Source organism: Serratia sp. CY29653 (genome assembly GCF_052169255.1).
Taxonomy (GTDB): domain Bacteria; phylum Pseudomonadota; class Gammaproteobacteria; order Enterobacterales; family Enterobacteriaceae; genus Serratia; species Serratia sarumanii.
This window is the reverse complement of record NZ_JBJNLC010000001.1, coordinates 2,750,488-2,803,507: the sequence shown is the minus strand read 5'-3', so window position 1 is coordinate 2,803,507 and position 53,020 is coordinate 2,750,488. Positions and strand designations below refer to the sequence as shown.

The following is a 53,020-nucleotide window of genomic DNA, read 5'->3' as shown; positions in this document are numbered from 1 at the left end:
GCAATAGCGCGGTGGTCCCACCTGACCCCATGCCGAACTCAGAAGTGAAACGCCGTAGCGCCGATGGTAGTGTGGGGTCTCCCCATGCGAGAGTAGGACACTGCCAGGCATCAAATAAACGTTATCAGCGTGACGACTGGTAATGCGCAAATCGCAGCGCGCGATATTGCCGGCATCGAAAGATGCAACGTAAAAGAATCGGTGGAGCGGTAGTTCAGTTGGTTAGAATACCTGCCTGTCACGCAGGGGGTCGCGGGTTCGAGCCCCGTCCGTTCCGCCACTTAATTGATAAGCCCTGAGTCTCTGACTCAGGGCTTTTTCATATGCAAAATTCATAAAGCCTCGTCGAATTTGTCGCCCTTCCTGCCGCTTTTTCTCAATATTGTTGCCTGTTGGTCAAAAGTATTATGCCGAACCTGGCGTTTTTGCTCACTAAAAATATTGCCATACTCTCTCGCATCGTTATTTATCCACTAATGAGAGAGTAAATATTGTGAGCATCCCTGCATTTGGTTTAGGTACTTTCCGCCTTCAGGATCAGGTCGTTATCGACTCTGTGAGCACGGCACTGGAATTGGGCTATCGGGCTATCGATACCGCACAGATCTATGAAAACGAAGCGGCCGTCGGCCAGGCTATCGCCGCTAGCGGTGTGCCGCGTGACGAGTTGTTCATCACAACCAAGATCTGGATCGCGAATCTGGCTAAGGGCGCCTTAATTCCCAGTCTGCGAGACAGCTTGGCCAAGCTGCAGACCCCGTATGTCGATCTGACGCTGATTCACTGGCCATCGCCAAATGATGAGGTGCCTGTCGCAGAGTTTATGGCTGAACTGCTGGAAGCCAAGCGATTGGGGCTGACCCGTCAGATTGGTGTATCTAATTTCACCATCGATCTGATGCAGCAGGCGATTGATGCGGTTGGCGCCGATCAGATTGCGACTAATCAGATCGAACTGTCACCGTTCTTGCAGAATGAAAAAGTGGTGGCGTTCGCACGGCAACATGGTATCGCCATCACCTCTTATATGACGCTGGCGTATGGCAAAGCGTTGCAGGATGAGATGATCAAAAGCATTGCCGCCCGTCACAATGCGACGCCGGCACAGGTGGTTCTGGCCTGGGCGTTGAAGCTGGGCTACGCGGTGATCCCTTCTTCGACCAAGCGCGAAAACCTGGAAAGCAACCTGTTAGCGCAGCAACTGACGCTGAGTGACGAAGATATGGTGCAGATTGCGGCGCTTGAAAGCAACGGCCGATTGGTCAGCCCGGAAGGCCTGGCCCCTAACTGGGATTAATCTCTGGACATCATGATGTCAGGCGCCCCAAGAGGGCGCCTTTTTATCGCTTTAGCCGCTCGCTGATAAAATCGATAAAGCTGCGCAGGCGATTACTGACAGCGCTATCGCTGTAGTACACCGCGTTGATCGGCATTTCGAGTGGCAGCGTGTCTCCTACCAGAAGGGGAACCAGGTTCCCGCGTTTGACGTCTTCATCACTCATAAAGTCCGACAGGCAGGCGATGCCGTTGCCGTGCAGGCACAGGTGGCGCTGGGTTTCGCCGCTGTTGGTGGTCAGCCCCGGAACGATCTCCAGTTGTCGACCATCGGCACAGGTCAGCGGCCAGCGGTTCAGATTGGGCAGATCGTTAAAGCCGATGCAGCAATGGTGCTCCAGGTCGGCTACCGTCTTTGGCGCGCTATATTGCGCCAAGTAGGCGGGGGAGGCCAGGATGCGTCGATAGCTGGCCATCAGCTTGCGCGCTTTCAGCGTAGAGTCCGTCAGCTCGCCGACGCGGATTGCGATATCCACTTTTCGTTCGATCAAATTGATGAAGTTTTCCGAAGAGACCAGCGACAGGGACATTTCCGGATAGCGTTCACGAAACTCGGCGACCAGCGGCGTCAACAGATGCAAGACGACCGGCGTTGCGGCATCGACGCGCAGCAGCCCCTGCGGGCGTTGACGGCTTTCCATCAACGCATTTTCCGCTGCGGCCATATCGCTCAACACTTTCTGCACCTGCCGAAAGTAGTTTTCGCCTTCTTGGGTCAGACTGATTTGGCGTGTCGTGCGGTTGAGCAGGGTTACCCCCAGCTTGCTCTCCAGCTTTTTTACCGTTCGACTGACCACGGAGTTGGCCTGCTGCAGGCGCTCCGCCGCCCGGCTGAAGCTGCCGCTTTCCACTACGGTGACGAAGGTGATAAGCTCGTCCGAATTCGCTTTCATTTTTGCTCCAAAGGCAAACTCTGTTCTAAATTTTTAGCGATTTCGTCATTTAAACACGTCGGAGCATCGTCGTCACCCACAGGAATCTGATTGCGCATATTCCTGTTTCTCCGTCTGCATTTTGCTGGCCCTTTCGCATTTTTCACCTCTGCTGCATCACCTTTACACTGCTATACCCTCAGAAGATTGAAATCGCCGCAGGCGGCCCCTATAACTGAAAAGGTTATGCCTGTAAAAGCCATGCCGTCTGTGCGGGGCAGGCGTATAATCAATTCACCGTTGGCGAAGTCTTCATCGCCAGTTTCATGCTAAAGGGTTATAGGCGAATCGCGTGCCGAAACGAACTTATGCAATGAGGTATGTTGCAGGCCAGCCAGTTGAGCGAATCTTTCCTGGCGCCGTTAATCAGCCGTTGCCGCCAGGGGCGGCGCTGCCGACGACCGGCGCCTTGCGCGTTATGGTGTGGAATATTTTCAAACAGCAGCGAGCCGACTGGCTTTCGGTGCTGAAAAACCATGGCAAAGATGCGCAGCTGGTGCTGTTGCAAGAAGCGCAAACTACGCCGGAGCTGGTGAGCTACGCTACCGCCAACTATCTGGCGGCCGATCAGGTGCCGGCCTTTGTGTTGCCGCAGCACCCTTCCGGCGTGATGACGCTGGCGGCCGCTCATCCGGTTTACTGCTGCCCGCTGCGCGAGCGAGAGCCGCTGCTGCGGCTGTCCAAGTCGGCCCTGATCACCGTTTATCCGCTGTACAACGGCGAGCTGTTGATGGTTGTGAACATCCATGCGGTGAACTTTAGTCTGGGAGTCGACGTCTACAGCAAGCAGCTGGGGCCGATCGGCGAGCAGATCGCCAGCCACCGGGGGCCGGTGATCATGGCCGGGGACTTCAACGCCTGGAGCCGCAAACGTATCAATGCCTTGTATGACTTTGCCGGTGAGATGGCGCTGCGCGAAGTGAGCTTCGCCGACGATCACCGCCGTAAGGCTTTTGGCCGCCCGCTGGACTTCGTGTTTTATCGCAATCTTGGGGTCGTAGAGGCGTCGGTACTGGTGACCAGCGCGTCGGATCACAATCCGCTGTTGGTGGAGTTCCACCCGGAAAAAGATTCTCCCGTCTGGTGAATCGCAGGCAATAAAAAAGCACCCCGAAGGGTGCTTTTTTTGTGCCGGAAACTTAGGTATCCGGCGTCAGCTTGTTGCCGACAAACAGGGTCAACTTCAGACCGGGTTGAAGGCTGTTGCCTTTACCGAGCGTTGAATTCCAACGCATCACGTCGTTAATATCGACGCCGTGACGACGTGCGATACTGGCAAGCGAATCACCTTTACGAACCTGATAGGTAATACTGCTGTTACCGCCAGTATTGCTGGCCACTTGCAGGGTTTGCCCAACTTTTATGGCGCTCTTGGCGCGTAAGTTGTTCCAACTCTGCAAATCGCTGGTCTTAACGTTCAGCCGCTTGGCAATGCCCGATAAGGTGTCGCCGGAGCGCACTTTATATGAACTGCCACCGGTCAAACCGCTGTTCTTCGCCAACTGCGTCGTTGGCTGAGTCACGGCGATCTGGCCATCGGCCAGCGAGTCTTTCAGTTGCTCGGCATGCCCTTTGGGAACCATGATGTAATGGGGCCCGTTGGGTGCCGTAACGCCTTTTTTGTAGCCTGGGTTATACGCTTTCATCTTGGTGACTGAAAGCCCCGCCATCTCAGCCGCCTGAGTCAGCTGGATCTGCTGCCCGACATCGATACGCGCCAGCGCACGGGTTTCATCCGTTTTCGGGAGTTTCACACCGTACTTCTTGCTGTTCTTGATGATGTCGCTCAGCGCCAGCATTTTCGGGACATAGATTGACGTTTCACGCGGAAGCGACAATGCCCAGAAATTGGTTGGCTTACCCTGGCGTTTGTTTGCCTTCACCGCTTGCATCACGCGGCCTTCACCACTGTTATAGGCGGCTACGGTCAGTAACCAGTCGCCGTTAAACATGCGGTTCAAGCGCTGCATCATGTTAAGCGCAGCGGTTGTCGAGGCGACGACATCGCGTCGACCGTCATACCACTGATTGTTTTTCAAACCATAATTGCGACCCGTTTGCGGCACGATTTGCCATAGCCCTGCGGCGTTGGCACTTGACGTGGCGTGGGGGTCAAAAGCGCTCTCCACTATGGGTAGCAGTACCAGTTCCATCGGCATATTACGTTTCTTAATCTGCCCGACTATCCAGTACATGTACGGCTCTGCCCGTAATGTTACATCGTGGAGATAGCTCTTACTTTTTAAGTACTTTCTTTTCTGATCACGGATCCGGGAATTTTCCGGAACCTCCATCTTCAGCTCGTCGCTAATGAAGTTCCACAGGTCCTGTTGCGCGGCGGGACTGTTGTTATCCAACCACCGCGCCGAGCTCGCTCGGCCATTTGCTGTGTACTCTCCTGCTTCACCATCTTGACCAGCTGAAGACAAACTCTGTGCATGCTGTTCTGGCGCCGGTGCGTCCTGCCTGGACGACTGGCAACCCACTAGCAAGACTGAGGCGAGAAATATCGCTTTAGCCTTCATGTGTGTGTCAATGTAGTTGCTTAAAAGACGAGCAATAATACTTTGCTTCGCCAAATAACACAACTAAAAGCTCAGAAGTTATCTTTCCGCAGGCGTAATTCGGAAAAAACTGAATGAAGGCTTTCCGGTGGTGAATTAAAGCCTAATTTCTTTTGTAAATCAGTGTCATGGCAACGTAAAAACAGGTTAATTTTGCGCTCTAATTGCAATGTGGTTGGCACGCTGGCTTGGCCTTTTGCCCTTAACGCTTCAACATGTTGTTGATATGTTTCAATCTCTCGATCTTCCGGCAAAATTGCCCGCGCAAACTTAAGATTTGAAAGAGTATATTCATGCGCGCAGCAAATTAAGGTGTTATCGGGAAGTTGCGCGAGTTGTTGAAATGAGTCGTACATTTGTTTGGCGCTGCCTTCAAACAGCCTGCCGCAGCCGGCGGAGAAAATTGTGTCGCCGCAGAACAGATAAGGGGCACTATAGAATGCCACATGGCCCAACGTATGGCCGGGGACGGCGATAGTCTTGTATTGGCGGCCATCGATGGCAAAGGTGTCGCCGTCGCGTACGATGTGGTTGGCGCCTTTGTCCGCGGTTTCTTGCGGCCCATAGACAGCCAGGCCGGGATATTGCGCCACGATCTGCGCCACACCGCCGACGTGATCGTGATGATGGTGGGTCAGCAGGATCGCCGCCGGCGTCAGCTGCAGGCGCTGCAGCGCTTCGAGCACCGGCTGCGCCTCACCCGGATCGACGATAATGCAGCGCCCCTGCCGGTCATCCAATAACCAAATGTAATTGTCCTGGAAGGCGGGAATGCTGATAAGATTCATGGTGTACCTCTCGTTGGCAACGGCTTGAAAGAAGATAATAAATCATGAAACCAGCCCATACTCTACAAAAGCTCACCGGCCCGCAGTCCTGGGCGGAGCTGCCGTGGGGGGAATACTATCGTGAAGCCCTCGAGCGGCAGTTGCAACCCTGGTGGCCAAAGCTGTTCGGTTTCCATCTGCTGAAGATGGGCATGCTCAGCGCCGAGCTGGCCACGGACAAATGCGCGATTTCCCATCAGGTCAACGTAGGGTTGGAGGGGGAAGGGCTGCAGGTGATCGCCGATGCTTATCAACTGCCGTTTGCCGCCAAGTCGGTGGATGCCTGCCTGTTGGCGCATACGCTGTCCTATGCGGACGATCCGCACCGCATGCTGCGTGAAGTAGACAGGGTGTTGATCGACGATGGCTGGTTGGTTATCAGCAGCTTCAATCCGTTCAGCCTGCTGGGATTGGGCAAACTGGTGCCCGGATTGCGTCGCCGCCAGCCCTATGTCAGCCGCATGTTTACCCAGATGCGGCTGCTGGATTGGCTCAGCCTGCTGAATTATGAGGTGTTGTACCAGGCGCGTTTTCACGTGCTGCCATGGCACCGCAAGGGCGGCAAGTTTTTATGCACTCATTTGCCGGCGCTGGGCTGCATGAGCGTGATTGTGGCGCGCAAACGCACCTTGCCGCTGACGCCCACGCCGATGAAACTGGGGGCGAGAAAACCTTCTCTCAGCCGCGCGGTGGGCGCGACCAAGAGCTATCGCAAACTGCCTTAGGCTTCCGGTTGGTAACCGACGTCTTCCTGCGTCGGCTTACCGGCCGCTTCGCGCGCCAGCACGTCACAACGTTCGTTCTCCGGGTGGCCGGCGTGGCCCTTGACCCATTCCCATTTCACCTCGTGGCGCTGAATGGCCAGATCCAACCGCTGCCACAGATCGACATTTTTGACCGGCTTCTTGTCGGCGGTTTTCCAGCCGCGCTTCTTCCAGTTATGGATCCAGCTGGTGATGCCCTGGCGCACATACTGGCTGTCGGTGCTGAGCGTCACGGCGCAGGGCACGGTCAGCGCTTCCAGCGCCACGATCGCCGCCATCATTTCCATGCGGTTATTGGTGGTCAGACGAAAACCCTCGCTGAAGGTTTTTTCCGTCTGCTTATAGCGTAATATCGCGCCGTAGCCACCGGGGCCGGGGTTGCCAAGGCAGGAGCCGTCGGTGAAAATTTCTACCTGTTTGAGCATCTCTGGTAGACTCTTCCTATCAGTTTTATAAAAGCCAAGTCTGACATAAACGAGCGCTGTGAGCACTGCAATATGATCTCTACAACCACCAGACAGATTGTCCTCGATACCGAAACCACCGGTATGAACAAGCTTGGGGTGCACTACGAAGGGCACCGCATCATCGAAATCGGTGCGGTGGAGGTGATTAACCGCCGCCTGACCGGGCGCAATTTCCACGTTTACATCAAGCCGGACAGGCTGGTGGATCCGGAAGCCTACGGCGTACACGGCATCAGCGACGATTTCCTGGCCGACAAGCCGACCTTCGATCAGGTTGCCGAGGAATTCCTCGACTTTATCCGCGGCGGCGAACTGGTGATCCATAACGCGGCGTTCGATATCGGCTTTATGGATCACGAATTCCGCATGCTGCAGCAGGGCATCCCGAAGACAGAGACCTTCTGCACCATCACCGACAGCCTGCTGATGGCGCGCCGCCTGTTCCCGGGCAAGCGCAACAACCTCGATGCCTTGTGCAGCCGTTATGAGATAGACAACAGCAAGCGTACGCTGCACGGCGCATTGCTCGATGCCGAGATCCTGGCGGAAGTCTATCTGGCGATGACCGGCGGTCAGACCTCGATAGCCTTCCAGATGGAGGGGGATACCCAGCAAAACGACGCCGCGCAAGAGATTCAGCGCATTGTCCGCCCGGCGACCGCGATGAAAGTGGTCTACGCCAGCGACGAAGAAGTGAAGGCGCACGAAGCGCGTCTGGATCTGGTGGCGAAGAAGGGCGGCAGTTGCCTGTGGCGCGGAGCGCCGGCCGAATAACGGCGTTTTTGCGTGAAAAAACCTCAGCGGATGAACCTTCGTTGAAAAACTGTGCAAACGGTTCATTTGGTGAGAAAAAGGCGTTGACGGAACCGAAAGGCGTCCGTAATATGCGCCTCGTTCCCCCGCAAGAGGGAATGGCGCGGAGCGGTAGTTCAGTTGGTTAGAATACCTGCCTGTCACGCAGGGGGTCGCGGGTTCGAGCCCCGTCCGTTCCGCCACTATTCAGAAGCCCTGAGTTAGCGATAACTCAGGGCTTCGTCGTTTCTGCTCTCTGAAAAACGGTGCGGCTCAATGAACGGGGCCGGCAGACCGGCCCCTTATCCTCAGAATAACACCGAGTAGTTCAAGCCGAAGGTACGTCCACGGCCTTTATAGCTGTACAGCTCAGGCGAACCGTAGGTTGGGCTGTACAGTATCGGCGCGCGTTGGCCCCAAACGGTGGTGTACTCCTTGTCCAGCAGGTTTTCCACGCTGAAGCTGATTTTCCCCACCGGCAGGGCATAGCTGCCGAGGAAATCGAGGGTGTTGTAGCCATCGATCTTGCGGCCCTGAGTGGAATTGGCCTTGGTGTAATCACCGTCGTCCGACACGTCGAAGGTCTGCTGCGATTGTAAGCGCAGATTCCAGTCGCCCGGCGCCCAGCCGACATAGGCGGTGACTTTCGATGGGCTGGCGGTATCCACCACCAGCTTCTTCCATTCGCCGTTGACTTTGGTTTCGGAACGGATAACGTTGAAGTTGGTGCCGGCGCTCCAGTCGCTGTCTTCAAAGAAATAATCCACCGCACCTTCCACCCCGTAGATGCGGCGCTTATCCGCATTGACGTTGATGGTCATGTCGGTTTTGTTGATGGCGATGCTCTTGTCGGACAGCGAGTAGTAGGCGGCGATTTGCGTGCGCAGGTTATCGCCGGTATAGCGCCAGCCCAGCTCGTAAGCATTGACCTTGATGCCTTCCAGCCTGGAATCGCCGACGTTAACGCTTTTCAGCAGCTGGTAGTGGCCGCCGTTCAGCGCGTAGGTGCCGTTGCCGTAATACTTGCCCGGATCCGGGATCTCGAAGCCCTGAGAGAAGTTGAACCAGGTTTGCTGGCGCTCGGTCAGGTGCGCCAACAGGCCGGCGTTGAACAGCGCATTGTTGTAGTCGGTTTTCCCTCCCGGAATGGCGTCGGCGGAGGCGGCGGCGCCGGTAGCGATCGCCTGCTGCTGGTTATAGCCGACGAAGTCGTCGATTTTGTTTTCGGTGTACTGGTAACGCACGCCGCCGCTCAGGGTGAAGATCGGGTTGATGTCGTAACTGGCCTGCAGGAACGACGCCAGATTGCTGGTGGTATAGCTCGGGTAGCGGCCGGTGCTGTAGGCGTTCTCCAGCGTCATGCCGCCGGACTGTTGCGCCTTTGCCAGGTTAAAGAACTGTTGGTTGGCGTTGAAGCTCTCATGCTCGGCGTCGATGCCGTAAGTCAGCGTCAGCGCGTCGACAGGTTTGCTGTTTAACGTCAGTTTGCCGCCGTAGAAGTCGGTTTTTTGCTGCGAGGCGCCAATGCTGCTGACGTAATAGTTCGGCGCTTTGCCCGCCAACGTCGGGAACGGGTAGAAGGTCAGGGTTTCGTCGCGGTAGTAGACCTGCGCCACCAGATCCTGGCCGAGGAAATCGGTGTTGGAATATTGCAGGTTGATCAGATGGCGTTCGGTGCCGGGGATGCGGTCGGAATCTAAGCTACCGCTGTTGTAGGCCTTGGCGTTGCCGGTCACCGCCGCGAAGTTTTCTCCCAGGAACAGGCCGTGGTCGCCGTCGGACTGGCTTTTGTAGTATTGGGTGGTCAGCTGCAGCTGTTGATGATCGTCGATGTTGAGGGTGCCGGTGCCCATCACGTCGAGGCGATCGGAATACTGCAGGCCGGTTTGGGTGTTGTCGATCAGCACCTCGTTGCCTTTGCCGTCATACCAGCCGCCGTAGCGCTGGTAAGAAACGGACAGGCGCCCCGAGGCGTTGTCGTTGCCGCCGCTGACCGCCGCCGCCACGTTCTCGTCGTGATCGTTATGGCCGCCAAAGCCGGTTTTACCGCCGAGCTGCAACTCGACCTGCGGTTCCGGTTGCCCCTTTTTGGTGACGATGTTGATCAGGCCGCCGGTGCTGCCGCCGCCGTACAGCGAGGTCGCGCCGGAAATCACCTCAATATGATCGATATTGAACGGATCGATAGAATCCAATTGGCGGCTGTCGCTGCGCGATGAGTTCAGGCGTACGCCGTCGATCATCACCATCATCGAACGGCCGCGCATATTCATGCCATAGTTGGTGCGGCCCTGGCCGCTGACGTCCATGCCGGGGATCAGCTGCGCCAACATGTCCTTTATCTCTTTGCCGCCCTGGACCTGCTGTTCGATCTCCTGGCTTTCGATGACCCAAGTGGTCTGCGCCATTTCCGCCACGCTGCGGTGCGAACGGCTGGCGGAGACCACCAACTGCTCTTCGTTGCTGGTTTTCTGATCTTCTGCCCAAGCCGCCGGCGCAAGCATTGCCAGCAGACAAGGGTTCAATACCCAAAGGTGTTTGCGTTTCATCGTTATTTCCCAGGTGATTTTGTTATTACTCTATTTTTGAGAATGCTTCTTTTATCAATAACGTTTCTTGTTATCAATAAAATCATGATATGATTTTTTGCGATACATTAACGTAATTAATTATTTTTATTAACATTTTACCCACTGCGCGATCGAGCACCCCACGCCGTCAACACGGCAGCCGATCGGCCATACGCGTAAGCGATAGCGTTGCCGGAGAATCGAGAACATGTCCGCCAGCTACAGAATTTTTGATATCACCCTGAAAAGCAAAACGCTGATTTCACCTTCGCTGGTGCGCTGCGTGTTTGAAGGTGCGGATATTCATCGGATGAAGCTTGAAGCGCCGGATCAGCGCATCAAACTGTTGTTCCCGGCGGCGGACGGCCAGAGCCCGCAGTTGGCCAACGGCCCGGATTGGTACGGCGATTACATGGCGATCCCCAAAGAACAACGGCCGGTGATGCGCACCTATACGCTGCGTGCGCTGCGCCGTGAGCAGAATCAGATGGACGTCGAATTCGTGCTGCATGGTGTGAACGGCCCGGCTTCCGCCTGGGCGACCCACGCCGAGCCGGGTGACGCCATTCAGACGGTCGCGCCCAACGGCGAGTTCGGCGGCGACAGCGGCGGCTACGAATGGGCGCCGCCGGCGCAGTTGCAGCAGGCGCTGTTGATCGCCGATGAGACGGCGGTGCCGGCGGCGATGGGCATTCTGGAGCAGCTGGCGCAGCAGGCCAATCCGCCGCGGGTGCAGGCGTTCTTCGAAGTGCCGGTGGCGGGGGATTGCCTGGATTTGGCCCGTTTCCCGTTCGCCGAGGTTTACTGGCTGCCGCGTGACGTGGGCCGCCAACTGGCGCACGGTACGCTGCTGGTGGAGGCGGTGCGCCAGCGGGTCGATATCCCCGCGTCGGCGTGTGCGCAGGCGCAGTCCCTGGCGGAAAGCAGCCTGAGCGATGAGGTGCTTTGGGAGCGGGCGGCCGGCGGTAACGCTTTTTATGCCTGGGTGGCGGCCGAGTCTTCCACGGTGAAAACGCTGCGGCGTTATCTGATCGGCGAACGCGATCTGGATCGCGCTACCGTCAACTTCATGGCCTATTGGTGCTGAACGCGCGGCCCTTTTTCGGCATTAACGTGGGAGCAGGGCATGCCGCTGCTATTCCCCCTCAACGAATAATCGCTTGCCAGCGGGTAGTTCGACCGTGTTATGTTCCGCTGAAACGAAGGTTACAGCGAGAACGATAATGCAACGGTTCGACGAACGCCTGCGCCGCGACTACCCACAGCTGACACCGCAGGAGCAGCGGGTGGCCGACTTCATTTTCGATCACTATGACGATTTGATCGGTTACAACAGCGCCGAGCTGGCGCGCCTGAGTGGCGTTTCCAAAGCCACGGTCAGCCGCTTGTTCAAACGGCTGGGCTACCCCAACTACCGCGCCATGCGCGATGAGCTGCGCACCCTGCGCCAAAGCGGCATGCCGCTGACCGACAGCCGCGATGCGGTGCAGGGCGATACGCTGTTGGCGCGGCACTGTAAGCAGGAAATGGCCAATCTCACCCGCTGGGTAAAGCAGATCGATGCGGTACAGTTCAGCGCGGCGATCGCCGCACTGGCGCAGGCGCGAAGCGTGATGCTGCTGGGGCTGCGCAACAGCTATCCGGTGGCGATGCACCTGCGCCAGCAGCTGATGCAGGTGCGGGAGCAGGTGCTGCTGGCGCCGCAGCCGGGGCAAACGCTGGCGGAAGATCTGGCGGGGCTGACGCCGCAGGACATGGCGGTGGTGGTGGCGTTCCGTCGCCGGCCGCGCCAGATAAAGGCGCTGCTGGCGCTGTTGCAAAGCCGCGGGGTGCCGACGTTGCTGATCTGCGAACCGCAGGCGCAGGCGTTGTTCCCACTGGCCAACTGGCACTTGACCGTGCCGCTCGACAGCGTGTCGGCGTTCGACAGCTATGCCGCCGCCATGAGCCTGGCCAGCCTGCTCAGCAATGCGTTGCTGCATGAGCGGCTGGCGCAGGGGCGGCAGCGTATTCATCACGTCGCCGAACTGTTCCAGGCGCTGGACGAACTGGAGCTGCGTTAAGCGCGGCAGGTCATTTCCCTTCCTGCACCTTCCGCCGTTTAAGGCGGATCGGTCACCTTATTGTGTTACTTTGGTTTCATTAATTGATCATAAGAATCTTTTGTTTCAACTGAATTCCTATCGGGAGTAGGCTGTTGGGCAGCAAACAAACGTCATGTCGACGCTGAAGGCATAACTCAATAACTTACTAAGCTGACAGGGAATGAACATGTTGGATATCTCGCAATTCGATCAGATTAACCCGCCGGCGCGCCTGCTGATGGGGCCGGGGCCGATCAACGCCGATCCGCGCGTGCTGCGCGCCATGTCGAGCCAGCTGATCGGCCAGTACGATCCGGCGATGACCGGTTACATGAATCAGGTTATGGCGCTGTATCGTGCGCTGTTCCGCACCGAAAACCGCTGGACGATGCTGGTGGACGGCACCTCGCGCGCCGGTATCGAGGCGCTGCTGGTTTCCGCCATTCGGCCGGGCGATAAGGTGCTGGTGCCGGTCTTCGGCCGTTTCGGGCATCTGCTGTGCGAGATTGCCCGCCGCTGCCGCGCCGAGGTGCACACGATTGAGGCGCCGTGGGGCGAGGTGTTCAGCGCCGATCGCATCGAAGACGCGATTAAGCGAGTGCGCCCGCGCCTGCTGCTGACGGTGCAGGGCGACACCTCCACCACCATGCTGCAGCCGCTGGATGAGCTGGGCGATATCTGCCGCCGCCACGGCGTGCTGTTCTATACCGATGCGACGGCTTCCTTCGGCGGCAATCCGCTGGAGACCGATGTCTGGGGGCTGGATGCGGTCTCCGCCGGGCTGCAGAAGTGCCTGGGCGGCCCCTCCGGCAGTTCGCCGGTCACCCTCAGCCCGCAGTTTGAAGAGGCGGTGCGCCGCCGTAAATGCGTGGAGGCGGGGATCCGCACCGCCGAGCATGCCGACGGCGACGACGAGATGATTTACTCCAACTATTTCGACATCGGCATGATCATGGATTATTGGGGACCGGAACGCCTGAATCACCATACCGAAGCCACCAGCATGCTGTTCGCAGCACGCGAATGTGCGCGGGTGATCCTTGAAGAAGGGCTGGATCAGGCCATCGCCCGCCACCGGCTGCATGGCGCGGCGATGCTGGCGGGCATCCGGGGCATGGGGCTGGCGGTGTTCGGCGATCTCGAACACCGCATGAATAACGTGCTCGGCGTGATGATCCCGCCGCAGGTGCACGGCGAACAGGTGCGGCAGATGATGCTGAACGACTTTGGCATCGAAATCGGCACCTCGTTCGGCCCGCTGCAGGGCAAGATCTGGCGTATCGGCACCATGGGCTACAACGCGCGCAAAGATTGCGTGCTGCAAACGCTGGCGGCGCTGGAGGCGGTGTTGAACCGTCTCGGCTTCGCCAGCAAGCAGGGCGAGGCGTTGCAGGCCGCCTGGAACGTTTATGACGCAGGCAAGCGTGGATGACGCCGCTGGAGGCGCAGCAGGCTGCCGCACGGGTGATGGCGCGCTGTGACGAGCTGGCGGCGATCAGCGCAGAGCCCGATCGGCTGACGCGTCTTTATCTCTCTGCCGAACATAAGCGCGCCAATCGCCTGGTCGGGGAGTGGATGCGTGAGAGCGGCATGCAGGTTTGGCAGGACAGCGTCGGTAATATCTGCGGCCGTTATGAAGGGCTAACGCCCGGCGCCTCCGCACTGCTGCTCGGTTCGCATCTGGACACGGTGCGTAATGCCGGGCGCTATGACGGCATGCTCGGCGTGCTCACAGCGCTGGAAACGGTGGCGCACTATCACCGTCAGGGGCATCGATTACCGCTGGCGCTGGAGGTGATCGGCTTTGCCGACGAGGAGGGCGCGCGCTTTGGCGTCACGCTGCTCGGCAGCCGCGGCCTGACCGGCCAGTGGCCCGCAGAGTGGCTGACGCGTACCGATGCCGATGGCGTGAGCATCGCGCAGGCCATGCACGACTTTGGGCTGGATCCGGCGGCGATCGCGCAGGCGCGTCGCGCACCAAACGAAATTCGCGCCTATCTCGAATTACATATCGAACAGGGCCCATGTCTGGAGGCGGTCGATTTGGCGCTGGGCGTGGTGACGGCGATCAATGGCGCGCGCCGGCTTAACTGCACTTTCAGCGGCGAGGCGGGCCACGCCGGCACGGTGCCGATGGGGCAGCGCAAAGACGCGTTGGCGGCCGCAGCGGAATGGATGATGGCGGTCGAAACGCTGACCCGCGCCGCCGATCCGCATTTGGTGGCCACCGTGGGGTGTATTGAATGCCTGCCGGGCGCGGTCAACGTGATCCCCGGTGAAGTGCGATTGACGCTCGACGTGCGCGGCCCGCAGGATGCGCCGCTGGCGGCGCTGTTGACGGCGTTGCTGGCGCAGACGCAGACGATCTGCGCGCGCCGCGGCGTGCGCTTCGCCAGCGAGGAGTTTTACCGCATTGACGCCACCGCCTGTGATAGCGATCTGCAGCAATGCTGGCAGGCGGCCGTCGAGCAGGTACAGGGACGGAGCCTGGCGCTGCCGAGCGGTGCCGGGCACGACGCCATCGCCGTGGCGGCGCACTGGCCGGTCGGCATGTTGTTCGTGCGTTGCGCCGGCGGCGTCAGCCATCATCCGGCCGAAGCGGTGCGGCAGGCGGACGTGGCGCTGGCGATCCAGGCCTATTGCCTGACGATCGCCGGCTGGGAAAAGGGGGAGTCAGTCTAAACGCAGAAAGCTGTCGGCGTCGCGCCAGGCCGGGAAGGCGCTGCGGTAACTCTGCAGGGTTTCCAGCGACAGCTCGGCGTCCAGCCGCGTGGCCGCGCCGGGCTCCGCATTCGCCAGGATCTCGCCCTGAGGGCTGATGATCAGGCTGTCGCCGCTGTAGCTCAGGCCGTTGGGATCGTCGCCCACCCGGTTGCAGCCCGCCACGTACACCTGGTTTTCAATCGCCCGCGCCGCCAACAGCGTTTGCCAATGGCTGCTGCGCGGCGCCGGCCAGTTGGCGACGTACAGTGCCAGATCGTAATCCTGCTGATAGCGCGCCCAAACCGGGAAACGCAGGTCGTAGCAGATCTGTGGCAGGATGCGCCAGCCGCGCCATTCGAATATTTCACGCCGGTTGCCGGCCTGGTAGTGCAGATGTTCGCCGGCCATGCGGAACAGGTGGCGTTTGTCATAGGCATGTACCTGGCCACCCGGCTCCACCAGCAGGAAACGGTTGACCGCACCCTCGTCAGTTTTCAGCGCCACGCTGCCGCCGATTAACGCGTGGCTTTTCACCGCCCAACCGTGCAGCCAGTCGATCACCTGCTGTTCGGGCAGGGCGCTCTCGCCGGCATCCATGGCGAAGCCGGTGGTGAACATCTCCGGCAAGACGATGAGATCGCGGCCGACGATCGGCGCCAGCAACGCGTCGAAAGCGGCCAGATTGGCGAGGCCGTCGCGCCAGACCAAAGGTTGCTGCAACAGGGTAATTTTTAAAGTCGACATAACCGCTCCGCAGCTGCATCCAGCGTGGCGTCCTGTTTAGCGAAGCACAGCCGGATCAATTTATGGGGAAAAGGATCGGCACAGAAGACCGACAGCGGAATGGCCGCCACGCCCACGTGCTCGGTTAACCAATGGCAGAACGCCACATCGTCCAGATCGGAGATGGCGCCGTAGTCCGCCAGCAAGAAGTATGTACCCGCGCAGGGTAAAATTTCCAGTCGGCTGCTCGCCAGCGCCTGCACAAAGCGGTCGCGTTTGGCGCGATAGAACGCCGGCAGCTGTCGCCAGTGCTCCGGCTCGGCGCGCAGGCTATCCGCCAGCGCCAGCTGGGCCGGGGTATTGACCGAAAAGGTCAGGTATTGATGCACTTTGCGCACCTCGGCGCTCAGCGCGGCGGGGGCCACGCAATAACCCACTTTCCAGCCGGTCATGTGGAAGGTTTTGCCGAAAGAGGACACCGCGATCGCGCGCTGGCGCAGCTGCGGGTGGGCCAGCACGCTGGCGTGGCCGCCTTTGGCGAAGCAGATGTGTTCGTAAACTTCGTCGCTGAGCACGTAGATTTCGCGTTCGGCGATAGCGTGCCACAGCTGCTGCATGTCTTCCGCTTGCCAGGCGGTGGCGGACGGGTTGTGCGGCGTGTTGACGATCACCAGGCGGGTGCGCGGCGACAGCGCGGCGGCGAACGCTGGCCAATCCACGGCAAACGCGGGCGGCTGCAGGGCGATGCGTTTGAGTATGCCGCCGGCCAACGTCACCGCCGGCGCATAGCTGTCGTAGCTCGGATCGAAACAGACCACCTCGTCGCCGGGGCGCACCAGCGCGCTGATGGCGGCGAACAGCGCTTCGGTGGCGCCGGCGGTGACGGTCACTTCGCTGCCGGCGTCCGGCTGCCAGCCATACAGCTCGGCGGTTTTGTCGGCGATGGCTTCGCGCAGCGGCGCCACGCCGGTCATCGGCGCATATTGGTTGGCGCCCTGGGCGACGTGCCAGGCCAAGCGTTCTTTCAGGTAGTCCGGGCCGTCGAAATCGGGGAAGCCCTGCGACAGGTTGATCGCCTGGTGCTGCTGCGCCAGCGCGCTCATCTGGGTAAAGATGGTGGTGCCCAGTGAGGGCAGTTTGCTTTCGGGAATCAATGCGGAAGTGCTCATAGCGGGTGAATACTCCTGGCGCTTATATTGCCGTCAATATAACACGATGCTAGTATTTGGCAATCAAGACGCTTAGATGGCTAAATGCGAAAAAGTGCTTAGCCCGCCATGCGGCAGGCCAAGCCTCATCTGCCGGCCGCCTTACCAAACGGGAAACGATAATAATGACGGAGAATCCGCAACTTACCGCATTGCTGGCGGCCTGCCACTGGATTGGCGACAAAGGCTGGTGCCCGGCGACCGGCGGCAACATGTCGCTGCGCCTGGACGAACGTCAGTGCCTGGTCACCGAGTCCGGCAAAGACAAGGGTAGCCTGAGCGCCGCCGATTTTCTGCGGGTGGATATTGCCGACAATCATGTGCCGAGCGGTCGCACGCCGTCGGCGGAGACCGGGCTGCATACGCTGCTCTATCGCCTGTCTGCGCATATCGGCGCGGTGCTGCATACCCATTCCGTCAACGCTACCGTCCTGTCGCGGGTGGAACGCGGCGATGCGCTGGTGCTGCAGGGGTACGAAATGCAGAAGTCGCTGGCCGGCCAGCGCAGCCACCTGGACAGCGTGGCGATCCCCATTTTCGACAACGATCAGGATATCCCTCGGCTGGCGGCGCGCGTGGCGGCCTATGCCGAGGCCACGCCGCTGCAATACGGCTTTCTGGTGCGCGGCCACGGTCTGTATTGCTGGGGAAGCCAGGTAGCGGAAGCCCGCCGCCATCTTGAAGGGCTGGAATTCTTGTTCCAGTGTGAACTGCAACGCCGCTTACTGGAGGCGAAATGATCCGCGCCATCGTGACCGATATAGAAGGCACCACCAGCGATATTCGCTTCGTGCATCAGGTACTGTTTCCTTACGCCCGCGAACGGCTGGCGGATTTTGTGCGCCGCCATGCCGCTGAGAGCGAAGTCGCCGCACCGCTGGCGGCGCTGCGCGCTGAAATTGGCCAACCGCAGGCCGATCTCGACGTGCTGATCGCCGCGCTGTACCGCTTTATGGATGAAGACCGCAAATCCACCGCACTCAAGGCGCTGCAGGGCATCATCTGGCGCAGCGGCTACCGCGAAGGGGACTTCCGTGGGCATCTGTATCCGGAAGTCGCCGGGCAGTTGGCCGCCTGGCAGCGGCAGGGGGTGAAGCTTTACGTCTATTCCTCCGGTTCGGTGGAGGCGCAGAAGCTGCTGTTCGGCCACAGCGACGCGGGCGATCTGCAGCCGCTGTTCAGCGGCTATTTCGATACGCACGTCGGCGCCAAGCGTGAAACCGCATCGTACCGCAACATCGCGCAGGCTATCGGCATCGCGCCCGACGAGCTGCTGTTTTTGTCCGACATCCACCAGGAGTTGGATGCGGCGCAGGCCGCCGGCTGGCATACCTGTCATCTGATCCGCGATGACACGGACGACCTGAGCCGGCATCCGCAGGTTAACCGTTTTGATCGTATCGATTTAGGGGAGTTCGTCTCATGAGTGGATTGACCATTTTCAGCGATAAAGCGCCGCAGCAGCCGCTGTGGCAGAGCCGCGATGCACAGGAGATCCAGCGGCAGTTGGCGCAAATCGGCGTGCGCTTTGAGCGCTGGCAGGCGGATCGCGAGCTGGGCGACAACCCGCAGCCGGAGGCGGTGATCGCCGCCTACCAGCATGAGATAGACCGGCTGGTGGCGGAAAAGGGTTACCAGAGCTGGGACGTGATCAGCATGCGGCCGGACCATGAACAGCGCCAGGCGCTGCGTGAAAAATTCCTGTCCGAACATACGCACGGCGAAGATGAAGTGCGCTTTTTCGTCGAAGGCGCAGGGCTGTTTTGCCTGCATCTGGACGGCAAGATCTTCCAGATCCTGTGCGAAAAGAACGATCTGATCTCGGTGCCGGCCAACACCCGGCACTGGTTCGATATGGGATCGGCCCCGCATTTCACCGCGATCCGGGTGTTCGACAACCCGGAAGGCTGGGTGGCGCATTTCACCGGCGACAAGATCGCCGATGACTATCCACGTCTGGACTGAGCGTCAACCCGCGGGCGTTACCCCAGCGCCCGCCGGAAAATCCCCGCTTCAACCTGCTGCGGCGTAATCACGCCGCTGTCGAATATCCATCCGCTGATGAGCTTCGCCGGCGTGACGTCGAACGCCGGATTGTAGACCGGCGCATCGTTCGGCGCCCACTGGCAGGCGCCGAAGCTACCTGAAACGCCGGTGACTTCGGCCGCCGCGCGCTGCTCGATCGGGATGGCTGCGCCGTCCGGGCAGTGCGGATCGTGGGTGGTGTGCGGGGCGGCCACGTAGAACGGGATGCCGTGATAGTGCGCCAGCACCGCCAGGCTGTAGGTGCCAATCTTGTTGGCAACGTCGCCGTTGGCGGCGATGCGATCCGCGCCGACCCATACCGCATCGACCTGGCCCTGCGCCATCAGGCTGGCGGCCATCGAATCGCAGATCAGGCGATAGGGAATGCCCAGCTCGCCCAATTCCCAGGCGGTCAGACGGCCGCCCTGCAGCAGCGGCCGGGTTTCATCGACCCATACCTGTTGCACTTTGCCCTGCCGGTGGGCGTGCAGCAGCACGCCGATGGCGGTGCCGACGCCGGCGGTGGCCAATCCGCCGGTATTGCAGTGGGTCAGCAGGCGGCTGCCGGGCTTGACCAGCCCAGCGCCGTGATCGGCGATGCGATCGCACAGCCGGCGATCCTCTTCCACCAGCCGCAGCGCTTCGTTCACCATCGCCGGCGCCCAGTCAGGCTCGGCCAGCGCCAGCTTCATGCGATCCAGGTTGTTCATCAGGTTGACCGCCGTCGGGCGAGCGGCGCGCAGCGTGTGCAGCGCCCGCTCCAGCTCGGCGCGCGGCAGACCGCGTTCCGCCAGCAGCGCCAGCAGCAGGCTGGCGGACAGCCCGATCAGCGGCGCGCCGCGCACCCGCAGGCTGTGAATGTGCCCGACCAATTCCTCCACGCTGTCGCAGGCGCGCCACCGCTTTTCCTGCGGCAGGGCTTGCTGATCGAGGATCCAAAGGCGGTTGTCCTGCAGGGTCAAGCTGGTGGTGTTAAGCGCTTGCATCGGCGGTTAATTCCTTGTTGCGTGGTTATTGCATCTGAAACGCTATTCTGCCAACATGACTTCCAGATGTATAGACGTCCAAATGCTTTTGCGTCTAAATAAACAGAATCGCTGGGGTCAGTGAGAGAGAACAGAGGGGTTGGGGAATGTCGCTTTATCGTACGTTTACGGCTGCCGATGCCGTTGAATATGCCCGCCAATACGGGCAGGTGGCCGATCCGCAGGCGCTGGTGAGCGCCGACGAGATCGGTGACGGCAACCTGAACCTGGTGTTCAAGATCCGCGATCGCGAAGGCGTGAGCCGGGTGATCGTCAAACAGGCGCTGCCCTACGTGCGCTGTGTGGGCGAATCCTGGCCGCTGACGCTGGATCGGGCGCGCATCGAAGCGGAAACGCTGCGGGTTCACGGCGGTTTCTGCCCGCGGCATACGGTAAAAGTCTTGCATCACGATCCCGAATTGGCGGTGATGGTGCAGGAAGATCTCTCCGATCATCGCATCTGGCGCAGTGAGTTGGTGCAGGGCAACTATCACCCGCTGGCGGCCGGGCAGTTGGCGGAATACCTGGCGCAGACGCTGTTCCACACCTCCGATTTTTATCAGTCGGCGCAGCAGAAGAAGGCGGAAGTCAGACGTTTCACCAACCCCGAGCTGTGCCAGATCACCGAAGACCTGTTCTTTACCGATCCCTATATCGACCATGAGCGCAATCAGTTCGAGCTGGCGCTGTTGCCGCAGGTGCAGGCGCTGCGCGAGGATGCGCCGCTGAAGCTGGCGGTCGCCGGCCTGAAACATCGCTTCCTCACCAAGGCAGAGGCGCTGTTGCACGGGGATATTCACAGCGGTTCGATCTTCGTGGCGGAAGGCCGGTTGAAAGCGATCGACGCCGAATTCGGCTTCTACGGCCCGATCGGTTTCGATATCGGTACTGCGTTAGGCAACCTGCTGCTCAACTATTGCGGGCTGCCAGGGCTGTTCGGGCCGCGCGACGCCGCCGCCGGGCGCGAGCAGCGCCTGCAGGATGTGCGCGAGCTATGGCTGATCTTCGCCGATCGCTTTTTGGCTTTGTGCCATCAGCAAAGCCGGGATGCGGCGCTGGCGACGCCGGGTTACGCCGAGCTGTTCCTGCAACAGGTCTGGACCGATGCGGTCGGGTACTGCGGCACCGAACTGATTCGGCGCACCATCGGCCTGGCGCACGTCGCCGATCTGGACAGCATCGCCGACGCCGATATGCGCCTCGACTGCCAGCGCCATGCGCTGGGATTGGGGCGCACGCTGATCGTCAATGCGCCGCAGATCGAGCATATTGATGCCCTGTTGGCGCGCATTCGTCAGCAGGGCTGAAAAGGCGGGTGCTCGTGGATCTTGCCTGACACCATCAGCCAACGGGCGGGGCGAACCCCGCCGTTGGGTTGCCTTACCGTTCGGATTCGTAAGCCAAAGTGGCCGCAACCTCCGAGTCTCCCAGCCTGATGCGCAGTTCGCACAGCGAACCGCGGGTTAGCCAGATGAACGCGATCAGCGTCATACAGACGATCACCAGCTTAAGTACGACCCGTTTTTGCTGCATTTTTGACCTCCCTATCCTTGCCTTGCGGCGGGTAAGAGGCTAACCTGATGTTGTTGGGCATCAGAGTGGCCTCGGGTTGATAATATCGACTCGGGGCCTTTCTCTTTCTCTCCTTTGCCAAGGCTCCGGACAGAAAGATCCAGAGCACCCGCTGCGCAGTCTACTCGAACTTCCTTCCCGTGAAATCCGCCGCTGCGCCAACCTGCGGCGCGGTGCGCAGTTTGTCATGAAAGCAAAAGAAAAAGGGGCGATGATGATCGCCCCTTGGATGCGTGAAGTTCGAATTGGCGCTAAGCCGCTTCGGTCTGCTGTTGGCGCTTAGACTGCGCCGCCGGCTTTTCCGGCTTGGCGGCCGCCAGCGCATCCGGCGCAAAGTCGTCCACGTTGATGGAGCGCAGGCGGCTCTCTTCGGCTTTCACCAGAATTCTCGCTTCATCGGCGCTGATCTTGCCTTCTTCCAGCGCGCGCTCCGCCAAACGATCCAGGCGGGTGAACGGCAGATTTTTGCCGGCCGCCTTGCACAGACGCTCGTGAATCGGCTCGGCGGCCATCACGTCGGCCAGCGCCGCTTCCAGCAGGCCGATTGGGTTATGCTCGCTCGGCGTCAGGTACTGACCGCGCCCCAGACGGCTGCGGGTGGCGGAAGGCACCTGCAGGATCTTGGCCAACTGGTGATCCAGACGGTCGGACGGTGCGGTATGCACGCGGCCAAACGGGAAGACCACGAAGCGCAGCGCGCCGGCGATAAAGCGGTTCGGGAAGTTGCGCAGCAGGTCATCCAGCGCCTGTTCGGCTTTATGCAGGCTGTCTTGCACGCCCCAATGCACCAGCGGCAGATCTTCTTTCTGACGGCCTTCGTCGTCAAAGCGTTTCAGCACGGCGGAAGCCAAATACATCTGGCTGAGGATGTCCCCCAGGCGAGCGGAGATGCGCTCGCGGCGCTTCAGGCTGCCGCCCAGCACGCCCATGGAAACGTCCGACAGCAACGCCAGGTTGGCGCTCAGGCGGTTCAACTGCTGATAGTAACGACGGGTCGCGTCCTTGGTCGGCGTGGCGCTGGTGCGGCCGTTGGTCAGGCCCAGCCAGAAGCTGCGTACCTTGTTGCTGCCGACGTGGCCCAGATGGCCGAACAGCGATTTATCGAAGGCGTTCAGATCGTTGCTCTGCGCCGCCGCCATTTCATCCAGCACATAAGGATGGCAGCGGATCGCGCCCTGGCCGAAGATCATCATGGTGCGGGTCAGGATGTTCGCGCCTTCCACCGTGATGGCGATCGGTGCGCCCTGATAGGCGCGAGCCAGGAAGTTGGATTCGCCCAGCATGATGCCTTTACCGCCGGCGATGTCCATGGCGTCAACGATCGACTGCTGGCCGCGGTGCGTACAGTGGTATTTGACGATGGCCGACAGCACGGCCGGCTTCTCGCCCTGCACCAGCGCATAGGTGATCAGCGAAGCGGCGGCGTCCATCACATAGGTGTTGCCGGCGATGCGCGCCAACGGCTCTTCGATGCCTTCCATCTTGCCGATGGAGATCTTGAACTGACGGCGAATGTGCGCGTAGGCGCCGGTCGCCAGGGCGATGGATTTCAGGCTGCCGGTAGAGTTGGACGGCAGGGTGATGCCGCGACCGACCGACAGACACTCAACCAGCATCCGCCAGCCCTGGCCGGCCATTTTCGGGCCGCCGATAATGTAATCGATCGGGACGAACACGTCGGTGCCGCGGGTCGGGCCGTTCTGGAACGGCACGTTCAGCGGGAAGTGGCGGTTGCCGATTTCCACGCCCGGCGTGCTGGTCGGGATCAGCGCACAGGTGATGCCCGGGGATTCGTTGTCGCTCAGCAGGCGGTTCGGGTCATGCAGTTTGAACGCCAGGCCCAGTACGGTGGCGACCGGCGCCAGCGTGATGTAGCGCTTGTTCCAGGTCAGGCGCATGCCCAGCACCTGCTTGCCTTGCCATTCGCCCATGCACACGGTGCCCACGTCCGGAATGGCGCCGGCATCGGAACCCGCTTCCGGGCTGGTCAGCGCGAAGCAAGGGATCTCGTCGCCGCGCGCCAGGCCCGGCAGATAGTGGTTTTTCTGTTCTTCGGTACCGTAGTGCTGCAGCAGTTCGCCCGGGCCGAGGGAGTTCGGCACGCCGACGGTGATCGCCAGGATGCCGGAAACGCCGGCCAGTTTTTGCAGCACCATCGCCTGAGCATAAGGAGAGAATTCCAGACCGCCGTACTCTTTCTTGATGATCATCGCGAAGAAACGGTGTTCTTTCAGGTATGCCCAGAGTTCAGGCGGCAGATCGGCCAGTTCGTGGGTGATCTGGAAGTCGTTGGCCATGCGGCAGGCTTCTTCCACCGGGCCGTCGATAAACGCCTGCTCTTCTTCCGTCAGGCGCGGTTTCGGGTAGCTGTGCAGCTTGTTCCAGTCCGGCGCGCCGCGGAACAGATCGCCTTCCCACCAGGTGGTGCCGGCGTCGATCGCTTCCTTCTCGGTGGTGGACATCGGCGGCATCACCTTGCGGAAGGCGCGCAGCGCCGGCGCGGAGAGCAGGGAACGGCGCACAGAGGAAAGGTTCAGCGGCAGCAGCACGATAGCCAGCGGCAGCAACAGCCAGAAGCTCCACAGGCCGATCGCACCCATGGCGGCGGTGTACGCCACCAGGATCAGGCTGCTGAGGGTAAGGTTCACTCGGTGGTAGAACACCACGCCGAGGAGAGCCAGGAAAACGACGATACTAAGAACCATCATAAGAAGCTCCGAAGTAGTAAGAGGTCTGACCTGTTGTGTGTATGTAATAGGTTTTAGTACAAGGCAGAATTTTTATCAATGCGTTTACAGTTTAATTACAACTCAGGTCACAAACTGACAGCACCAATCATCAAAAACCTCTCCGCTTCCTTAACCGGCGCGCTGTTTGGCTGAGAATGCTTCTCGCTGTTTCCGCGATCCGGTACACTGCGGAGCGGAAGATTTGACGATAACAAGAGGTTCCTCATGTACCACGACCTTATTCGCAGTGAACTGAACGAAGCGGCTGATACCCTGGCGAAATTTATCAATGACGACGCCAACATCGACGCCATCCAACGCGCCGCGGTGCTGCTGGCGGATTCCTTCAAAGCCGGCGGTAAAGTGATTTCCTGCGGCAACGGCGGATCCCATTGCGACGCGATGCACTTCGCCGAAGAGCTGACCGGCCGCTACCGTGAAAACCGCCCGGGCTACCCGGCGATTGCCATCTCGGACGTGAGCCACCTGTCCTGCGTCAGCAACGACTTCGGCTATGAGTACGTGTTCTCTCGCTATGTGGAAGCGGTAGGCCGCGAAGGCGACGTGCTGCTGGGCATTTCCACCTCCGGCAATTCCGGCAACATCATCAAAGCCATCGACGCGGCGCGCGCCAAGGGGATGAAAGTGATCACCCTGACCGGCAAGGACGGCGGCAAGATGGCGGGTTCCGCCGATGTGGAAATTCGCGTGCCGCACTTCGGCTACGCCGACCGCATTCAGGAAATCCACATTAAAGCGATTCACATCTTGATTCAGCTGATCGAAAAAGAGATGGTTAAGGCTTGATAGCCTGCGGGGAGCTGCGGCTCCCCATGAATAAGACTGCGGGCGCCGCATGCTGCGCCCGCACAGCCTGTGTCAGTGTGGTTAAGGAGTGCTGGCGATGTGTGAACTGCTCGGGATGAGCGCAAACGTACCGACCGATATCTGCTTCAGCTTTACCGGCCTGGTACAGCGCGGCGGCCGCACCGGGCCGCATAAGGATGGCTGGGGCATTACCTTCTATGAAGGGAACGGCTGCCGCACATTCAAGGATCCGCAGCCGAGCTTCAACTCGCCGATCGCCCGCCTGGTGCAGGACTATCCGATCAAATCCTGCGCGGTGGTGTCCCATATTCGCCAGGCCAATCGCGGCGAGGTGGCGCTGGAAAACACCCACCCGTTCACCCGCGAACTGTGGGGCCGCAACTGGACCTACGCGCACAACGGCCAATTGAAAGGCTATCGTCAGCTGGATACCGGCACGTTTCGCCCGGTCGGCCAGACCGACAGCGAATACGCGTTCTGCTGGCTGCTGCATCAGCTGGCGCTGAAATACCCGCGCACCCCGAGCCAATGGCCGGCGGTTTTCCGCTATATCGGCCTGTTGGCGAACCAGCTGCGCAAGAAGGGGGTGTTCAACATGCTGTTGTCGGACGGGCGCTTCGTGATGGCCTATTGTTCCACCAACCTGTATTGGATCACGCGCCGCGCGCCGTTCGGCAAGGCGACGCTGCTCGATCAGGACGTGGAAATCGATTTTCAGCAGCAGACCACACCGAACGATGTGGTCACGGTGATCGCCACCCAACCGCTGACCGCCAACGAAACCTGGCACAAGATTGAGCCAGGCGAGTTCGCGTTATTTCACTTCGGTGAGCGGCTTGTTCTGAGCGAAGGGATTGGTGTTGGGCGTCGGGCTGGCTGACGCGTACTGCGTCATCATGCCGCCGCTGCTCATCAGCGGTTGACCCAAAACGTACTGGCCATTGACCACGCCCATTGTCGGCGGCTGGTGGTTCTTCGCGAAGTAATCGTAGCCCGGCTTCAGCTGGCGCCAGAAGGCGATATAGCTGGATGATGCATGGCGCTTGAGGTTTTGCTCGGTCATGCGGAACGGGTAAATGCTGATGTTGACGCGGCTTTGGCCATAGGCGAAGGCGGCTTCGACGTAGCGATAGATCTCGTCCATATAGGTGTTGGTCATCGCGTAACAGCCAATCGATTTACATTCGCCGTGGATCATCAGATAAGCGCCGGAATAGCCCTGCGACTTATCGTAATCATTAGGGAAACCGATATTGATCGCCCGATAATACTTGCTGTCGGGTTTCAGATGGCGCGCGTCAACGCTATAAAAGCCTTCCGGACTTTTAAAGTCGCCTTCACGGCGTTTAGGACCCAGCCCGCCGGAGAAATTACAGATCGGGAACGTGTTGACCAGGCGGAATTCATTGCCCATTTTGGCATACAATTCCAGCTTGCGTTCCTCTTTGAAGATCTGAATATAGACCGGCGAACCCAATAATTGCTGTTTAACTACCGGCGCTTCGGGTACCTGCTCGCTGGCGCTGCAGGCCGTGATCATCGGCATAGAAACAAGCATCGCAAACAACAGCGCGATTTTGCTCATTATTATTCCTGCTTATATTTATTTGCCGGCGCAATGACGTTGGTCGGCATGCCACTGATATTGTTTTTACTGCTGCAAAACACCGCCAGATTACCAGCGCGTTTATTTTTAGCAATACGTGATATGTATAAAAAAACGACAAAGCTCGATAAAAGTGAAATGACCGGCAGATTTTAACGATAAGTAGTGAAAAACAGGCGAAATTTAATTGCGTTTGCTTGACCCAAGTCACGACGGAACGCAGAACAATGTTGCGAACAATGTTAATATTCCCCCTTCAATTTAACGCGCTGTGGCGATTGAAGCGGTAGGAGTTATGGCATATAACCCGGCCATTTTGATGGTTATTTGGCTACAGGCCGTTAACATATCGACCGTCGCGCTAACAACGGAAAGGGGGAATCAAGGGAATGCGCGTTACCCCAGTTTTTCACTGCGAGAAAGTTCATGTTGGGCGTGCCGCCATGCGCACTGCCCGGCAATCCTGGCATCGTCAGCACCCGCCTCTGGGGCCGGGCAGACGTGTAAACCAAACTACATCGTATAAATCCTATGATTAAGATCAGAAAAGGGTTAGATCTGCCGATAGCCGGAGCCCCGGTTCAGGCGATCCAAGACGGCCCGAACATTCAGCATGTCGCCCTGCTTGGGGAAGAGTATGTCGGAATGCGTCCCTCCATGCTGGTGCAGGAAGGCGATACCGTTAAGAAAGGCCAGGCGTTGTTCGAAGATAAGAAAAACCCCGGGGTTTTCTTCACGGCTCCCGCCAGCGGCCGCATCGCCGCGATTAACCGCGGCGAGCGGCGCGTATTGCAATCGGTGGTGATTGCGCTGGAAAACGGCGGCGATGACCAGCTCGAGTTTGCGCATTACCCGCTGGGTGAACTGGCCCAGTTGCCGCGCGAACAGGTCGAGAGCGAACTGATCGCCAGCGGCCTGTGGACCGCGCTGCGCACCCGTCCGTTCAGCAAAACGCCGAGCCCCGGCAGCGAACCGCGCGCCATTTTCGTCACCGCGATGGATACCCGGCCGTTGGCCGCCGATCCGCAGGTGATCATCGCCGAGCAGCAGGCGGCGTTCAACGCCGGGCTGGTGGTGTTGGCGCGCCTGACGGCGGGCAAGGTGCACGTATGCCACGCCGCCGGCGCCTCCGTTGGCCAGCAGAGCGGCCCGCAGATCGCCTACAGCGAATTCGCCGGCCCGCATCCCGCCGGGCTGGTGGGCACCCACATTCACTTCCTCGAACCGGTCAGCCTGAAGAAAACCGTTTGGCACATCGGCTATCAGGACGTCATCGCCATCGGCACGCTGTTCACCACCGGTCAGCTCGATACCCGCCGGGTCGTGGCGCTGGCCGGGCCGCAGGTGGCGCAGCCGGCGCTGCTGCGCACCCGCCTGGGGGCCAGCCTCGATGAGCTGACCGCCGGCCGCCTGAAAAACGGCGAGAATCGGGTGATCTCAGGTTCGGTGCTGAACGGCATGCACGCCACCGGGCCGAACGCCTGGCTCGGCCGCTTCCACTCGCAGGTGTCGGTGCTGGAAGAAGGGCGCGACAAAGAGCTGTTCGGTTGGATCGTGCCTTCGCCGAACAAGTTCTCCATTACCCGCACCACGCTGGGCCACTTCCTGAAGAACAAACTGTTCGCCTTCTCGACCACCACTAACGGCGGCGAACGCGCCATGGTGCCGATCGGCAACTACGAGCGGGTGATGCCGCTGGATATTTTGCCGACGCTGCTGCTGCGCGATCTGCTGGCGGGCGACAGCGACAGCGCGCAGGCGCTGGGCTGTCTGGAGCTGGACGAGGAAGATCTGGCGCTGTGCACCTTCGTTTGCCCCGGCAAGTATGAGTACGCGCCGGTGCTGCGCGAGGTGCTGACCAAGATTGAGCAGGAAGGATAACCGATGGGCCTGAAGAATTATTTTGAGAAGATAGAGCATCACTTCACGCCGGGCGGCAAACTGGAAAAGTGGTACCCTCTGTATGAAGCGACTACCACGGTGTTTTACACCCCCGGCACGGTGACGCGCGGCGCTTCGCACGTGCGCGACGCCATCGATTTGAAACGCATGATGATCCTGGTGTGGCTGGCGGTGTTCCCGGCGATGTTCTGGGGCATGTACAACGTCGGCCAACAGGCGATCCCGGCGCTGCACCATCTGTACAGCGGCGACGAGCTGCAACAGGTGCTGGCGGGCGACTGGCATTATCGCCTGGCGCAGTGGCTCGGCGCCTCGCTGGCCGCCGACGCCGGCTGGGTCAGCAAGATGGTGCTGGGTGCCTGTTACTTCCTGCCGATCTACGCCGTGGTGTTTGTCGTCGGCGGCTTCTGGGAAGTGCTGTTCGCCATTATCCGCAAGCATGAGGTCAACGAAGGCTTCTTCGTCACCTCTATCCTGTTCGCGCTGATCGTGCCGCCGACCCTGCCGCTGTGGCAGGCTGCGCTGGGCATCACCTTCGGCGTGGTGGTGGCCAAAGAGATCTTCGGCGGCACCGGGCGCAACTTCCTCAACCCGGCGTTGGCCGGCCGCGCCTTCCTGTTCTTCGCCTATCCGGCGCAGATCTCCGGCGATCTGGTGTGGACTTCCGCGGACGGTTTCTCCGGCGCGACGCCGCTGGCGCAGTGGAGCGCAGGCGGGGCGCACAGCCTGAGCAACGTGGCTACCGGCCAGTCCATCAGCTGGATGGACGCCTTCCTCGGCAACATCCCTGGCTCCGTCGGTGAAGTCTCCACGCTGATGATCCTGATCGGCGGGGCGATTATCCTGTTCGGCCGCGTGGCTTCCTGGCGCATCGTCGCCGGCGTGATGCTCGGCATGGTGGCTTCCGCCCTGTTGTTCAACGCCATCGGTTCCGATACCAACCCGATGTTCGCCATGCCGTGGTACTGGCATCTGGTGCTGGGCGGTTTCGCCTTCGGCATGATCTTTATGGCGACCGACCCGGTTTCCGCCTCCTTCACCAACAAGGGGAAATGGTGGTACGGCATTCTGATCGGCGTGATGTGCGTGCTGATCCGGGTGGTCAACCCCGCCTATCCGGAAGGCATGATGCTGGCGATCCTGTTCGCCAACCTGTTCGCACCGCTGTTCGATTATCTGGTGGTGCAGGCCAACATCAAGCGGAGAAAAGCCCGTGGCGAATGAAGCGAAAAACGACGGCATCGGTAAAACGCTGCTGGTAGTGCTGCTGCTGTGTCTGGTGTGTTCAGTGGTGGTGGCGGGCTCCGCCGTCGGCCTGAAGTCCAAACAGCAGGAGCAAAAGCTGCTCGACAAGCAGCGCAATATTCTCGACGTAGCCGGCCTGTTGCAGCCGAAAATGGAGAGCGAGCAGGTCAAGCGCCTGTACAGCGAGCGCATCGAACCGCGCCTGGTGGATCTGAACAGCGGCGAGTTTGTCGCCGGCAAGGCGGCGGCGTTCGATCTGGGCGCCGCGCTGCGCGACGACGCCAAAAGCGTGGCGCTGGCGGCGGGCGACGATCCGGCCGGCATCAAGCGCCGCAGCAACCAGGCGGAAATCTACCTGGTGCGCGACGAAAGCGGCCAGGTGAACAAGATTGTGCTGCCGGTATACGGCACCGGTCTGTGGTCGATGATGTACGCCTTCGTGGCGCTGGATAATGACGGCAACACGGTCAAGGGCATCACCTACTACGACCAGGGGGAAACCCCGGGGCTGGGCGGCGAGGTCGAGAACCCGTCCTGGCGCCAGCAGTGGGTCGGCAAACAGCTGTTCGACGACAACGGCCAGCCGGCGATCCGCGTGGTGAAAGGCGGCGCGCGTCAGGGGGATGTGCATGGGGTGGACGGCCTGTCCGGTGCCACGCTGACCTCCAACGGCGTGCAGCATACGTTTGATTTCTGGTTGGGCGAGCACGGCTTCGGCCCGTTCCTGAAAAAAGTTCGTGAAGGAGCGCTGAAAAATGGCTGATTCCAAAGAGATAAAGCGGGTTCTGCTGGGGCCGCTGTTCGACAATAACCCGATCGCCCTGCAGGTGCTGGGCGTCTGTTCTGCGTTGGCGGTGACCACCAAGCTGGAGACGGCGGTGGTGATGACCATTGCGGTGACGCTGGTCACGGCGTTCTCCAGCTTCTTCATCTCGCTGATCCGTCACCATATTCCCAACAGCGTGCGCATCATCGTGCAGATGGCGATCATCGCCTCGCTGGTGATCGTGGTCGATCAGCTGCTGCGCGCCTACGCGTTCGAGATCTCCAAGCAGCTGTCGGTGTTCGTTGGACTCATTATCACCAACTGTATCGTGATGGGGCGCGCCGAGGCTTACGCCATGAAGTCGCCGCCGATCGAGAGCTTTATGGACGGCATCGGCAACGGGCTGGGCTACGGGGTGATCCTGGTGCTGGTCGGTTTCCTGCGCGAGCTGATTGGCTCCGGCAAGCTGTTCGGCGTCCCGGTGCTGGAAACGGTGCAGAACGGCGGCTGGTTCCAGCCGAACGGCCTGTTCCTGCTGGCGCCGAGCGCGTTCTTCATCATCGGCCTGCTGATCTGGGTGCTGCGCACCCTGAAGCCGGCGCAGATCGAAAAGGAGTAAAGGCCGATGGAACACTATATCAGCCTGTTTGTGCGCGCGGTGTTCGTCGAGAACATGGCGCTGGCGTTCTTCCTCGGGATGTGTACCTTCCTGGCGGTCTCGAAGAAGGTCTCGACCGCCTTTGGCCTGGGCATCGCGGTGACCATCGTGCTCGGCATTTCGGTGCCGGTGAACAACCTGGTCTACAACCTGATCCTGCGCGACGGCGCGCTGGTGGAAGGCGTCGATCTGAGCTTCCTCAACTTCATCACCTTCATCGGCGTGATCGCGGCGCTGGTGCAGATTTTGGAGATGATCCTCGATCGCTTCTTCCCGTCGCTGTATAACGCGCTCGGCATCTTCCTGCCGCTCATCACCGTGAACTGCGCCATCTTCGGCGGCGTGTCCTTCATGGTGCAGCGCGACTATAACTTCGCCGAATCGGTGGTGTACGGCTTCGGCTCCGGCACCGGCTGGATGCTGGCGATCGTCGCCATGGCGGGGATCCGCGAGAAACTCAAGTATGCCAACGTGCCGGCGGGGCTGCGCGGCCTGGGCATTACCTTTATCACCACCGGACTGATGGCGCTGGGCTTCATGTCCTTCTCCGGTGTTCAGTTGTAAAGGCGGGAAGAATTTATGGAAATTATTTTAGGCGTAGCAATGTTCACCACCATCGTGATGGTGCTGGTGTTGCTGATCCTGTTCGCCAAATCGAAGCTGGTGAACACCGGCGACATCGCGGTGGAGATCAACGGCGATCTGGATAAGAGCTTCCATGCGCCGGCGGGCGACAAGCTGCTCAACGTGCTCTCCAGCCAGGGGATCTTCGTCTCCTCGGCCTGCGGCGGCGGTGGTTCCTGCGGCCAGTGCCGGGTGGTGATCAAAGAGGGCGGCGGCGATATCCTGCCGACCGAGCTCTCGCACATCAACAAGCGCGAAGCGAAAGAGGGTTGCCGCCTGGCGTGCCAGGTGAACGTGAAGCAGAACCTGAAGATCGAGCTGCCGGAAGAGATCTTCGGCGTGAAGAAATGGGAGTGCGAGGTTATCTCCAACGATAACAAAGCCACCTTTATCAAAGAGCTGAAGCTGAAGATCCCGGATGGCGAAGACGTGCCGTTCCGCGCGGGCGGCTTCATCCAGATCGAAGCGCCGGCGCACGATATCAGCTACGCCGACTTCGACGTGCCGCAGGAGTATCGCGGCGACTGGGACAAGTTCAATCTGTTCCGCTACCGCTCGACGGTGAACGACACCACGGTGCGTGCCTACTCGATGGCCAACTACCCGGAAGAGAAGGGCATCATCATGCTCAACGTGCGTATCGCCACGCCGCCGCCGAACAACCCGGACGTGCCGCCGGGCATCATGTCTTCCTATATCTGGTCGCTGAAGGCGGGTGACAAGGTGACCATCTCCGGGCCGTTCGGTGAATTCTTCGCCAAGGAGACCGACGCCGAAATGATCTTCATCGGCGGCGGCGCGGGCATGGCGCCGATGCGTTCGCACATCTTCGATCAGCTCAAACGCCTGAACTCGAAGCGCAAGATCACTTTCTGGTACGGCGCGCGTTCGCTGCGCGAGATGTTCTATGAAGACGACTTCAACCAGCTGCAGGCGGAGAACGACAACTTCACCTGGCACGTGGCGCTGTCGGATCCGCAGCCGGAAGATAACTGGACCGGCTACACCGGCTTTATCCATAATGTTCTGCTGGAGAACTATCTGAGGAATCACCCGGCGCCGGAGGACTGCGAGTTTTACATGTGCGGGCCGCCGATGATGAACGCCGCGGTGATCAAGATGCTCAAAGATCTGGGCGTCGAAGACGAGAACATCATGCTGGATGACTTTGGTGGCTAAATGCGCGCATTGGCGATGAAGAACTGGCTGACGGGCGTGGCGCTGAGCGCCACCCTGCTGCTGACCGGCTGCGGGCCGGAACAGGTGGATCTGACGGGTAAAACCATGGGCACCTCGTATTCGATCCGTTACGTGGCCGGCGACGATACGCCGTCGGCGCGCGAGATGCAGGCGGAGATCGACAAACGGCTGGAACAGGTGAACGACCAGATGTCCACCTACCGGCCGGACTCCGAGCTGAGCCGCTTCAACGCCAGCCGCGATATTGACCGGCCGTTCCCGGTTTCGCCGGCGACCGCCAAGGTGGTGCGCGAAGCGCTGCGCATCAACCGCGTGACCGATGGCGCGCTGGACGTGACCGTCGGGCCGCTGGTCAACCTGTGGGGCTTCGGCCCGGAAGGGCGGCCGGATAAAGTGCCGAGCGAGGCGGAGCTGGCGCATCGCCGCGCCTGGACCGGCGCCGAAAAACTGTCGGTGCAGGGCAGCGCGCTGGTGAAAAGCATCCCCGAGCTGTATGTCGACCTGTCGTCGATCGCCAAAGGGTACGGCGTGGACGTGGTGGCGGAGTACCTGCAATCGCAACACGTGAAAGACTACATGGTGGATATCGGCGGTGAAGTTCGCACCCGCGGGCGCAACGGCGAGCAAAAGCCGTGGCGTATCGCCATCGAGCGTCCGACCGCCGGTACGCAGCAGCAGGCGCAGCTGGTGATCCAGCCGGGGGAGATGTCGATCGCCACCTCGGGTGACTATCGCAACTACTTCGAGCAGGACGGGGTGCGCTATTCGCATACCATCGATCCGATCACCGGCCGGCCGATCAACCACCGTTTGGTGTCGATCACCGTGCTGAGCCCGACCTGTATGACCGCCGACGGCCTGTCCACCGGCCTGAACGTGATGGGGCCGGAGCGCGGCATGGCGTTGGCCAATCTGCTCGGCATTCCGGTGTTCATGATCGTGAAAACCGCCGACGGGTTTGAGGAGCGCTATTCCGACGCGTTCAAACCCTACCTGAAAAAGCGTTCGTGAGGTTGCTATGTTGACGGTATTCGCCGCCACCTTCGTGTTATTCCTGCTGATCGTCGGCGGGATGTCTTTGGGTTACGTGTTCAAACGCAAAAGCCTGCAGGGCAGCTGCGGCGGCATCACCGCATTGGGGATGGAGAAAGTCTGCGACTGCCCGGAGCCTTGCGATGCGCGCAAAAAGCGCGAAGCCAAAGCGGCGCAGCGGCGCGAGCAGCTGGACAAGCACCGCATTCTGTAGCTGTAGCGAAAACCCGGCCTTGGCCGGGTTTTTTATTTGGGGGAGGTATTTGATTTTGAATAGGCCAGGTTGCCGAGTATACCACCCACGAAACAGCACAACACTAGGCCAATCGCCAGCAACTCGAAGTTAGCCGACATCTGATCCTCGCCCTCAACGTGGCCAATAATCCAGTCTGAGAGAAAGGGAAAAGCCAGGAGCATAAGGCCGATACCTATTATCGCACCGGCAATAATTGCTGCTATCCGTTTCATATCACCTGCCAGAACCAGACTTCTTTTGATTTAAAGAAATCGCTAAAACGCCCATCCCAAGAAAGCCCCCATTGAATACGAAAATAGCTCGATAGTGTGGTTAAACGAGAACCGTTCCACAGATCTATATGATCTCCCGAGCGATTGCGAAAATTTTCATTCCCTCGCTGCCAGTAATCTTTAAAAAAGATAATGCCGGTTTTGCCTTTCAGCACCCGTTCAAACTGGTTGGGTGTGACTTTTACCATGCGTCCTAGCCCCGGTATCGGTGTTCGTGCTAAGGCATTTGCCAGTTCTTCAGCACGCAAAATATGGCCCTCACTTTTCTTGTGTAACCAACAAAAGTTCACGCCTGACAATTTACTGACATCATACCCACAATGAACCAAAGCTGCACCGATGCGTATAGCACACTGATCATCAAAGGCTTTATCACCATGGACAGTGCGGCATGGATACTCATCCCCATTGATTTGAGGATGTTTTTCCCAAAGTTTGTTAAAAGTTATCGACATATAATTCCTTTTAAATCATTCCATTATTCTCTAGCCCTCCGATGCCATAGCATATGTTGATACCCGTAGAGCTATTTAGATGACTGGAGGTGCTATTTAGAAAAGTCTAAGAAAGACTGATTGTTGGCGTGTTTCCAAAGATGGCCAGATCCTAGAGTATTGTCGTCACTAATGGTGATGTTTTGTTCGAAAAATAGACGTTGATCGCATTATGAGAAGAGGATATTTATGCACCGAATATTATGTGGCTATACGTTTTATTTTTAATATATTTAATTGATAATAAATAAAATATTAATATTGATTGATCGTGAAATCCCGGAGAAATTCCCTTCATTGGGGAGCGTGAGTATCCTTATTTCCTCAGATTTTCTCCGGTGTTCTATTGTTATTTCGCCTTGCGGAAGCTTTTCGCCTCGGCCGGTGAGTTGACCATCACGCCGTCGGCGCCCAGCGCCAGCGCCTGCTGATATTCCTGCGGCGAGTTGACGCCGAACAGGATGATGTGCGCCGGGCCCTGCGAGCGGAAACAGTCCATCGACTCTTTATCCCAGGTGAGAAATGCCTTCGAACGTCCTTCGCCGAGGGTATATTTCTCCACCACTTCCACCTCGCGCTTCAGCTCCAGCCCGTACCAGCGCGGCTGGCGGTTGTCCGGTTTGACATCGCACTGGTGCGCCATGGTGACGTTGGCCAGCAGCGTGCGGGTCTCGTCGCGGCTTTCGAAGCGCGGGATGGCCGGCGGCAGCGCCTGCAGGTATTTGGCGTCGGTGGAGTAGACGCGGATGCGGTTCAGGCTGTCGGTGCTTTCCAGCGTCGCCAGCAGTGCCTGGCCAAACTGCGCCGGATCGGCGTCCGGGGATTTGATGTCCAGATAGAAAGTCACGCGCGGGAAGGCCTTCAACACCTCATCCAGCCGCGGAATGCCGATGCCCTGGCCGCGGAACGGGTGCGCATCCCCCTTGGCGAAAGCCCAGCCGGCGTCGATCTCGGCCAGCTGCGCGGCGGTATAGGCAGAGACCGGGCCCTGTCGGTTGGTCAACGTTTTCAGATCCGAAGGGCGATACAGCACGATGACGCCGTCTTTGGATTCTTGCAGGGTGATCCAGATGGCGTCGGCGCCGTTTTTCAACGCGGTTTCGATGGCGATGCGGGTGTTTTCCGGCGCATCGGCGGTGCCGCCGCGGTGGGCGACGATCGCCGGTGCGTGACCGGCGGAGGCGCTGGCCGCCAGCGCGCTCAGCGACAGCGCGGAAGCCAGCAGCAAATGAGAAAATCTGATCATGTAGGGTACCTTTTCGTTGTCGTTGTGGTGAGCCGCACGGGATGGCGGAAATCATACTATTGAAAAATTAAGCTTTTTTAACAACGCGGAAATATCTGGCGGAAACGGCGCTTTCGTCGAACCCTGCGGCCTTGAGCTTTCGGTATCTGACTGTATACTTATACAGTGTTACTGGAGGGTGCGATGCGTAAAATCATTCATGTCGATATGGACTGTTTCTTCGCGGCGGTGGAAATGCGCGACGATCCCAGCCTGCGCGATATCCCGCTGGCGATTGGCGGCAGCGCCGATCGGCGCGGGGTGATCAGCACCGCCAACTACCCGGCGCGGCGCTACGGCGTGCACAGCGCCATGTCCACGGCGATGGCGCTCAAGCTGTGCCCGCACCTCACCCTGCTGCCGGGGCGCATAGCGGCTTACAAAGAGGCCTCGCTGCATATCCGTGAAATCTTCGCCCGCTATACCCCGCTGATCGAGCCGCTGTCGCTCGATGAAGCCTACCTCGACGTGACCGACAGCCCGCAATGCAACGGTTCGGCGACGCTGATCGCCCAGGAGATCCGCCAGGCGATCGCCGACGAGCTGAACCTCACCGCGTCGGCCGGCGTCGCGCCTATCAAGTTTCTCGCCAAAATCGCCTCCGAGATGAACAAGCCGAACGGGCAGTACGTGATCACGCCGGCGCAGGTGCCGGCGTTTTTGCAACAGCTGCCGCTCAGCAAGATCCCCGGCGTCGGCAAGGTGACCGCCAAGCGCCTGGAAGAGGTGGGGCTTATCACCTGCGCCGACGTGCAGCAATACGATTTGGCGCAGCTGCTCAAGCGCTTCGGCAAGTTCGGCCGGGTGCTGTGGGAGCGGTGTCAGGGCATCGATCGGCGCGAAATCTCTCCTGAGCGGCTGCGCAAATCGGTGGGGGTGGAGCGCACGCTGGCGGAAGACATTCACGACTGGGAAGATTGCGAAACGCTGATTATCGACAAACTCTATCCCGAGCTGGAGATGCGGCTGCGCAAGGTGAAGCCGGATCTGCACATCGCCCGGCAGGGCGTGAAGCTGAAGTTTCAGGATTTTCAGCAAACCACCCAGGAGCACGTGTTCCCGGTGCTGAACCGGCAGGATTTGCTGGAGGTGGCGCGGCAGGCGTGGCGCGAGCGGCGCGAAGGGCGCGGCGTGCGGCTGGTGGGGCTGCACGTGACGCTGCTCGATCCGCAGTTGGAGCGGCAGCTGGCGCTGCCTTGGGAATAAAAAAGCCGGCAAGTCGCCAGCTTTTTGCGTTAAGCGCGCGGCTTATGCGCGCTCAGGGATCGCTTTCAGCAGCGAGGTCAGCAGCTTCCAGTACAAACCGACGCTTTCGATATGCACCTGCTCATCCGGCGAGTGCGGGCCGGTGATGGTTGGCCCGATCGATACCATGTCCATGTTTGGATACGGCTTTTTGAACAGACCGCATTCCAGACCGGCGTGGATCACCATGATGTTCGGCGTCTTGTCGAACAGCTCCTGATACAGCTCGCGCACCAGGTGCATCACCGGCGAGTCGGCGTCCGGCTGCCAGCCCGGGTAGCCGCCCTTCGGCGCCACCTTGGCGCCGGCCAGCTGGCCCAGCGCGGTCAGCATCTCGACCACGTAGTCTTTGCCGCTGTCGATCAGCGAGCGGATCAGGCAGATGATTTCCGCTTCGTTTTCGCTGGTGGTGACCACACCGACGTTCAGCGAGGTTTCCACCACGCCTTTTACCGCGTCGCTCATGCGGATCACGCCGTTCGGCGTACCGTTCAGCAGCGCCAGGAAGCGCTGCTGGCTGTCGGCGCTCAGCGCCTGCGAAGCGCTGGTGGTCGGCTCCAGCAGCACGGTGATGTTCTTCTCTTTGGCGGAGAGTTCGTTCTGCAGCACGGCCAGGAACTCCTGGCTCAGCGCTTTCAGCGCGTCGGCCTTGTCCGCCGGCACCGCAACCACCGCAGAGGCTTCACGCGGGATGGCGTTGCGCAGGGTGCCGCCGTTCAGATCCAGCACGCGCAGGTTCAGCGCCGCCGCATGGGCGAACAGGAAGCGCGCCAGCAGCTTGTTGGCGTTGCCCAGACCGACGTGGATCTCGGCGCCGGAGTGGCCGCCTTTCAGGCCCTTGAGGGTCAGCTTCAGGGTTTGATAACCGGCCGGCACCGCTTCGCGCTGCAGCGGCAGGGTAGTGATGAAGTCGATACCGCCGGCGCAACCCATGTAGATTTCGCCTTCTTCTTCGGAGTCGGTATTGATCAGGATATCCGCCTGCAGCCAGTTCGGCTGCAGCCCGAAGGCGCCGTCCATGCCGGCCTCTTCGGTCATGGTCAGCAGCACTTCCAGCGGGCCGTGCTCAACGCTGTCGTCGGCCAGCACCGCCAGGGCGGAGGCCATGCCGATGCCATTGTCGGCGCCCAGCGTGGTGCCGCGCGCTTTCACCCACTCGCCGGCGATATAAGGCTGGATCGGATCCTTGGCAAAGTCGTGCACGGTGTCGTTATTCTTTTGCGGCACCATGTCCAGGTGCGCCTGCAGCGCGACCGGCTTGCGATTTTCCATGCCTTTGGTGGCCGGCTTGCGCAGCAGGATATTGCCGACCCGATCGCGCTCGGCGTGCAGGTTCTTTTCTTTGGCCCAGGTGAGGATGTGCTGCGCCAGCGCTTCTTCATGATAAGAAGGGTGGGGGATAGAACAGATCTTGGCGAAAATATCCCACAGCGGCTGTGGCGAAAGCTGAGACAATTCAGACACTATAAGTCTCCTGTGACGGCAGGCTCCGACAGGACGGGCGTGCCGCGCGGTTAAGGTGAGCGGGTATCTGTGCGTCGTGGCACGATCACCAGAGAATATCACTTTATTTCCGGCGGTGCGCGCACCGTATTGTGCGGTTTAAGCGCTTGATCACACGGCTTCGCTGCGGGAACGTTCGCTTTTTCAGCATCAATCACCGAAAAGCCGCACGGCGGAAATCGCGAGGTTTTCCTCGGTACAACTGGAATTCAACGCGGTCAGTCTCTATAATCTCGCGCAACCTTTTTTCCCCTGAACTATAAAGTAAGCCGCTTCACCAGCCGGCTGGGACACGATTCTATGAGCGAAAAATACGTTGTTACCTGGGATATGCTGCAAATGCACGCACGCAAGCTGGCGCACCGCCTGCTGCCTGCCGACAAATGGACGGGCATCATTGCCGTAAGCCGCGGCGGCCTGGTGCCGGCGGCTCTGCTGGCGCGCGAACTGGGCATCCGCCATGTGGATACCGTCTGCATTTCCAGCTACGACCATGACAACCAACGCGAAATGAAAGTGCTCAAGCGCGCCGAAGGCGACGGTGAAGGCTTCATCGTGGTGGATGATTTGGTGGATACCGGCGGCACTGCGAAAGCGATCCGCGATATGTACCCGAAAGCGCATTTCGTCACCATCTTCGCCAAACCGGCGGGCCGTCCGCTGGTGGACGACTACGTGGTCGACATCCCGCAGGACACCTGGATCGAACAGCCGTGGGATATGGGCGTCAGCTTCGTTCCACCGATCGGCGGCCGCTAAGCCCAGCCAGTTCCAAGCAAACGCCCGGTTATGCCGGGCGTTTGCGTTATTTTGGTTTCTCCCGCCAGAGTTAGGTACACTACCTCCAGTTAAGTAGGCCTTTTGCGGCCTATCGCCAGATTTACGGAGGCTGTTGTTACCATGGCACAGGCCAACCTTTCTGAAATTCTTTTCAAGCCCAAATTCAAACACCCTGAAACCTCGACGCTGGTGCTGCGCGCGCGCAACAATGTGAGCGCCGCCATGCATTCCGCATTGGAAGGTGACACTACCGGCAGCTGGTACCGCATGCTGAATCCGCTGCTGTGGGCCTGGCGTGGCGTCAGCCCGATCGAAATCCACGAAGTGCTGGCGCGCATCGCCGCCTCGGACGCCGAACGCAGCAATCCGCAGCGGCTGGATACCGTGGTGGGCTACCGCAACGGCAACTGGATCTACGAGTGGATCCATCAGGGCATGCAGTGGCAGCAGCGGGCGACGGAGCAGCAGGATCCGCTGCTCGGCGGCCAATACTGGCTGAAGGCCGCGAGCCTGTACAGTATCGCCGGTTACCCGCACCTGAAGGGCGACGAGCTGGCCGAACAGGCGGAGATGCTCGCCAACCGCGCGTACGAAGAGGCGGCGCTGCTGCTGCCGTATCAGTTGAAAGAGCTGGAGTTCCGCATCGAAGGCGGCGCCAGCGTCACCGGCTTCCTGCACATGCCGGAGAAGGGCGAAGCGCCGTTCCCGACGGTGCTGATGTGCGGCAGCCTCGATACGCTGCAGACCGACTATCATCGCCTGTTCCGCGACTACCTGGCGCCGCACGGCATCGCCATGCTGACGCTCGACATGCCGTCGATCGGCTCCTCCTGCAAATGGAAGCTGACGCAGGATTCCAGCTACCTGCACCAGCAGGTGCTGATCCAGCTGGCCTCGGTGCCGTGGGTGGATCATCAGCGGGTGAGCGCCTTCGGCTTCCGCTTCGGCGCCAACGTGGCGGTGCGGCTGGCCTACCTGGAGCCGCAGCGGCTGCGCGGCGTAGCCTGCCTGGGGCCGGTAGTGCATCGCCTGCTGTGCGACAGCAGCACCCAACTGAACGTACCGGACATGTATATGGACGTGCTGGCCAGCCGCATGGGCATGGCCAACGCCTCGGACAACGTGCTGAAGGTGGAGCTGAACAGCTACTCGCTGAAAATGCAGGGGCTGCTGGGGCGCCGCTGCCCGACGCCGATGATCTCCGGCTACTGGGAGCGCGATACGCTCAGCCCGAAAGAGGAGTCGCAGCTGATCGTCACCTCCTCGGTGAGCGGCAAGCTGGTCGCCATCCCGCGCACCCCGGTTTACGACAGTTTCCACCGGGCGCTGCTGCAAATGTCCGGCTGGCTGAAGGACAAAATGCGTTAATTAGTTGCTAAATTTTAACAGTTTGTTAAAAAGAGTGGTCTACATTGAGGAGGTTAGAGAATGACGTTACCGAGTGGTCACCCTAAAAGCCGACTAATGAAACGTTTTGCCAGCTTGGGGCCGTACCTGCGTGAAGGGCAATGTGAAAACGACCGTTTTTTCTTTGATTGTTTGGCCGTCTGCGTCAATGTAAAGCCCGCTCCGGAGAAGCGCGAGTTCTGGGGCTGGTGGATGGAGCTGCAGGCGGAAGAGGCGCGCTTCACCTATTCGTACCAATTCGGCCTGTTCGACAAAGAAGGCGACTGGACGGCGCAAAACATTAAGGATGATGAAGTGAACGCCAAGCTGGAAGACACCCTGCGCGACTTCCATCGCCGCCTGGGCGAGCTGCTGGCGACCATGGAACTGGGGCTGGAACCCGCCGACGATTTCAAAGAAAAACTGATCAAACTCTCCGCCTGACCCCGTTTGACCACGTATTGTGCTGATTTCGCGTTGTGCCTGTTGGCATAACGCGTCTCTCCTGTTACAAAGACCTTTGCACTCTTCTTCTCATCATTACACACGGCAGAAATACTATGAACGGCAGCCAGACATTGGTTGTGAAATTGGGCACCAGCGTGTTGACCGGCGGATCGCTGCGTCTGAACCGCGCCCACATCGTCGAATTGGTGCGCCAGTGCGCGCAGCAACACGCCGCGGGCCACCGCATCGTCATCGTCACCTCCGGCGCCATCGCCGCCGGGCGCGAACACCTGGGCTACCCCGAGCTGCCCGCCACTATCGCTTCCAAGCAGCTGCTGGCGGCGGTGGGGCAGAGCCGCCTGATCCAGCTATGGGAACAGCTGTTTTCCATTTACGGCATCCACGTCGGGCAGATGCTGCTGACGCGCGCCGATCTGGAAGACCGCGAGCGCTTCCTCAACGCGCGCGATACCATGACGGCGCTGCTGGACAACCGCATCGTGCCGGTAATCAATGAGAACGACGCCGTCGCCACCGCCGAAATCAAGGTGGGCGACAACGATAACCTGTCGGCGCTGGCGGCCATTCTGGCCGGGGCCGACAAACTGCTGCTGCTGACCGATCAGCAGGGCCTCTACACCGCCGATCCGCGCAACAACCCGCAGGCCGAACTGATCCGTGAAGTGCACGGCATCGATGACGCGCTGCGCGCCATCGCCGGCGACAGCGTCTCCGGCCTGGGCACAGGCGGCATGGGAACCAAGCTGCAGGCGGCCGACGTGGCCTGCCGCGCCGGCATCGACGTGGTGATCGCCGCGGGCAGTAAACCGGGCGTGGTGGCGGACGTGATCGAAGGCAAACCGGTGGGCACCCGTTTCCACGCGCTGGAAACCCCGCTGGAAAACCGCAAACGCTGGATCTTTGGCGCGCCGCCGGCCGGCGAGATCACCGTCGACGATGGCGCGGTGGAAGCGATGATGGCACGCGGCAGTTCGCTGCTGCCGAAGGGCATTCGCGATGTGAAGGGCGACTTCTCGCGCGGCGAAGTGATCCGCATCCGCAACCTGGCGGGGCGCGATCTGGCGCACGGCGTCAGCCGCTACAACAGCGACGCGATGCGCATGATCGCCGGGCACCACTCGCAGGAAATCAGCGAAATCCTCGGTTATGAATACGGTCCGGTGGCAGTGCACCGCGACGATATGATTGTCAGTTAAGGAGTGAGCATGCTGGAGCAGATGGGGAAGGCCGCCAAGCAGGCCTCCTGGCAGCTGGCGGTGCTGAGCACGGCGAAGAAGAATCAGGTGCTGTCGGTGATGGCCGACAGGCTGGAGGCCAACAGCGAAGCGATCCTGCTGGCGAACGAACAAGATATGGCGCAGGCGCGCGCCACCGGCATGAGCGAAGCGCTGCTCGATCGCCTGCTGCTGACCCCGGCGCGGCTGGCGGCGATCGCCAACGACGTGCGCCAGGTGTGCCGCCTGAACGATCCGGTCGGCCACGTGCTGGACGGCAACCTGCTGGACAGCGGGCTGAAGCTGGAGCGCCGCCGGGTGCCGCTCGGCGTGATCGGCGTGATTTACGAGGCGCGGCCGAACGTCACCATCGACGTCGCCAGCCTGTGCCTGAAAACCGGCAACGCGGTGATCCTGCGCGGCGGTAAAGAGACGCATAACACCAACCAGGCAACGGTGAAAGTGATCCAGCAGGCGCTGGAACAGTGCGGCCTGCCGGCGGCGGCGGTACAGGCGATCGACAGCCCGGATCGCGCGCTGGTGAACGAGCTGCTGCGCCTGGATCGCTATGTCGACATGCTGATCCCGCGCGGCGGCGCCGGCCTGCACAAGCTGTGCCGCGAGCAATCGACCATCCCGGTGATCACCGGCGGCATCGGCGTGTGCCACACCTACGTGGATGCCGATGTCGATTTCGACAAGGCGCTGACGGTGATTGAAAACGCCAAGATCCAGCGCCCGAGCGCCTGTAACTCGCTGGAAACGCTGCTGGTGAACCGCAGCATCGCCGCCGAGTTCCTGCCGGCGCTGAGCGCCAAAATGGCGGCGGCGGGCGTGACGCTGCACGCGGCGGAAAACGCGCTGCCGCTGCTGCAGGGCGGCCCGGCGACGGTGGTGCCGGTGAACGCGGAGGATTACGACGACGAATGGCTGTCGCTGGATCTGAACGTGTTGCTGGTGGACGATATCGATCAGGCCATCGACCACATCCGCACCCACGGCACCAACCATTCCGACGCGATCCTCACCCGCTCGCTGAGCAGCGCCGAGCACTTCGTGCGCGCGGTGGACTCTTCGGCGGTGTACGTCAATGCCAGCACCCGCTTCACCGACGGCGGCCAGTTCGGCCTGGGCGCGGAAGTGGCGGTGAGTACCCAGAAACTGCACGCCCGCGGCCCGATGGGCCTGGACGCGCTGACCACCTACAAGTGGATTGGCTACGGCGACGATCTGGTGCGCAGCTAAGGCCGGATTGCGGTCATAAAGACGTCAGGGCGCAGCGTGCTGCGCCCTGAGTGTTTTTGGGGGGCACGGCAGTATCACTGCTTGCAAAACAACCAAACGCCCCAGCGGCTATTGACTCATTTCGCGCGCAGGTCTACCTTGTTCAACGCACTTCCGGCTTGCCCCGCAGGCCCGGCGCGATGCCGATATAGCTCAGTTGGTAGAGCAGCGCATTCGTAATGCGAAGGTCGTAGGTTCGACTCCTATTATCGGCACCAATTAAATCAAGTAGTTATAAGTTCGTCTTTCCATAAAATGTCACTAAGCCCTTTCTCGCGTACTTACCGGCGTACTTGTTTATCACAATCTAGCCTCTTGCTATGACCTTCACTTGTAGTTTGACTTCTGGCAGAAGTGTGGTTGTTGCACAAAGTGAGCATATAATCAGAATTTCATTACCGATAGTTTTGGCGTTTACATGAAAAGGGTCGCCTGGTTAATTGCATTGGACGCCTCAAGTCCGCACCATAAAGTTCGGGTCAATTTTGGCATCTTAATGAAAGCGTAAAGGTTGCGCTAATCATAAACGTAGTACTATGGTATTGTTGGTGGCTGTAACCTTTGTAAGTATGATTCGTAGTGTAGAAAATAGTTTTAATTATGGACGGATAACTCGATGGAGAGAATGAATAATTAGCATGCTAATCTAATTTTATTTTTCTATTTAATGCTTAAAATTTTTTGTAATATGCTCCTGATTATTCTTTTAGGTACAAATGGATTTTTTCGATTGTTAATACATATGATATCAAACTTCAAAGACGTTTCAGGCTAAGGGGGGAGGATGCAATATAACGGTGGTGACTTGATTGATAACCGATTTTTTGTTACAGGGATTTGTAGTGATAGTGGCGGCATGGGAGGTATTCTGCATGTTAATGATACCATGAATATTATTAATTCTCCTATTGTATTAAAATATTGTAAGGTTGATGATGAAGAGTATATAAAAAGATTTAAGAGGGAGGTGCGATTATTATCTTCTTTTTCTAATAATGGGCGTGTCATTCAGGTATTATATGGGAACATGGATTCGGTTCCACCTTATTTTGTTATGCCTTATTATGAGAGAGGGGATTTAACGAGGTTTTCGGAAAGTATTAAATCAAATTATGGGATACAGGAGTTTGTTTTTAACTCAATGATAGATGCTATCTCCGAATTACATAATAAGAGCATTCTTCATCGGGATATTAAACCTCAAAATTTTTTGGTTGATCATCAAGGGCAGGTTATAGTGTCCGACTTTGGGCTTGGAATGGAACCTGAGTCGATATCAAGGTTTACGAGTTCAGGTATGTTTTGGGGTACTAGGGGTTATCTTCCGCCTGAATTCTCCGATGAAGGATTCAAACATGCGACGATTCCTGCGGATATATTTATGTTAGGGAAAAGTTTTTATAATTTGTTAACCGGTCGCGATCCTGGCTATCTAATAGATAATGTAGTTCATCCGTCATTGTTTTATGTTATTAATCGTTGCTGTGAAATGGATCCTCAGAGGCGCTTTCAAAGCTTAGCTGAACTTAAACAAGCATTGACCTTGGCTTATGACGTTGTTCTAAGCAGAGGTGGAAAAACGGCAGAAGCATTTCAAATGTATGATGCTATTATCGGCAGGCTAACATCTGAAAATAAATTTGATCCAAAACAGATATCTGATTTTTTAGTTATTTTACCTTCAATAGATGGTGCTGATCAAAATAAAATTTGTAGCTCGATTAGATCTAACTTTATGAAAGTACTTTCTATTCATGACTTTAATTTTTATATGCATGATTTCCTGCGAGTGTATCAAAGTATGGTGGATGGTTATAATTATTCATTTGAATTCGCAGAAGTTATTTCATCGAATATGAAAGTTTTATTTGACTCTGCCATTGTAAGTAATATTCATAAAGGTAAGGCTTTAGATATTGCAATTGATTCTGCGACTTATATGAATAGGTTCGCAGCAATGGATACGTGTAAAGAAATGATCAGATCTGTTGTTGATGAGGCATTAGGTAGTGTTATTGCGAGTATCTTGCAATCAAGAAATGATACATTTATATCTGATATTGAACCTTCCGAATGCAAAAATAAAAGTATATCAACAGTTATATATGCGATAAAGAAAAATATTAACCCTCTAAACGGAGTTGCTCTTTAAATTATAAAAATAACGCTCATTGAATGTGAGCGTTATTTTTATTGTAAACCTTAAACCACCTGCTAAGGAGGTGGTGATTGAACCTGTGAGGCTCTAGCCTGAAGGAAACCCATGCCGGAATATTCCAGCCTACTCACCACAAGTAAGAAGGAAATCACCAACATGGGTTTATACAAGAGTTAATCATATGTGTTCTGGCGTTGCAAATACCACCTGGTTTGGACGCCGAAGTATTGATTTAAAATCATCCGCGACAAGGTGGGCAAAGAGCTCTACCGAACAATTTATATCCTCTGCAACATGAAGGACTGTGAAGTTCTTGAGCTAAATATTCAGCCAGATCATGTGCATCTGGTCGTGATAGTCCCCCCGAAGCTATCGATTTCGACGTTGATGGGCATCCTGAAAGGACACAGTGCAATCCGGCTTTACAATCGTTTCCCACATACACGAGAGAAGTTGTGGGGCAATCATTTTTGGGCAAGGGGAAACTTTGTTGATACGGTAGGAGTAAACGAAGAAATTATCAGGCGATACGTGAGGCATCAGGATAAGAAGGACCAAGAGATCGAATAGCAGATGGAGTTGTTGCAGGATTAACTCGAAAATGGCCCCCTTTTAGGGGGCGTCGTGCAAAGCTACCTCCTCAGGAGGTGGTCTTTTACTAAATTCCCAGAGAATCAATACCTTGCACCTATAGAAAATGAAAAGATGGATCAGGATTTCAAATCAGATTTTAATGATGAGGGTTTAAACGCCATTTTTGGCATGCTTTGGCATAAACGAGAGACTGTTGATAAAACAGTCAGCGGCACTTTCATCATTATCGTTCATTTCATTACTGGCTACCAATGATTGATTTTTTTACTAGCGTGAAGATAAATGAATTATGTCAGCTTTATCTTGATGATATTAAGCAGGATTCTGCCAGCTTTTATTTCTTCGAAATCAGCAACGGCGTGCCGATCAGTCGCTAAAAACTATTCATTCGCGAAGGTGAATACCGTTGCATCCAACATTGATTAAACTTGGATTAGTTCGCTATTGCGAAGCATTGAAGAAATCAGGCTATGAACGTTTATTTTCAGAGCTTCCTTACTACTCTGTAAAAGGATACGGCGATAAGGCTTCGAACTGGTTTAACCGTTTGTTGCTGAAAGTACAGTTAGGATTTAAAAAGGGCAGCAAGAAATCTTTCCATTCATTCCGTCACACGTTTTCTACAAAACTCAAACAAGCAGGAATCGACAGCGAGACGCGCGCTCAGTTTGTTGGGCATATCCGCAGATCTGGCGAGACAGAGAACCGGTATAGCAAAGATCACCCCCCAGCAGTCCTCTTTGCTGTGCTTAAGAGCGTTACGTTGGGGCTACCGGAAGTCGCACCATTTGTTTGCGAAGATGGTGTTGATGCGGTAACTGATGCTCTCAGAATAAAACGCTTTAATAAGCAATGTAGAGAAAAGTAATTCTTAGTTATTAATTTTAAATATTAAAAAAGCCCCGAATAAATTACGGGGCTATGGTAGGTATTTTATATAAATTTATTTATAGACGTTCGCTTTCCCAGGCATGGCTTGTGCTGAGATCCCCGTTGTCACTAGCTTTGACATGAATTATATATCTTGAACCGACAGGGCTATTAGTAATTTCCTGAGAGCATCTCGCGACTTTTTTTCCCTGAGGAAAAGGTTGATTGTGATCAACAAGGACTTCATTTTTACCATTTTCACCAAGAGAAACAACAACTGTAATACGTGGATATTTACTATAACTTTCTTTAGAAGGACTAATGTCCTCTATAAAACTTACCGCACCTTCCGTGCGATAAAGAGCAAGAGTTCTTAAGCTTCGCATTAAACTTATTTTTGAAAATAGAGGGAGGTTATCAGACTTCAATCTCGCAGGTTTTTTTGTAATTATACCAAACTCAACTTTATAATTGCCATTATCTATCACTCGGATAAAACTATCCAGATCTTTATTTTTAATATTTTCTTCGATTAGTTCTTTGAGTTTTTCTTTGCTCCTTATTTCCAAAATCAACAATTCTATTGAATTGACCCCTTGATTGAAAAGATGACTTAGTTGAGATGATCTGGATGATATCTTTATATGGTGAAAGATGCACATATTATCATGATAACTAATTATATCACACGGTTCTATTTGTGTGTGTCCATCAGGGCTTATATCTTTCTGATCTAAACAGATATGGTTTAGTGAGATGTTTTCAACACCCTTGTTATAATTCTCTTCACTATAATTTCTTATGTTATCATTAATGTTGTCATGATTATATGGCGGAAGTAGAGTTTCTTCGCACTTTGCATCTATATAATCCTTTAAACTCTGTAAGTAATCTTGATCAACCTTATACCATTCACCTTCGCAGAGATGATAAACAATATCCTCATTTTCAAAGTGAATATCATAGATAAAGCTTCTGTAGATATTATACGCCTTGGTTATAACGCCTTCTTCATTGCAGAGATTAAGCGAGAAGTTTTTAACTTTTTCTATATCGAACGTGTTTAAATCAATTTCTCCTAGGTAGTCATAAAACTCATCAAGGCTAATATCTGTATATATAGGGGATATCCCTTTTTTTCCTTTAAAGGTGCAGTAAATGTTATCGCTGTAATCTACGATCTCCGGGATTGATAAAGATAAATCAGGGTTTTTATTAATAAACGCATCTAAAAGAGAATCATCTAGTCGCTCAATTTTTAGAGGGTCTTTCTCTGGTACTATTTTTTGTATATTAGGGAAAGACTGCAAATATTCATCACTGGAGTATAGATCTAAAAGTTGCTCGCACAATACTATTAGCTCATCAGCTTCAATTTTCAACCCTACTTTTAAGCTTGTGGATCCAGTCGCATTTTTAAATAGGTCGATATATTGTGGTTTAACTTTTCCTGTCAGGCTTTTTAAAATCTCGCTATTACTATCAAAATCTAAATAAGTTAAGTCAGACATAACCGGGACTTGCATTCTTTTCCTTCTTGAAGCTCCGGGATCTACTATGTCGGCGCTTTTTAACTCTTTAGGTTCAAGGCTGTTTAATGTTACTTTAAGACCAAAATCATACTCATAGGAAACATCGAGTAGATTGTGATAAATGTGGCCAAAAGTTAGAGCGAAACATCGATCTCTTACTGGAAGAAAAATTAAAGCTCCCTTACTTTCTTGTTCTAACTCTCCGTTAATAGAGAAGTAATTCACCCACCAAGGAGTTGTTTTAAATCTGTTAGAAATAAATAAACTTGCACCCTGTGGGAGATTTTGAGCCTGAAAGTCATCGAGAAGTTGATGATCTGGCTTAAGGGAGTTCTGTGCGTTGTAGCCTGCTTTAAGCAAAAAAATAGAAAAAGACCTTGTTTTCATATCATTTGAGCCCTTTGAGAGGTAAGCAGTTATGAAGTTACTTGTATTTGAGGACAGTTTAAATTCTAACTCATGTTATTCGTGATATAGGTCAAACATGCCGCCATCTAAAGGCTCCGCTAACCTATTGAGTTAGTGTGGTGCACTTGGCTAGAGTGAAGTATGGCATTCAAATGCGCTAGGGGGCTCTCTGCCGCGTTTTTCATCATGGGTTGTATCGAAACACGGCGCACAAGTCTTGGTGCTCTCTAGGCGTGGCTGGTTAAGCAGGTTTAAACTTCTGCATACTGCCACATGTCGGATATGCGGCATCGTGCGGATAATTTAACAAGTTGAGGAGGATGGACGTCTATGGCGACTTACCGACAAATTGCTGATGATGTTAAATCCCGGACGGGTAGAACAATAAAAACATGCTGGAGCGCTCATGTTAAGTCATTGCATGGGCTAACTCGCCGAGTTGCCCCATAAGCCGAGTTTACCCTTGCCCTGAGAAGTGGGTAGAGGAGAACGAGCATTCTCTGAGAAATTTGGGCGAACTTTAACTTTACCGCACCGCTTAACTTTGGAGACTTTTTATAAAGAGAAGCCTGCCATTGCCGAAGTCTTTGGGCGCAATGCCTGAGAGGGGGCTGGCAAATCTAGGACCTTCACTTTCGGCGCGATAAATTTTTCCGGTAGCTTTTGTCGTATTGGTTGGGGACTTGTGGGGGGCTAAGCTGAAACTTCCAGACAACAAGAACTTGGTTTTTGAGTTGTCATCTCTTCTTAACCTATTATTTTATCTTATATGTTTGATAAAACTCTTTTCTGGGGCCCTGCTGGATCGGCGATGTTAGCTACTCTGCTTTAAAAAAGGCTCACGACGTAAGCCCAAACTATAGAGCAGGATCGTCTACCGGGGTGGGGGTCAGTCCAATCTGTAGCCTCACTTCCCATACTCCCTCTGCTTACCCTTTCGCCGGTTAAACAACCGTTTAATTAATTACTGTTATAATTACCCCCGTTGAGCCTTGCAGGAGTGAATGTTTTTCTCCGTAAGCATTGCGATGCGGCGCTCTCTGGAGCGGCATCCTTTATTTGGACATGCCGGTGGTTCGGTGAGAAGTAAGGAGAAGTGTACTATGAGCAGAAAAGACAAGCTCGCGGCGGCTCTGCTGGCCATCTTCCTGGGTGGGCTGGGCATTCACAAGTTTTACTTAGGGATGAAGTGGTGGGGGCTGTTCTACCTGCTGTTCTGCTGGACGGGGATCCCGGCGATTGTCGGCTTTATCGAAGGCATTATTTATCTGTTCCAATCGGAAGAGAAATTCAACCAGAAATACAATCCTGGTCTGATTTAAGGCGTTGCTGACGGCGCTTCCTGTTGCGTGAAGCGCCGTTTTTCATTCCGCTACTGTTTCTTCATCATCTTGCCGCGCATCTCTTCGCTCATCATTTTATTCGAGCTGGAGATCACGCAGTTATATTGCTTACCTTGGTTAATGACCATAAAGGTGCTGACCGGATTTTTAAAATCCTTGTCGATGGTGAAATAAATATAGGCCTGCGGCAGCGCGGCCGGTTTAAAGGCGCCGAAGGCATACACATCCGCCAGGCCCAGCGCGGAGAGATCGACCGTCAGCGCCATCGGCTGTTTATCGTTTGGCGATGGGAACATCGATTTGGCCGACATCATCATGGTGCTGCTGTTGATGGTGTAATCGGTTTTGACCTTCATGCCCATATATTTCGATTCCGGCATGGAAAGTTCTTTTTTGCAGGCGGCGTCGTGCTGCGGCGCCGGGCTGCCGTTTTCCATCACGGCGTGCACGTGTTCCAGCGTCACTTCCGCGTTACCGGTGGTAGGCTGCGCATCGGCCGCGTAAGCCGCGCCGCTGAAGGCGGCCACAGAGGTAAGGATAATGCCTGTAACGATTTTCATTGTCGCTCTCCGGAATGCTAATAATGATATTAATTGCGGTGTGTAGCCTATTGGCCTGATAAAACGCAAAGTTACTCGTTCCGTGGAGATCAAATATCCTCGGAATTTTTATAGTAAATAGTGTTTCACCCACGCGGTGCGCGAGGTTGGTTTAATTATCTTGAGAGCCTTGCTCTTTTGTTTTTCAGTATGTTTACCTGCATATAAAGAGTATGTCTAAACATAGTCAATGTTTAGAATATGCACAAATTATTGCGGTTTTTTCCCGCTTTAATTCTTCGGTTTTTAATACGGATTTAAATATTGTATTGAGATACAGAGAGTTATCTTTTCTACGTTAAAATCACTCAGTGAAACGTTATTTATGTGATCTTCATGGTCACAGAAGTAACGCTGAAATTATTGCCTTTCTATTTAACGGCTAATTATTCATGGCATAGGCTTCAACCCCGCTAACCGCTTGCGCTAGAATCAGGCGGTTTGCTCTTGAAAAAGGATATCGTCATGGCCGCCTGGGCCTTTTTGATCGTCGGTTGGCTGTTGATTTGGCGGGATTACCCGATTTTCGGCGCGTTGTGCATCGCGCTGTTCGCCGTGCTGCAATGGGCGAAGTACGCCGCTAAAAGCGCGCAAAACCCCGAAGAGGCCGCAGAGTGGCGCAAGACCGACTGGCGTTCGCAGCCGATTGAAATGGCGCACGCCGGCGACAGCGACCGGCAGATTGGCGGCGTGGGGGAGCTGGGCATGGGCGGCCCCAGTTTTTGGACGCTGCTGCTGCGCGACGGAGCGATTGTGCATGGCGCCTGTGCCGCGCCGCAGGACGTGGACGGCGGCAGGTTGCGCCTGATCCCGACCCGCAGCCGCGAGGGTGAGGGGCTGACGGTCTACGAACCTGCCGCCCGGGCGATGTACGCGCTGCCTGCGCTGACCGATCGCGAGCTGGAAGCAGTGGCCGGCGGTTCCGCCGAGGCGCTGGCGCGGCTGCGGGCGAGCTGTCGGCAGGCGGTGGCCACGCCGCTGCGTCAGGTGCGCGGTCTGTGGGTGCCGCAGTGGGTAGCGGATCCGGCGGATCGTCTGGAGATCGCCTTGCCCAGTGGCCGCGCGCTGGCGGCGCGCTCGACGTTACCGGCGGATTTGCGCCATGCGGACGATCCTGCCGCGCTGCTGCACGCGCCGCCTTATGAGCT

50 protein-coding genes, 3 tRNA genes, 1 rRNA gene and 1 pseudogene (1 of these 55 cut by a window edge) are annotated in these 53,020 nt (G+C 57.3%); 38 read left to right on the top strand and 17 right to left on the bottom strand.

Annotated features, from left to right (window positions below):
* From rrf to dkgB, 3 genes are all read left to right on the top strand, one after another.
* Positions 1 to 109 (top strand): 5S ribosomal RNA (gene rrf, locus ACJ8HN_RS13605); the annotation flags it as partial.
* A gap of 94 nt (positions 110 to 203) precedes the next feature.
* Positions 204 to 280 (top strand) — tRNA-Asp (locus tag ACJ8HN_RS13600).
* A 213-nt stretch (positions 281 to 493) separates the two neighbouring features.
* Positions 494 to 1,297, top strand: coding sequence for a 2,5-didehydrogluconate reductase DkgB (dkgB, locus tag ACJ8HN_RS13595; protein WP_442523535.1), 804 nt, complete (start codon positions 494 to 496; stop codon positions 1,295 to 1,297).
* Positions 1,298 to 1,340: 43 nt separating this feature from the next.
* On the opposite strand, the gene yafC is transcribed toward dkgB, so the two are convergent.
* Entirely contained in the window at positions 1,341 to 2,228 is an 888-nt protein-coding gene (yafC, locus tag ACJ8HN_RS13590) for a DNA-binding transcriptional regulator YafC (RefSeq protein WP_442523534.1), read from the bottom strand.
* A 331-nt stretch (positions 2,229 to 2,559) separates the two neighbouring features.
* On the opposite strand from yafC, the gene ACJ8HN_RS13585 reads away from it, so the two are divergent.
* Complete coding sequence (locus ACJ8HN_RS13585) at positions 2,560 to 3,354, top strand: endonuclease/exonuclease/phosphatase family protein (protein WP_028127832.1); 795 nt, start codon at positions 2,560 to 2,562, stop codon at positions 3,352 to 3,354.
* Positions 3,355 to 3,406: 52 nt separating this feature from the next.
* Here ACJ8HN_RS13585 and mltD read toward each other — a convergent pair whose 3' ends face one another.
* Both mltD and gloB read right to left on the bottom strand, forming a co-directional pair.
* Positions 3,407 to 4,792: a murein transglycosylase D gene (gene mltD / locus ACJ8HN_RS13580; RefSeq protein WP_033653353.1), complete on the bottom strand. Its 1,386-nt coding sequence runs from the start codon at positions 4,790 to 4,792 to the stop codon at positions 3,407 to 3,409.
* Positions 4,793 to 4,863: 71 nt separating this feature from the next.
* Positions 4,864 to 5,619, bottom strand: a complete 756-nt coding sequence (gloB, locus tag ACJ8HN_RS13575) for a hydroxyacylglutathione hydrolase (protein WP_086581019.1) — start codon at positions 5,617 to 5,619, stop codon at positions 4,864 to 4,866.
* Positions 5,620 to 5,663: 44 nt separating this feature from the next.
* Here gloB and ACJ8HN_RS13570 point away from each other — a divergent pair, with 44 nt between their 5' ends.
* Positions 5,664 to 6,383, top strand: coding sequence for a class I SAM-dependent methyltransferase (locus ACJ8HN_RS13570; RefSeq protein ID WP_033637192.1), 720 nt, complete (start codon positions 5,664 to 5,666; stop codon positions 6,381 to 6,383).
* Here ACJ8HN_RS13570 and rnhA read toward each other — a convergent pair.
* Complete coding sequence (rnhA, locus tag ACJ8HN_RS13565; protein ID WP_033649910.1) at positions 6,380 to 6,847, bottom strand: ribonuclease HI; 468 nt, start codon at positions 6,845 to 6,847, stop codon at positions 6,380 to 6,382. The genes ACJ8HN_RS13570 and rnhA overlap by 4 nt on opposite strands.
* A gap of 72 nt (positions 6,848 to 6,919) precedes the next feature.
* Between rnhA and dnaQ the strand changes: the two genes are divergently transcribed.
* A complete protein-coding gene (gene dnaQ / locus ACJ8HN_RS13560) occupies positions 6,920 to 7,663 on the top strand; it encodes a DNA polymerase III subunit epsilon (RefSeq protein WP_004930195.1) in 744 nt (247 codons plus the stop codon).
* A 144-nt stretch (positions 7,664 to 7,807) separates the two neighbouring features.
* Positions 7,808 to 7,884 (top strand) — tRNA-Asp (locus ACJ8HN_RS13555).
* A gap of 105 nt (positions 7,885 to 7,989) precedes the next feature.
* Here the strand turns inward: ACJ8HN_RS13555 and ACJ8HN_RS13550 are convergent.
* On the bottom strand, positions 7,990 to 10,230 hold the full coding sequence (locus tag ACJ8HN_RS13550; RefSeq protein ID WP_197772392.1) for a TonB-dependent siderophore receptor: 2,241 nt from the start codon (positions 10,228 to 10,230) through the stop codon (positions 7,990 to 7,992).
* 229 nt (positions 10,231 to 10,459) lie between these two features.
* Between ACJ8HN_RS13550 and ACJ8HN_RS13545 the strand changes: the two genes are divergently transcribed.
* The 4 genes from ACJ8HN_RS13545 to hpxK all read left to right on the top strand — a co-directional run bounded on the left by ACJ8HN_RS13545 (position 10,460) and on the right by hpxK (position 15,017).
* Complete coding sequence (locus tag ACJ8HN_RS13545; RefSeq protein WP_041033385.1) at positions 10,460 to 11,338, top strand: siderophore-interacting protein; 879 nt, start codon at positions 10,460 to 10,462, stop codon at positions 11,336 to 11,338.
* A 136-nt stretch (positions 11,339 to 11,474) separates the two neighbouring features.
* Positions 11,475 to 12,314, top strand: coding sequence for a MurR/RpiR family transcriptional regulator (locus ACJ8HN_RS13540; RefSeq protein ID WP_033653349.1), 840 nt, complete (start codon positions 11,475 to 11,477; stop codon positions 12,312 to 12,314).
* Positions 12,315 to 12,522: 208 nt separating this feature from the next.
* Positions 12,523 to 13,767, top strand: coding sequence for a pyridoxal-phosphate-dependent aminotransferase family protein (locus ACJ8HN_RS13535; RefSeq protein WP_442523533.1), 1,245 nt, complete (start codon positions 12,523 to 12,525; stop codon positions 13,765 to 13,767).
* Positions 13,764 to 15,017, top strand: coding sequence for an allantoate amidohydrolase (gene hpxK / locus ACJ8HN_RS13530; protein ID WP_442523532.1), 1,254 nt, complete (start codon positions 13,764 to 13,766; stop codon positions 15,015 to 15,017). Before ACJ8HN_RS13535 ends, hpxK begins: the two co-directional genes overlap by 4 nt.
* Here the strand turns inward: hpxK and ACJ8HN_RS13525 are convergent.
* Positions 15,009 to 15,782, bottom strand: a complete 774-nt coding sequence (locus ACJ8HN_RS13525; protein ID WP_442523531.1) for an amidohydrolase — start codon at positions 15,780 to 15,782, stop codon at positions 15,009 to 15,011. The genes hpxK and ACJ8HN_RS13525 overlap by 9 nt on opposite strands.
* Complete coding sequence (locus ACJ8HN_RS13520; protein WP_039567062.1) at positions 15,770 to 16,930, bottom strand: pyridoxal phosphate-dependent aminotransferase; 1,161 nt, start codon at positions 16,928 to 16,930, stop codon at positions 15,770 to 15,772. Before ACJ8HN_RS13520 ends, ACJ8HN_RS13525 begins: the two co-directional genes overlap by 13 nt.
* 164 nt (positions 16,931 to 17,094) lie before the next feature.
* On the opposite strand from ACJ8HN_RS13520, the gene ACJ8HN_RS13515 reads away from it, so the two are divergent.
* The 3 genes from ACJ8HN_RS13515 to ACJ8HN_RS13505 are packed head-to-tail and all read left to right on the top strand — an operon-like array spanning position 17,095 to position 18,934.
* On the top strand, positions 17,095 to 17,709 hold the full coding sequence (locus tag ACJ8HN_RS13515; RefSeq protein ID WP_060427838.1) for a methylthioribulose 1-phosphate dehydratase: 615 nt from the start codon (positions 17,095 to 17,097) through the stop codon (positions 17,707 to 17,709).
* Entirely contained in the window at positions 17,706 to 18,395 is a 690-nt protein-coding gene (mtnC, locus tag ACJ8HN_RS13510; protein WP_442523530.1) for an acireductone synthase, read from the top strand. Before ACJ8HN_RS13515 ends, mtnC begins: the two co-directional genes overlap by 4 nt.
* The gene (locus ACJ8HN_RS13505) at positions 18,392 to 18,934 is read left to right on the top strand and encodes a 1,2-dihydroxy-3-keto-5-methylthiopentene dioxygenase (RefSeq protein ID WP_087763213.1); all 543 of its coding nucleotides are present in this window, start codon (positions 18,392 to 18,394) and stop codon (positions 18,932 to 18,934) included. Before mtnC ends, ACJ8HN_RS13505 begins: the two co-directional genes overlap by 4 nt.
* Before the next feature lie 17 nt (positions 18,935 to 18,951).
* On the opposite strand, the gene mtnA is transcribed toward ACJ8HN_RS13505, so the two are convergent.
* The gene (gene mtnA, locus ACJ8HN_RS13500) at positions 18,952 to 19,980 is read right to left on the bottom strand and encodes an S-methyl-5-thioribose-1-phosphate isomerase (RefSeq protein WP_442523529.1); all 1,029 of its coding nucleotides are present in this window, start codon (positions 19,978 to 19,980) and stop codon (positions 18,952 to 18,954) included.
* Positions 19,981 to 20,126: 146 nt separating this feature from the next.
* Between mtnA and mtnK the strand changes: the two genes are divergently transcribed.
* On the top strand, positions 20,127 to 21,326 hold the full coding sequence (gene mtnK, locus ACJ8HN_RS13495; RefSeq protein ID WP_442523528.1) for an S-methyl-5-thioribose kinase: 1,200 nt from the start codon (positions 20,127 to 20,129) through the stop codon (positions 21,324 to 21,326).
* A 73-nt stretch (positions 21,327 to 21,399) separates the two neighbouring features.
* Here the strand turns inward: mtnK and ACJ8HN_RS13490 are convergent, their stop codons facing one another.
* A complete protein-coding gene (locus ACJ8HN_RS13490) occupies positions 21,400 to 21,552 on the bottom strand; it encodes a Hok/Gef family protein (RefSeq protein ID WP_004930217.1) in 153 nt (50 codons plus the stop codon).
* 290 nt (positions 21,553 to 21,842) lie between these two features.
* Complete coding sequence (gene fadE, locus ACJ8HN_RS13485; RefSeq protein ID WP_033649924.1) at positions 21,843 to 24,299, bottom strand: acyl-CoA dehydrogenase FadE; 2,457 nt, start codon at positions 24,297 to 24,299, stop codon at positions 21,843 to 21,845.
* A gap of 246 nt (positions 24,300 to 24,545) precedes the next feature.
* Here fadE and lpcA point away from each other — a divergent pair, with 246 nt between their 5' ends.
* On the top strand, positions 24,546 to 25,127 hold the full coding sequence (gene lpcA / locus ACJ8HN_RS13480; RefSeq protein WP_004930220.1) for a D-sedoheptulose 7-phosphate isomerase: 582 nt from the start codon (positions 24,546 to 24,548) through the stop codon (positions 25,125 to 25,127).
* Between the two features lie 97 nt (positions 25,128 to 25,224).
* Positions 25,225 to 26,028 (top strand): class II glutamine amidotransferase, encoded by an 804-nt coding sequence (locus ACJ8HN_RS13475; protein WP_025301665.1) that lies wholly within the window; start codon positions 25,225 to 25,227, stop codon positions 26,026 to 26,028.
* Here ACJ8HN_RS13475 and dpaA read toward each other — a convergent pair.
* A complete protein-coding gene (gene dpaA / locus ACJ8HN_RS13470) occupies positions 25,963 to 26,733 on the bottom strand; it encodes a peptidoglycan meso-diaminopimelic acid protein amidase (RefSeq protein WP_033637205.1) in 771 nt (256 codons plus the stop codon). The genes ACJ8HN_RS13475 and dpaA overlap by 66 nt on opposite strands.
* A gap of 552 nt (positions 26,734 to 27,285) precedes the next feature.
* Between dpaA and ACJ8HN_RS13465 the strand changes: the two genes are divergently transcribed.
* The 8 genes from ACJ8HN_RS13465 to nqrM are packed head-to-tail and all read left to right on the top strand — an operon-like array spanning position 27,286 to position 34,395.
* The gene (locus tag ACJ8HN_RS13465) at positions 27,286 to 28,635 is read left to right on the top strand and encodes a Na(+)-translocating NADH-quinone reductase subunit A (protein WP_039567060.1); all 1,350 of its coding nucleotides are present in this window, start codon (positions 27,286 to 27,288) and stop codon (positions 28,633 to 28,635) included.
* Positions 28,636 to 28,638: 3 nt separating this feature from the next.
* Positions 28,639 to 29,880, top strand: coding sequence for an NADH:ubiquinone reductase (Na(+)-transporting) subunit B (locus tag ACJ8HN_RS13460; RefSeq protein WP_033637208.1), 1,242 nt, complete (start codon positions 28,639 to 28,641; stop codon positions 29,878 to 29,880).
* The gene (locus ACJ8HN_RS13455) at positions 29,870 to 30,664 is read left to right on the top strand and encodes a Na(+)-translocating NADH-quinone reductase subunit C (RefSeq protein ID WP_015376731.1); all 795 of its coding nucleotides are present in this window, start codon (positions 29,870 to 29,872) and stop codon (positions 30,662 to 30,664) included. Before ACJ8HN_RS13460 ends, ACJ8HN_RS13455 begins: the two co-directional genes overlap by 11 nt.
* A complete protein-coding gene (locus ACJ8HN_RS13450) occupies positions 30,657 to 31,286 on the top strand; it encodes an NADH:ubiquinone reductase (Na(+)-transporting) subunit D (RefSeq protein WP_033653338.1) in 630 nt (209 codons plus the stop codon). Before ACJ8HN_RS13455 ends, ACJ8HN_RS13450 begins: the two co-directional genes overlap by 8 nt.
* Before the next feature lie 6 nt (positions 31,287 to 31,292).
* Entirely contained in the window at positions 31,293 to 31,889 is a 597-nt protein-coding gene (gene nqrE, locus ACJ8HN_RS13445; RefSeq protein ID WP_004930235.1) for an NADH:ubiquinone reductase (Na(+)-transporting) subunit E, read from the top strand.
* Positions 31,890 to 31,904: 15 nt separating this feature from the next.
* Positions 31,905 to 33,128, top strand: a complete 1,224-nt coding sequence (gene nqrF / locus ACJ8HN_RS13440) for an NADH:ubiquinone reductase (Na(+)-transporting) subunit F (RefSeq protein ID WP_033637209.1) — start codon at positions 31,905 to 31,907, stop codon at positions 33,126 to 33,128.
* A complete protein-coding gene (locus tag ACJ8HN_RS13435; protein ID WP_442523527.1) occupies positions 33,129 to 34,160 on the top strand; it encodes an FAD:protein FMN transferase in 1,032 nt (343 codons plus the stop codon).
* Positions 34,161 to 34,167: 7 nt separating this feature from the next.
* Positions 34,168 to 34,395: a (Na+)-NQR maturation NqrM gene (gene nqrM, locus ACJ8HN_RS13430; RefSeq protein WP_004930244.1), complete on the top strand. Its 228-nt coding sequence runs from the start codon at positions 34,168 to 34,170 to the stop codon at positions 34,393 to 34,395.
* A 32-nt stretch (positions 34,396 to 34,427) separates the two neighbouring features.
* Here nqrM and ACJ8HN_RS13425 read toward each other — a convergent pair whose 3' ends face one another.
* The 3 genes from ACJ8HN_RS13425 to ACJ8HN_RS13415 all read right to left on the bottom strand — a co-directional run bounded on the left by ACJ8HN_RS13425 (position 34,428) and on the right by ACJ8HN_RS13415 (position 36,449).
* Positions 34,428 to 34,649 (bottom strand): hypothetical protein, encoded by a 222-nt coding sequence (locus tag ACJ8HN_RS13425; RefSeq protein ID WP_049196489.1) that lies wholly within the window; start codon positions 34,647 to 34,649, stop codon positions 34,428 to 34,430.
* Entirely contained in the window at positions 34,646 to 35,164 is a 519-nt protein-coding gene (locus ACJ8HN_RS13420; protein WP_072265219.1) for a type VI secretion system amidase effector protein Tae4, read from the bottom strand. Before ACJ8HN_RS13420 ends, ACJ8HN_RS13425 begins: the two co-directional genes overlap by 4 nt.
* A 388-nt stretch (positions 35,165 to 35,552) precedes the next feature.
* Complete coding sequence (locus ACJ8HN_RS13415; RefSeq protein ID WP_442523526.1) at positions 35,553 to 36,449, bottom strand: glycerophosphodiester phosphodiesterase family protein; 897 nt, start codon at positions 36,447 to 36,449, stop codon at positions 35,553 to 35,555.
* A 183-nt stretch (positions 36,450 to 36,632) separates the two neighbouring features.
* On the opposite strand from ACJ8HN_RS13415, the gene dinB reads away from it, so the two are divergent.
* On the top strand, positions 36,633 to 37,694 hold the full coding sequence (dinB, locus tag ACJ8HN_RS13410; protein ID WP_033653334.1) for a DNA polymerase IV: 1,062 nt from the start codon (positions 36,633 to 36,635) through the stop codon (positions 37,692 to 37,694).
* A 42-nt stretch (positions 37,695 to 37,736) separates the two neighbouring features.
* Here dinB and pepD read toward each other — a convergent pair whose 3' ends face one another.
* Positions 37,737 to 39,197, bottom strand: coding sequence for a beta-Ala-His dipeptidase (gene pepD, locus ACJ8HN_RS13405; RefSeq protein ID WP_033649935.1), 1,461 nt, complete (start codon positions 39,195 to 39,197; stop codon positions 37,737 to 37,739).
* A gap of 339 nt (positions 39,198 to 39,536) precedes the next feature.
* On the opposite strand from pepD, the gene gpt reads away from it, so the two are divergent.
* The 10 genes and pseudogenes from gpt (at position 39,537) to ACJ8HN_RS13355 (ending at position 47,988) form a co-directional block, all read left to right on the top strand.
* A complete protein-coding gene (gpt, locus tag ACJ8HN_RS13400; protein WP_033637215.1) occupies positions 39,537 to 39,995 on the top strand; it encodes a xanthine phosphoribosyltransferase in 459 nt (152 codons plus the stop codon).
* 141 nt (positions 39,996 to 40,136) lie between these two features.
* The gene (gene frsA, locus ACJ8HN_RS13395) at positions 40,137 to 41,384 is read left to right on the top strand and encodes an esterase FrsA (protein ID WP_033649936.1); all 1,248 of its coding nucleotides are present in this window, start codon (positions 40,137 to 40,139) and stop codon (positions 41,382 to 41,384) included.
* A gap of 60 nt (positions 41,385 to 41,444) precedes the next feature.
* A complete protein-coding gene (gene crl / locus ACJ8HN_RS13390; protein WP_004930258.1) occupies positions 41,445 to 41,846 on the top strand; it encodes a sigma factor-binding protein Crl in 402 nt (133 codons plus the stop codon).
* A 116-nt stretch (positions 41,847 to 41,962) separates the two neighbouring features.
* Complete coding sequence (gene proB, locus ACJ8HN_RS13385; RefSeq protein WP_033637217.1) at positions 41,963 to 43,066, top strand: glutamate 5-kinase; 1,104 nt, start codon at positions 41,963 to 41,965, stop codon at positions 43,064 to 43,066.
* 9 nt (positions 43,067 to 43,075) lie between these two features.
* Positions 43,076 to 44,329 carry a glutamate-5-semialdehyde dehydrogenase gene (gene proA / locus ACJ8HN_RS13380; RefSeq protein WP_015376739.1) on the top strand — a complete coding sequence of 418 codons (1,254 nt, stop codon included), beginning with the start codon at positions 43,076 to 43,078 and terminating at the stop codon, positions 44,327 to 44,329.
* 181 nt (positions 44,330 to 44,510) lie between these two features.
* Positions 44,511 to 44,586 (top strand) — tRNA-Thr (locus tag ACJ8HN_RS13375).
* A 566-nt stretch (positions 44,587 to 45,152) separates the two neighbouring features.
* Positions 45,153 to 46,520 (top strand): serine/threonine-protein kinase, encoded by a 1,368-nt coding sequence (locus ACJ8HN_RS13370; RefSeq protein ID WP_103829823.1) that lies wholly within the window; start codon positions 45,153 to 45,155, stop codon positions 46,518 to 46,520.
* 189 nt (positions 46,521 to 46,709) lie between these two features.
* Positions 46,710 to 47,096, top strand: a pseudogene (gene tnpA / locus ACJ8HN_RS13365) (IS200/IS605 family transposase).
* A 54-nt stretch (positions 47,097 to 47,150) separates the two neighbouring features.
* Complete coding sequence (locus tag ACJ8HN_RS13360) at positions 47,151 to 47,375, top strand: hypothetical protein (RefSeq protein ID WP_243403443.1); 225 nt, start codon at positions 47,151 to 47,153, stop codon at positions 47,373 to 47,375.
* 151 nt (positions 47,376 to 47,526) lie between these two features.
* Positions 47,527 to 47,988, top strand: a complete 462-nt coding sequence (locus ACJ8HN_RS13355; protein WP_419678737.1) for a hypothetical protein — start codon at positions 47,527 to 47,529, stop codon at positions 47,986 to 47,988.
* Positions 47,989 to 48,067: 79 nt separating this feature from the next.
* On the opposite strand, the gene ACJ8HN_RS13350 is transcribed toward ACJ8HN_RS13355, so the two are convergent.
* Positions 48,068 to 49,909, bottom strand: a complete 1,842-nt coding sequence (locus tag ACJ8HN_RS13350) for a TIGR04141 family sporadically distributed protein (protein ID WP_103829822.1) — start codon at positions 49,907 to 49,909, stop codon at positions 48,068 to 48,070.
* Between the two features lie 1,124 nt (positions 49,910 to 51,033).
* On the opposite strand from ACJ8HN_RS13350, the gene ACJ8HN_RS13345 reads away from it, so the two are divergent.
* The gene (locus ACJ8HN_RS13345) at positions 51,034 to 51,252 is read left to right on the top strand and encodes a TM2 domain-containing protein (RefSeq protein WP_015376761.1); all 219 of its coding nucleotides are present in this window, start codon (positions 51,034 to 51,036) and stop codon (positions 51,250 to 51,252) included.
* Between the two features lie 50 nt (positions 51,253 to 51,302).
* On the opposite strand, the gene ACJ8HN_RS13340 is transcribed toward ACJ8HN_RS13345, so the two are convergent.
* Positions 51,303 to 51,833 (bottom strand): hypothetical protein, encoded by a 531-nt coding sequence (locus tag ACJ8HN_RS13340; protein ID WP_442523525.1) that lies wholly within the window; start codon positions 51,831 to 51,833, stop codon positions 51,303 to 51,305.
* A 486-nt stretch (positions 51,834 to 52,319) separates the two neighbouring features.
* Between ACJ8HN_RS13340 and ACJ8HN_RS13335 the strand changes: the two genes are divergently transcribed.
* Positions 52,320 to 53,020: the 5' portion of a hypothetical protein gene (locus ACJ8HN_RS13335; protein ID WP_442523524.1), read on the top strand. The gene runs 415 nt beyond the window's last position; only the first 701 of its 1,116 coding nucleotides appear in the window; it begins with the start codon at positions 52,320 to 52,322; its stop codon lies beyond the right edge, outside the window.

Bases quoted from the DNA above. Each gene is read 5' to 3' on its own strand.
- mltD (WP_033653353.1), bottom strand. From the start codon at position 4,792: ATGAAGGCTAAAGCGATATTTCTCGCCTCAGTCTTGCTAGTGGGTTGC.
- mtnC (WP_442523530.1), top strand. From the start codon at position 17,706: ATGATCCGCGCCATCGTGACCGATATAGAAGGCACCACCAGCGATATT.
- ACJ8HN_RS13475 (WP_025301665.1), top strand. From the start codon at position 25,225: ATGTGTGAACTGCTCGGGATGAGCGCAAACGTACCGACCGATATCTGC.
- mtnK (WP_442523528.1), top strand. From the start codon at position 20,127: ATGTCGCTTTATCGTACGTTTACGGCTGCCGATGCCGTTGAATATGCC.
- yafC (WP_442523534.1), bottom strand. From the start codon at position 2,228: ATGAAAGCGAATTCGGACGAGCTTATCACCTTCGTCACCGTAGTGGAA.
- ACJ8HN_RS13490 (WP_004930217.1), bottom strand. From the start codon at position 21,552: ATGCAGCAAAAACGGGTCGTACTTAAGCTGGTGATCGTCTGTATGACG.
- crl (WP_004930258.1), top strand. From the start codon at position 41,445: ATGACGTTACCGAGTGGTCACCCTAAAAGCCGACTAATGAAACGTTTT.
- ACJ8HN_RS13350 (WP_103829822.1), bottom strand. From the start codon at position 49,909: ATGAAAACAAGGTCTTTTTCTATTTTTTTGCTTAAAGCAGGCTACAAC.
- ACJ8HN_RS13415 (WP_442523526.1), bottom strand. From the start codon at position 36,449: ATGATCAGATTTTCTCATTTGCTGCTGGCTTCCGCGCTGTCGCTGAGC.
- ACJ8HN_RS13340 (WP_442523525.1), bottom strand. From the start codon at position 51,833: ATGAAAATCGTTACAGGCATTATCCTTACCTCTGTGGCCGCCTTCAGC.
- ACJ8HN_RS13435 (WP_442523527.1), top strand. From the start codon at position 33,129: ATGCGCGCATTGGCGATGAAGAACTGGCTGACGGGCGTGGCGCTGAGC.
- ACJ8HN_RS13425 (WP_049196489.1), bottom strand. From the start codon at position 34,649: ATGAAACGGATAGCAGCAATTATTGCCGGTGCGATAATAGGTATCGGC.
- ACJ8HN_RS13420 (WP_072265219.1), bottom strand. From the start codon at position 35,164: ATGTCGATAACTTTTAACAAACTTTGGGAAAAACATCCTCAAATCAAT.
- dinB (WP_033653334.1), top strand. From the start codon at position 36,633: ATGCGTAAAATCATTCATGTCGATATGGACTGTTTCTTCGCGGCGGTG.
- mtnA (WP_442523529.1), bottom strand. From the start codon at position 19,980: ATGCAAGCGCTTAACACCACCAGCTTGACCCTGCAGGACAACCGCCTT.
- nqrM (WP_004930244.1), top strand. From the start codon at position 34,168: ATGTTGACGGTATTCGCCGCCACCTTCGTGTTATTCCTGCTGATCGTC.
- ACJ8HN_RS13540 (WP_033653349.1), top strand. From the start codon at position 11,475: ATGCAACGGTTCGACGAACGCCTGCGCCGCGACTACCCACAGCTGACA.
- ACJ8HN_RS13515 (WP_060427838.1), top strand. From the start codon at position 17,095: ATGACGGAGAATCCGCAACTTACCGCATTGCTGGCGGCCTGCCACTGG.
- gpt (WP_033637215.1), top strand. From the start codon at position 39,537: ATGAGCGAAAAATACGTTGTTACCTGGGATATGCTGCAAATGCACGCA.
- ACJ8HN_RS13450 (WP_033653338.1), top strand. From the start codon at position 30,657: ATGGCTGATTCCAAAGAGATAAAGCGGGTTCTGCTGGGGCCGCTGTTC.
- frsA (WP_033649936.1), top strand. From the start codon at position 40,137: ATGGCACAGGCCAACCTTTCTGAAATTCTTTTCAAGCCCAAATTCAAA.
- ACJ8HN_RS13370 (WP_103829823.1), top strand. From the start codon at position 45,153: ATGCAATATAACGGTGGTGACTTGATTGATAACCGATTTTTTGTTACA.
- ACJ8HN_RS13460 (WP_033637208.1), top strand. From the start codon at position 28,639: ATGGGCCTGAAGAATTATTTTGAGAAGATAGAGCATCACTTCACGCCG.
- ACJ8HN_RS13465 (WP_039567060.1), top strand. From the start codon at position 27,286: ATGATTAAGATCAGAAAAGGGTTAGATCTGCCGATAGCCGGAGCCCCG.
- ACJ8HN_RS13550 (WP_197772392.1), bottom strand. From the start codon at position 10,230: ATGAAACGCAAACACCTTTGGGTATTGAACCCTTGTCTGCTGGCAATG.
- dnaQ (WP_004930195.1), top strand. From the start codon at position 6,920: ATGATCTCTACAACCACCAGACAGATTGTCCTCGATACCGAAACCACC.
- hpxK (WP_442523532.1), top strand. From the start codon at position 13,764: ATGACGCCGCTGGAGGCGCAGCAGGCTGCCGCACGGGTGATGGCGCGC.
- lpcA (WP_004930220.1), top strand. From the start codon at position 24,546: ATGTACCACGACCTTATTCGCAGTGAACTGAACGAAGCGGCTGATACC.
- nqrF (WP_033637209.1), top strand. From the start codon at position 31,905: ATGGAAATTATTTTAGGCGTAGCAATGTTCACCACCATCGTGATGGTG.
- gloB (WP_086581019.1), bottom strand. From the start codon at position 5,619: ATGAATCTTATCAGCATTCCCGCCTTCCAGGACAATTACATTTGGTTA.
- ACJ8HN_RS13520 (WP_039567062.1), bottom strand. From the start codon at position 16,930: ATGAGCACTTCCGCATTGATTCCCGAAAGCAAACTGCCCTCACTGGGC.
- ACJ8HN_RS13505 (WP_087763213.1), top strand. From the start codon at position 18,392: ATGAGTGGATTGACCATTTTCAGCGATAAAGCGCCGCAGCAGCCGCTG.
- ACJ8HN_RS13345 (WP_015376761.1), top strand. From the start codon at position 51,034: ATGAGCAGAAAAGACAAGCTCGCGGCGGCTCTGCTGGCCATCTTCCTG.
- ACJ8HN_RS13570 (WP_033637192.1), top strand. From the start codon at position 5,664: ATGAAACCAGCCCATACTCTACAAAAGCTCACCGGCCCGCAGTCCTGG.
- fadE (WP_033649924.1), bottom strand. From the start codon at position 24,299: ATGATGGTTCTTAGTATCGTCGTTTTCCTGGCTCTCCTCGGCGTGGTG.
- ACJ8HN_RS13545 (WP_041033385.1), top strand. From the start codon at position 10,460: ATGTCCGCCAGCTACAGAATTTTTGATATCACCCTGAAAAGCAAAACG.
- rnhA (WP_033649910.1), bottom strand. From the start codon at position 6,847: ATGCTCAAACAGGTAGAAATTTTCACCGACGGCTCCTGCCTTGGCAAC.
- dpaA (WP_033637205.1), bottom strand. From the start codon at position 26,733: ATGAGCAAAATCGCGCTGTTGTTTGCGATGCTTGTTTCTATGCCGATG.
- ACJ8HN_RS13525 (WP_442523531.1), bottom strand. From the start codon at position 15,782: ATGTCGACTTTAAAAATTACCCTGTTGCAGCAACCTTTGGTCTGGCGC.
- proA (WP_015376739.1), top strand. From the start codon at position 43,076: ATGCTGGAGCAGATGGGGAAGGCCGCCAAGCAGGCCTCCTGGCAGCTG.
- nqrE (WP_004930235.1), top strand. From the start codon at position 31,293: ATGGAACACTATATCAGCCTGTTTGTGCGCGCGGTGTTCGTCGAGAAC.
- proB (WP_033637217.1), top strand. From the start codon at position 41,963: ATGAACGGCAGCCAGACATTGGTTGTGAAATTGGGCACCAGCGTGTTG.
- ACJ8HN_RS13535 (WP_442523533.1), top strand. From the start codon at position 12,523: ATGTTGGATATCTCGCAATTCGATCAGATTAACCCGCCGGCGCGCCTG.